Raw genomic sequence first — 45,503 nt, forward strand, 5'->3', positions numbered from 1 at the left:
GTTGGCAAATCCGCTCATCAATCCGAAGACGTGATGCGGACTGAACTAAAGTAAGGAAGAGTGTGAGCCAGCTGCCAAGAAAAGCCGCTATTGTTTGTACTGTACCCGTACCGTAAACCGACACAGGTAGGTGAGGAGAGAATCCTAAGGCCGACGGGAGAAGCATTGTTAAGGAACTCGGCAAAATGACTCCGTAACTTCGGGAGAAGGAGTGCCAGTGAGAGCTGGCCGCAGAGAATTGGCCCAAGCAACTGTTTAGCAAAAACACAGGTCTATGCAAAACCGAAAGGTGAGGTATATGGGCTGACGCCTGCCCGGTGCTGGAAGGTTAAGGGGAGAGGTTAGCGGAAACGCGAAGCTTTGAACTTAAGCCCCAGTAAACGGCGGCCGTAACTATAACGGTCCTAAGGTAGCGAAATTCCTTGTCGGGTAAGTTCCGACCCGCACGAAAGGCGTAATGATTTGGGCACTGTCTCGACAATGCACCCGGTGAAATTGAAGTACCAGTGAAGATGCTGGTTACCCGCGCCAGGACGGAAAGACCCCATGGAGCTTTACTCCAGCTTGATACTGGGATTCGGTATTGTATGTACAGGATAGGTGGGAGGCTAAGAAGTGGTTACGCCAGTAGCCACGGAGCCGCTGTTGGGATACCACCCTTGCAGTACTGGATTTCTAACCAGCAGCCGTGACCCGGCTGGGGGACAATGTCAGGCGGGGAGTTTGACTGGGGCGGTCGCCTCCGAAAGGGTATCGGAGGCGCTCAAAGGTTCCCTCAGAATGGTTGGAAACCATTCGAAGAGTGCAAAGGCAGAAGGGAGCTTGACTGCGACACCGACGGGTGGAGCAGGTACGAAAGTAGGACTTAGTGATCCGGTGGTATAAAGTGGGATTGCCATCGCTCAACGGATAAAAGCTACCCTGGGGATAACAGGCTTATCACTCCCAAGAGTTCACATCGACGGAGTGGTTTGGCACCTCGATGTCGGCTCATCGCATCCTGGGGCTGAAGTCGGTCCCAAGGGTTGGGCTGTTCGCCCATTAAAGCGGTACGCGAGCTGGGTTCAGAACGTCGTGAGACAGTTCGGTCCCTATCCGGCGTGGGCGTAGGATATTTGAGAGGAGCTGGCCTTAGTACGAGAGGACCGGGCTGGACCGACCGCTGGTGTATCTGTTGTCTTGCCAAAGGCATGGCAGAGTAGCCAAGTCGGGAAGGGATAAACGCTGAAGGCATCTAAGCGTGAAGCCCCCCTTAAGATGAGATATCCCTACGAAAGTAGTAAGACCCCTTGAAGACGACGAGGTAGATAGGGCAGAGGTGGAAGTGCAGTAATGCATGGAGCTGACTGTTACTAATCGGTCGAGGGCATAACCAAGATAGGTAGGATAGGAAGAATGGATGGAGAGATAAAACTTTGTATGTGGTTTTGAAGGTATATATACCTTTTAAGTAAGGCCCGATGGCTCAGTTGGTTAGAGCGCCGCCCTGTCACGGCGGAGGTCGTGGGTTCGAGTCCCATTCGGGTCGCTAGTTCTTACTCAAAATGTGAGAGCTGCCTCAGATTATTGATGAGGTATTAATGTTATGGGATCATAGCTCAGCTGGGAGAGCATCTGCCTTACAAGCAGAGGGTCATAGGTTCGAGCCCTATTGGTCCCATAGATATGCCGATGTGGCTCAATTGGCAGAGCAGCTGATTTGTAATCAGCAGGTTATCGGTTCGAGTCCGATCATCGGCTTTTTGGATGGATTCCCGAGTGGCCAAAGGGGGCAGACTGTAAATCTGTTGGCACCGCCTTCGGAGGTTCGAATCCTCCTCCATCCATTGTACATTTTATATGTACATTGAATTAAATAAATTATCGCGGGGTGGAGCAGTCTGGTAGCTCGTCGGGCTCATAACCCGAAGGTCGTAGGTTCAAATCCTGCCCCCGCAATTTCGCCCAGATAGCTCAGTCGGTAGAGCAGAGGACTGAAAATCCTCGTGTCGCTGGTTCGATTCCGGCTCTGGGCACTTGTCTACCAAGACAATTTAAACTGGATGGAGCATTAGCTCAGTCGGTAGAGCACTTGACTTTTAATCAAGTTGTCCGGGGTTCGAATCCCCGATGCTTCATTTTTTAGACCGTATTATTGTTTCTAACAGTAATGCGGTTTTTTCTTTATACAATGATAGTGATAGTAATTTGCAGGAAGGTAGGTAGTGAAGACAATGAAATCATCTGTAGAATTAGATAAGATGTTAATGAGTATTAACCGTAAAGGGTATCCTGCTTATAAAGAATTAAAAGAAAGTTATCAATTTGCGGGATTTGTACTTCATATTGACCATGTACAGGGAGACCCGTTTGCTGCACCTTCTAAGTTAAGCATTCAGGTGAAAAAGGATCAGGCTGGTTTTCCTCTTACTATGTATGATACAGATTATAAAAGGATTGCTCTTCAGGATCATTTGACCAGATTATTTACTAAGTCTGTTTCTTCTTATACGTTTCAGGCAAAGGGATCAGGAAAGAGTGGATTGATTGGTATCAGCAGATGTGGTCAGGAGATACTGGAGAGAACAGCATTTAAAATTGAGAATGGAGATCTATTGGTAAGGTTTGAAGTTGGCTTTCCGGCAAACGGACGGACGATTAATGCTTATGAGCTAAAAAAGATTTTATTTGAGTATCTTCCTGATGCTGTTAAGAAGTCATTATTCTATGAGAATATTAATAAGAATGAAGTTCGTCGGGTAGTTGAACTGGCAGAAGATCAACATACAATACGAGAAGAACTGATTAGGAGACATCTGGTAGCATTTGTGGCAAACGGGTCTGTTCTTCCAAGAGAAAGTGGTATTTCTCAAAGACCGATGAAAAATGCAGTGAAATTTCAATCACCTGCGAGTATGGAAGTTGAAATGAAGCTTCCGTATGCGGGACTTGTTAAGGGAATGGGAATCCCGAAAGGAATTACATTGATTGTCGGAGGGGGATATCATGGAAAATCTACTTTGTTAAAAGCTCTGGAACATGGAATTTATAATCATATAGCAGGCGATGGGAGGGAATATGTGATTACAGATGATACAGCTGTTAAAATCAGAGCAGAAGATGGTCGTGCAGTATCTCATGTTAATATTTCTCCATTTATTAATGATTTGCCAAATAAGAAAAATACCGTTGATTTTTCAACAGAAGATGCAAGTGGTTCAACTTCACAGGCGGCGAATGTTGTAGAAGCGGTTCAATCAGGAGCAAAAACATTATTAATTGATGAAGATACCTGTGCTACGAATTTCATGGTCCGTGATTGCCTTATGCAGACTGTTGTTTCGGGAGATAAAGAGCCGATTACACCATTTACCCTTCAGGCGAGGGAGTTAAATGAAAAGCACGGTATATCGATTGTTCTTGTTGCAGGAAGTTCGGGATCCTATTTTTATATTGCGGATAAGATTTTGCAGATGGATAATTATCAGACATTTGATATTACGGAAAAAGTCAAGAAAGTGATTGCAAAGGTTCCGGAAGATAATATGGAGGCAGAAACAAAAATTCCGATCAGTGTTATTTTTGATAAAGATAAATTTCGCAGGATTGCCAGATCGAAACGCCTTGATAAAAAAAGAGACCAGGTGAAAATCAAGCAGTTTGGAAAAGACAGTTTTTCAATTGGTAAAGATACTGTGGATTTGAAATATGTGGAGCAGATACTGGATTCGGAACAAACGACGACGCTTTCTCATTGTTTGAAATATTTACTGGAACAGATGGAGAGACAAGAACAGAATGTGGATGTGCTTGTGGAAAAATTATGGAATCAGCTTCGGATATGTGGATTAGAGTTTTTGTGTCAGGGAACGTATATCCCGTCCGGGATGGCTCAGATTCGAAAACAGGATATTTACGCATGTGTGAATCGTTATAGGGGATTGTTGTAAGAGTTATAAGGAGTTATTATGAATTATGCAGATTTTTTTCTGAAAAATCAGGCGAAAGAAAAAAAACACAGGAGACGCATTGCCGCATTTTTGGTTACAGTGCTTCTTCTTAGCAGTGCAATTCCTTTATATGGAAATGCGGAAGATACAAAGCCGGTTGATATGACGCAAAGTGAGCCTTCTCAGACTTCGGAAGCCGAAGAGGCAGCCACTCAGAAGGCGTACGAGATGACAGTAGATTCCAATGCATGGAAGGATTGGCCGGAAGGACCTAAGACATATGGTGAGGCCGGGATTGTGATGGATGCAGAGAGTGGAGCTGTCCTGTATGCGAAAAATATTGATGGAAAGGGCTATCCTGCGAGTATTACAAAAATTTTGACAGTATTGATTGCATTGGAAAATGGACAATTAGATGATAAGGTCACGGTGACAGACGATTGTATCAATTGTCTTGGATATGGATATGCTCACATTGGATTAAATCCGGGGGAAGAGATTTCTTTAAAAGACGCGCTGTATGCGGTTTTGCTCGCATCAGCAAACGAAGCCGCATATGCAATTGGTGAGAGTATAGGGGAGGGATATGACTGGTTCATACAGGAGATGAATTCCCGATGTAAAGAGTTGGGAGGTCTGAATTCCAATTTTGTCAATACCAACGGACTGGAGGATCCGAATCACTATACGACAGCAAGGGATATGGCGTTGATCACAAGGGAGCTTTTGAATAATCATCCGGAATTTGAGGAGATCTGTCAGACAATGCAGTATACGATTCCCGCAACGAATCTGACATCAGAAACAAGAACGTTTCAACAAAAGCATCAGATGTTTTATGAGGGAAATGAGTATTATGATGCGAGGGTCATTGCGGGAAAGACAGGCTATACAGATCTGGCATTGAACACTCTGGTTACTTGTGCAGACGATGGAAATCGAAGACTGATTTGTGTTGTTCTACGTACACATGGAAGAAATGTTTATTCAGATTCAGAGGCACTTTTGAATTATGGATTTGACAATTTCCAGAAGGTTAGTATTAAAGAAAGAGAGAAATCGGAAAATATTAAGAGTATCGATGAAAATGCATATGTGTTACTTCCTTCCGGTGTGGAATTTGAAAGTCTTGAGATGAAACTGATCCCTGATTCTAATGATAAAACGGCGGGAATCGTTGAGTATACTTATGACGGCCATCTGGTTGGGACGGCATCTGTCCAATTCAGTGCTGTGTATCTTGAAAAGAATGAACCGGAGATGAAGCCAGAAGAAAAGAAGGAAGAACAAAAAGAAAACAGTGTCTGGAAATGGATCATATGGATCGTTGCGGGGATTGTCATATTGGGAACCATCTTTTTTCTGTTTTTACTGGCTGTTGCTGTTAAAAGGAAGAAGAAAAGAGAGGCACAGAGGCGTCGCAGAATTGCCAGAAAGCGCAAAAGACAGCAGGAAGAAAGATATAGGCAGATGTCGGGGGAAAGAAGGCGAGAAATAAGCCGGAGAGATACCAGAGACAGATATGAACGATAACTATACAAACTGCGGAATTTTACAAGAAAAATCCGTCAAAAAGCTGAAAATCCAAGAAACCCTTGACTCGTCAAGGGTTTCTTTATTATAATAGCTACGTAAAAGAGAAAAACTATGACGAAGACAGTAGAATATATTTCAAAGACAAAGCGAATCGGTGATGGTGAGAGACCGGTGCGAGTAGGATATATTCGAATATCACTTCTGAGTTGCAGTCCCCGAAAGTGGTATATGAGTAAGGGATGCCGGTATTTCCTCCGTTATAGGAAACTCATATGTTGGTATGCAGTAACAGGTGGTTAACGATGCATAAGCTTTCGTCCTATTACAGGAGGAGAGCTTTTTTTATTATAGGATGTCAGCTAACCTATATTTATTTCACTGCGTATCTTATGGTGAAGAAACAGAAAAGGCTGAAGATTATGAAAGGAGTACTGACATGGCCAAGTACAAGAAAGTGTCAACAGATTTGAAGTTTGTTGACAGAGAAAAGGCAATTGAAAAATTCTGGGAAGATAATCATATTTTTGAAAAAAGTATGGAAAACCGGAAAGAAGGAGAGACCTATACCTTCTATGATGGTCCTCCGACTGCGAATGGAAAACCGCATATCGGACACGTGCTGACACGTGTTATCAAGGATATGATTCCGAGATACCGCACTATGAAGGGATATATGGTTCCTCGTAAAGCTGGTTGGGATACTCATGGTCTTCCGGTAGAGCTTGAAGTGGAAAAGCTTCTGGGACTGGACGGAAAGGATCAGATTGAAGAATATGGTCTGGAACCGTTTATCAACAAATGTAAAGAAAGTGTCTGGAAATACAAAGGTATGTGGGAAGATTTCTCAGGTACGGTAGGGTTCTGGGCGGATATGGAACATCCTTATGTAACTTACGATAATGATTTCATTGAATCCGAGTGGTGGGCTTTAAAGCAGATCTGGGATAAGGGACTTCTTTATAAAGGATTTAAGATCGTTCCTTACTGTCCACGCTGCGGAACGCCTCTGTCTGCACAGGAAGTAGCGCAGGGGTACAAGGATGTCAAAGAACGTTCTGCGATTGTTCGATTCAAAGTGAAGGACGAGGATGCTTATATTCTGGCATGGACGACAACACCATGGACACTTCCTTCCAATATCGCACTTTGTGTAAATCCGTATGAAGATTATGCAAAAGTAAAATGTGCGGACGGTAATGTTTATTATATGGCATGTGCACTTCTGGACACGATTCTTGGAAAATTTGCAGAAGAAGGAAAGCCGGCATATGAGATTCTGGAGACATACAAAGGACAGGATCTGGAATACAAAGAATACGAGCCGCTTTATCAGTGCGCATATGATTGTGCTTCAAAGCAGAACAAGAAAGCTTTCTTTGTGACATGCGATACCTATGTTACTCTGACAGATGGTACCGGAGTGGTTCATATTGCTCCTGCATTTGGTGAGGACGATGCAAAGGTAGGCCGGAAATATGATCTTCCTTTTGTACAGCTTGTTGATGAAAAAGGAAATATGGGAGAGACGACTCCGTTTGCCGGATTGTTTGTAAAGAAGGCCGATCCGGAAGTGCTGAAGGATCTGGAAAGCCGCGGACTTCTCTTCGATGCTCCGAAGTTTGAACACAGTTATCCACATTGCTGGAGATGTGATACACCGCTGATCTACTATGCGAGAGAATCCTGGTTCATCAAGATGACGGATGTCAAAGACGATCTGATTGCAAATAACAATACGATCAACTGGATTCCGGAAAGTATCGGTAAAGGGCGTTTTGGAGACTGGCTGGAAAATGTTCAGGACTGGGGAATCAGCCGTAACCGTTACTGGGGTACTCCACTGAATATTTGGGAATGTGAATGCGGACATCAGCATTCCATCGGAAGTATTGCTGAATTAAAAGAAATGTCAGATAATTGTCCGGATGATATTGAACTGCATCGTCCATATATCGATGAAGTAACGATCCGTTGCCCGAAGTGCGGAAAGCCGATGCACCGTGTACCGGAGGTTATTGACTGCTGGTTCGACAGTGGTTCTATGCCGTTTGCGCAGCATCACTATCCATTTGAAAATAAAGAATTGTTTGAACAGCAGTTCCCGGCAGATTTTATTTCAGAGGCGGTGGATCAGACAAGAGGATGGTTCTATTCTCTGCTTGCGATATCAACACTGATCTTCAATAAGGCACCGTACAAGAATGTTATCGTTCTGGGACATGTTCAGGATGAAAACGGACAGAAGATGAGTAAGTCAAAGGGTAATGCGGTCGATCCGTTTGAAGCTCTGGAGACATACGGAGCAGATGCAATCCGCTGGTATTTCTATGTGAACAGTGCTCCTTGGCTTCCGAATCGTTTCCATGGAAAAGCGGTTATGGAAGGCCAGCGCAAATTTATGGGAACTTTGTGGAATACCTATGCATTCTTTGTACTGTATGCAAATATTGATGATTTTGATGCAGCAGAATATACATTGGATTATGATAAATTGTCCGTAATGGATAAATGGCTGCTGTCTAAGCTGAATACTTTAATCAAAGTAGTGGATGACAATCTTGAAAATTACAGAATTCCGGAAGCTGCAAGAGCACTTCAGGATTTTGTAGATGATATGAGTAACTGGTATGTAAGAAGAAGCCGTGAACGTTTCTGGGCAAAAGGAATGGAACAGGATAAGATCAATGCGTATATGACCCTGTATACTGCACTGGTTACTGTTTCCAAGGTAGCAGCACCGATGATTCCGTTTATGACAGAAGAGATATATCAGAATCTGGTGAGAAGTCTTGATGAAACCGCACCGGAAAGTATCCATCTTTGTGATTTCCCGGTTGCCAATGATGCATATATCGATAAAAATCTGGAAGAAAATATGGATGAGGTCCTCAAAATTGTTGTTATGGGACGTGCATGCCGTAATACTGCAAACATCAAAAACCGTCAGCCGATCGGCAAGATGTTTGTAAAAGGAATTGGAGAACTTCCAAAATTTTATCAGGATATCATTACAGACGAGCTGAATGTGAAAAAAATGGAAATTACGGAAGATGTTCGTGCATTTACTTCTTATACATTCAAGCCGCAGCTTAAGACGGTAGGACCGAAATATGGCAAGCTGCTGGGGGGAATCAAGAACGCACTGAATAATCTTGACGGAAATGCAGCAATGGATGAACTGAACGCAAATGGTGTTTTGAAGCTTGATGTGAATGGGCAGGAGGTTGTATTGGCTACGGAAGACCTTCTGATTGATATGAGTCAGGCAGAAGGATATGTATCTGAGAGTGATTATGGAATTACGGTTGTTCTCGATACGAATTTGACAGAAGAACTTCTGGAAGAAGGTTTTGTAAGAGAAATCATCAGTAAGATCCAGACAATGCGCAAGGAAGCAGACTTCGAAGTAACAGATAAGATCAAAGTAACATATGACGGAAGCGAAAAAGCAGAGTCTGTATTTGAAAAATTTGCCGATGAAATCGGACAGGAGACTCTGGCGGTCAGCGTTGAAAAAGCTGTTCCGGCAGGTCATGTAAAGGAATGGAAGATCAACGGTGAAACAGTTAATCTGGGAGTAGAAAAGAACTAAAGCTTACGAAGGGAGAACATAATGTATAGTAAAAGATTTGAGAAAGAAGCATTTAAGAAAGAAGTAAAGCATAATGTGCGTACACTGTATCGTCGTGAAATCGATGAGGCAACACCACAGCAGATTTTTCAGGCTGTATCTTATGCAGTGAAAGAAGCAATTGTGGATGACTGGCTTGCAACACAGAAGACATACGAGAAAGAAGATCCAAAGACTGTTTATTATATGTCAATGGAGTTTCTGATGGGACGCGCACTTGGTAATAACCTGATCAATATGACCGCTTACAAGGAAGTAAAAGAAGCGCTCAATGAGATGGGAATCGATCTAAATGCAATCGAAGATCAGGAACCGGACGCAGCACTTGGAAATGGTGGTCTGGGACGTCTGGCAGCTTGTTTCCTGGACTCTCTTGCAACTTTGGGATATGCAGCATATGGATGCGGAATTCGTTATCGCTATGGTATGTTTAAGCAGAAAATTGAGAATGGTTATCAGGTAGAGACACCGGATAACTGGCTGAAAGACGGTAATCCGTTTGAGCTTCGCCGTGATGAGTATGCAAAAGAAGTTCGTTTCGGCGGAACGATCCGCGTTGAATACGACGAGAAGACAAAGAGAAATTACTATATTCAGGAAAACTATGAATCCGTACTTGCAATCCCGTACGATATGCCGATCGTTGGATACGGAAACCATGTAGTCAATACGCTCCGTATCTGGGATGCAAAAGCGATTACAGAATTTAAACTTGATTCCTTCGACCGTGGTGAATACCATAAAGCGATCGAACAGGAAAACCTGGCTAAGAATATCGTAGAGGTTCTGTATCCGAACGATAATCACTATGCAGGAAAAGAGCTTCGTCTGAAACAGCAGTATTTCTTCGTGTCAGCAAGTTTGCAGGCATTGATTGCAAAATATAAAAAGAAACACAGCGATATCCGCAAACTGTACGAGAAAGTTACGATTCAGATGAATGATACGCATCCGACCGTGGCAGTTGCCGAATTAATGCGTCTTCTTATTGACCAGGAAGGTCTGGAATGGGACGAAGCATGGGATGTCACCACGAAAACGGTTGCTTATACAAACCATACAATCATGTCAGAAGCGCTTGAAAAATGGCCGATCGACCTGTTCTCAAGACTGCTTCCGCGTGTTTACCAGATCGTGCAGGAAATCGACCGCCGTTTTGTAGAGCAGATTCGTCAGATGTATCCGGGTAACGAGAATAAAGTTGCAAAGATGGCAATCCTTCGTGACGGACAGGTGAAGATGGCACACCTTGCAATCGTTGCAGGTTACTCTGTAAATGGTGTTGCAAAGCTTCATACAGAGATTCTGAAGCATCAGGAACTGAGAGATTTCTATGAGATGATGCCGAATAAGTTTAATAACAAGACAAATGGTATTACTCAGAGAAGATTCCTTCTTCATGGAAATCAGCTCCTTGCTGACTGGGTAACCGCACATATCGGAGACGGATGGATCACCGATCTTTCTGAAATGGCTAAGTTAAAACCACTTGCTGATGATCCGAAGGCGAGAGCTGAATTTATGGACATCAAATATAAGAATAAAGAGCGTCTTGCTGCTTATATTCTGGAACACAATGGAGTGGAAGTTGACCCGAGATCTATTTTTGATGTACAGGTGAAACGTCTTCATGAATACAAACGTCAGCTTCTGAACATTTTACATGTTATGTATCTGTATAATCAGATTAAAGAACATCCGGAAATGCCGTTCTATCCGAGAACCTTTATCTTTGGTGCAAAGGCTTCCGCAGGATATATTCGTGCAAAACAGATCATCAAGCTGATCAACTCTGTTGCAGAAGTAGTAAATAATGACCGTTCTATCAATGGAAAACTGAAAATTGTCTTCATTGAAGATTACCGTGTATCTAATGCAGAGTGGATCTTTGCAGCTGCAGATGTCAGCGAACAGATTTCTACCGCTTCAAAAGAGGCATCTGGAACCGGAAACATGAAATTTATGCTGAACGGAGCTCCGACTCTCGGAACTATGGATGGTGCAAACGTTGAGATCGTGGAAGAAGTGGGAATCGAAAATGCATTTATCTTCGGCCTCAGCTCTGATGAAGTTATTAATTACGAAAACCATGGTGGATACAATCCGCAGGAAATTTATTTCAACGATTGGGAACTGAAGCGTGTGGTAGATCAGCTTATGGATGGAACCTATTCTCATGGAGATCATGAAATGTTCCGTGACCTTTACAACTCTCTGCTTAATACACAGGGAAGTCCGAGACCGGATATGTATTTCATTTTGAAGGATTTCCGTCCTTATGCAGAAGCGCAGAAGAGAGTAGAAGAGGCATATCGTGATACGGACCGCTGGGCAAGAATGGCACTCCTCAATACTGCAAGCTGCGGTAAATTCACATCTGACAGAACAATTCAGGAATATGTGGATGATATCTGGAAACTTGATAAAGTTACTGTTGAACCTGAAGAATAAGAATTCATAAATCAGGGAAACCTCTCATACAGTGGTATGGGAGGTTTTACTGTTATATGAAGAAATGGATCAGACAGGCAGGGTATTTTCTTGTTATTATGATACTTTTGCCTTATATTATAACGGTTTTTCTGAATGGAAGTCAAATGACAGCATCAGTCGGAACTGCTTCAATTTATGTGAAAGTAGAAAGAAATGAGAAGACAGTCAAACTGACGCTCGATGAGTATGGGATAGGCGTTTTGGCAAAAGAAATGGATGCGGATGCCGGTATGGAAGCGTTGAAGGCACAGGCAGTGCTGATTCGGACAAGTATCTGTAAAAGCATACAGGAAGAAGGAAGTGAAACGGTTCTAAAAAAGGGGTACTGGACAAGAAGTCAGATGAAGAGCAACTGGGGAGCCAGTGACTATGCAGAAAAATATGACCGTATTCAGGAAGCCTGGAATGACACGGAAGGGAAGATTTTAATTTACAATGGAATGCCGGCTCTTACACCGTATCATAAGCTCAGCAATGGGAAAACACGTTCTGCGGCAGAAGTTCTGGGAACGGAAGAATACCCGTATCTGCAGGTAAAGGAATGTCCCGCGGACGTGGAATCTGAGGATGCCATGACGACACAGATGATCCAGGGAACGGATATGGAGGTCACGGGAACGGACAGTGCTGGATATGTGACGGAAGTGCGTTGTGGGAAAGAAACCGTAAAAGGGGAGGCATTCCGGGATACATATCATCTCGCTTCGGCCTGCTTTACTTTGCAGGAATTTGACGGTCAGATCCGGGTCACTTCGAAAGGAATCGGGCATGGACTCGGAATGAGCCAGTATACGGCTGAACAGATGGCAGCAGACGGCAGTTCTTATCAGGATATTTTAAATTATTTTTTTGAAGGAACGACTCTGGAGGAAGTTGTTGAAATTGTCACAAGCACAGACATTTCATAAAAAAATGAATAAGGCTCTGTTTTTCTGGCAAAAATATTGTCAGAGGTGATAAAATATGAATAAGAAACAGCGACTTTCTCAGAAAGGGAAAAAACAGGCGGCTTATGCTCTGGCAATCTGTTTTTCAGCAGTCATTGCGATTACCGGAGCCTATACATGGAACAGCTACAAGGAGAAAACAAGCAAAGAACTGGAGCTCGCAAAGCAGGAAGAACAGGCAGAGACAGAGAAGGAGATGGCAGAGGCAGCTAACTCTACAGACGGAGTAGAAGCAAAGCAGGAAGATACTTCGGATGAAGCTTTGCCGGAAAATGAGACTGCGGAAGGAACTGAAGAAACCGAAAACACTGATTCGGTGACGGAGACGGCAGGAGAGACGGCACAGGTCTATTTTACAGAGTCGGACCAGCTTCTGTGGCCGGTCAACGGGAATGTGATGATGAGCTACAGCATGGATAAAACCGTGTATTTTCAGACGCTGGATCAGTATAAATACAATCCGGCAGTCATCATTGCGGGTGCAGTCAATGATAATGTTATTGCAGCAGCTCCCGGAATCGTAAAATCGATTGATGTACTTCCTCAGACAGGTACCACGATCACTGTGGATATGGGTAACGGATATGAATGTATTTATGGTCAGCTCAAAGAAGTACCAGTCTATGTCGGTGATTACGTGGAGGCCGGAACTGTACTCGGATATCTGAGTGAGCCGACCAAATATTACAGTGTTGAGGGATGTAACCTTTATTTCGAAATGCGAAAGGACGGTCAACCGGTGGATCCTATGGATTATATGGATCTGGAAGACTAAAGATCAAAAAGGATGAAGAAGGGCGGAACATTGCCGGAAAAATAGAAATCCGGAATGTTTCGTCTCTCTTTTGGAGACAGGCAAAATGAACTATACATATATCGTAAAATGCAGGGACGGAACGCTCTATACCGGCTGGACGAATGATATCGAAAAAAGGGTCCGGGCACATAATGAAGGGCGGGGCGCGAAATACACGAAGTCCAGACGACCGGTAGAACTGGTTTATATGGAGAAATTTCAGACGAAAGAAGAGGCTATGAGCCGCGAATATCATATCAAGAGAATGAGCCGGGAAGAAAAGAAACGGCTCATAGCAGAGTATGAACCGTCTCTTTCTGACAATAATTGTGATTCAATGGAGTAAATATCTACAATAATGAATACATTACAATGAAATGGCAGGCACTTCCGCCCATGACAAACAGGTGGAAAATCTCGTGGCTGCCAAAATTCTTGTGCTTGTTGTTAAAGATCGGGAGCTTTAATGCATAGATGATTCCTCCGATCGTGTAAATAATGCCGCCCGCAAGAAGCCATGCAAATTCGCTTCGGGTCAGATTGTTCAGAATCTGGCTGAAAGCAAGTACACAGGTCCACCCCATTCCGATGTAAAGAATGGATGAAACCCATTTCGGACAGTATACCCAGAAAGCTTTGATCAGAATCCCGATGGCAGCGATTCCCCAGATCAGGGCGAGCAGCATCATGCCGGCTCTGCGTTCCAGGACCAGCATGCAGATCGGGGTATAACTTCCGGCTATCAAGACAAATATCATCATATGATCTATTTTCTTTAATACGGTTGTAAGCTTCTCGGAGCAGATAAATGTGTGGTAGGTGGTGCTTGCGGCATACAGAAGGATCAGGCTCACGGCGTATATGGTGAGTGATATGAGATAGATCCGCTGTGGCTCGTGTGCCGCTTTGATGAGAAGAGGAACAGCTGCAAAAATTGCCATAAGCATTCCAATAAAATGGGTGATTGCACTTCCGGGGTCTTTGATATGTCTGGTCATAATGATTCCTCCCTTATTTAGTATATGACAACATATAAATAAACGTTAAAATGGTTATATTATTACATGTAGTTTTCGAAACTACATTAAGTATATGTGAATATTACACCTTTTATTCGGAAAATGCAAGAGGAAAATGTAAAATAAAAAAAGGGCTGGCAATTTGCCAGCCCTAAGAGTATTTCTAGTAATTTTCAACTTTTCTTTCAAAGTAAGCCTTCGGATGAGCACATACCGGGCATACTTCCGGAGCTTCTTCTCCGATGTAAATATATCCGCAGTTATTACATTTCCATCCAAGAGGAGCTTCTCCTTCAAATGTTTTTCCAGCTTTGTAGCTTTCAAGTAATTTGTTATAACGTCTTTCATGGGATGCTTCTACTTCTGCAACAAGCTCAAATTTGGCGGCCAGTTCTTCAAAGCCTTCTTCTCTTGCTTCCTCAGCCATACGTTTGTACATTTCTGTCCATTCATAATTCTCGCCTGCAGCAGCGTCAGCCAGATTTTCTTCTACATTTCCGATGCCATGGAATTCTTTGAACCACATTTTAGCGTGTTCTTTTTCCTGGTTAGCGGTCTCTTCGAAAATATTTGCCATCTGTACGAATCCTGCTTTTTTGGCAGCAGAAGCATAATAGGTGTATTTGTTGCGTGCTTCAGATTCTCCGGCAAATGCTGCCAGCAAATTCTGTTCTGTTTTTGTTCCTGCATATTTAGACATAATAAATTCTCCTTTTTATTCTTCCATTTATCTTAAAAAAAGGACTGTAGAAAGAAATCTACAGTCCTTAAGAGTTGCTAAATTATTTTAGCCAAAGTATCTCTTTAACAGACCTTCGAATGCTTTTCCGTGACGAGCTTCGTCTCTTGCCATTTCATGAACTGTATCATGGATTGCGTCAAGGTTAGCAGCTTTTGCACGTTTTGCAAGATCAAATTTACCAGCGGTAGCGCCGTTCTCAGCGTCAACTCTCATCTCAAGGTTCTTCTTGGTGCTGTCTGTTACAACTTCGCCTAATAATTCAGCGAATTTTGCAGCATGTTCAGCTTCTTCCCAAGCAGCTTTCTCCCAGTATAATCCGATTTCCGGATATCCTTCTCTGTGAGCAACTCTTGCCATTGCAAGATACATACCAACTTCGGAACATTCACCTTCAAAGTTTGCTCTTAAATCAGCAAGAATGTCTTCGCTAACGCCCTTAGCAACACCTACAACGTGTTCAGCAGCCCATTCTCTTTCGCCGGCCTGCTCTTTGAACTTCTCAGCGCCAACACCACAAACTGGACATTTCTCCGGTGCTGCTTCTCCTTCGTAAACGTAGCCACATACTGTACAAACAAATTTTTTCATGGTTGTAATCTCCTTTTCTTATTTATTTTTAACTTTAAATATCAGTAATAGTTACTGATATTAAGTTACCACAAATTATGAACATTGTCAATAGATATTGGAAAATTTAATCATCTTATCATAAATATTATTATGACTTGTGTGTGCAATCTCCGCAAATTCCATAAAAAATAATATCGTGTGAGTCTATACTGCCGTCAAAATTGCGGGATGCAAGTTCATTCAGATCTTCTATATTAATGCCCATGTCGATGAATTTTCCACATGATTTACAATAAAAATGGTAATGCGGTGAGGTATGGGCGTCAAAACGGACGGCCCCATCGGGGGTCGTGAGTTTGAGCACTTCACCCAAATCAGCCAGAAGATTCAAATTGCGGTATACAGTTCCAAGACTGATATTTGGAAATTCTTGTTTTACATACATATAAACAGAGTCGGCAGTCGGATGACAGTTAGTTGAACAAAGATATTCTTTGATGGCCTCACGTTGCCTGCTGTATTTTAAATTTGCCACATGAACTCTCCTTTCTTTGATAATGATAACAGTTATTAAAATTATAATATCCGAAAAAAGAAGTATTGTCAATAAAATTAAAATACACAAAATAAAAATATATAAAATTGAATAAAGTTCTGAAGAATGTAAATACTGTTAAAAGATATTGTAACAATTTGTAATAATTATATGCTTATTTTTCGAAAAAAGTAGAAATGGAAAATTCTTTGACGAAGAGAAATTTGGCTATTTGGTTGACAAAAGCATATGTGATTGATATAATATCAGCGTAACATATGTAACAATTCTGTAATATTTACAAAAGATAAGAATACATAAAGGAGGGAGATTTATGCATTCAAATCTTAGAAGAGGATTGTTCCTGGTTACATTGCTGGGAGCAGCATTCCCGGTAATGCCGGTGATGGCAGAGGACGTGGAGCAAATATCGTCCGGAAATATGCCGGGAGTTGGAATTGAAGCGGTGCTGAATGATTGCTATTCACAAAATAAAGAAATCAAAGTGGAAGATTATCTGGTGCCGTCAAATAAGGGTGAGTATTTAGATATGGCGTTTGCCGATGTCACTACCTTCTTATATATAAGGAGTCAGCCAACGAAAGAGAGCGAGTATGTCGGAAAGCTTTATCCGGGATATGCAGCGAAGATTATAGGGCCGGTCGGAGAGTGGACTGCGGTAGAATCCGGTGAGGTGACCGGGTATGTAAAGACCGAGTATATTACGATCGGACAGGAATCGGAGGAGCTTGCAGAAGAACTGGTGGAAAAAGCAGAAAGTGAAGGAAGGAAAGATCCATTTATTTATGCGGAATCCAGAGAGCAGGAAGAGGCAAGGCTGCAGGCTGAGGAAGAGGCGAAAGCAGAAGAAGAAGCAAGAGAGCGTGCTGCGGCGGAAGCAGCGGCTAAAGAGAAAGAATCAGACGGACAGGCAGTCGTCGCATATGCCTGTCAGTTCATAGGAAATCCCTATGTGTGGGGAGGCACAAGTCTGACGAACGGGGCGGATTGTTCAGGATTTGTTCAATCTGTATTTGCACATTTTGGAATTACCTTACCGAGAACTTCATACGAACAGCGAAGTGCGGGAGTCGGTGTAAGTTATGAGGAGGCAATACCCGGAGATGTGATTTGTTATGATGGGCACGTGGGAATCTATATAGGAAATGGTCAAATTGTAAATGCAATGAATCCGGCGCAGGGAATTGGAATCTCACCAGCCACTTATACGACCATACTGGCAGTCAGAAGAGTATTATAGACGAAGGTGTTTTAAAACAGTGTGAAAAGTCAGACAGAAAAATCCGGAATAAAAATTTCGGATTTTTTTTGTTTCAAATTTTGTGTCGAAATGTATGGGGAATTTGTATAAAGAAAGAAAATGATGTAAAAGTTATCCCAAATGAGTTATCCAAGTTATCCACGCTCAAAAGGCCAAAAAACGTGGAAAAAACGTAATGAAAGAAGAGTTATCCACGTTATCCACACAAAAACATATGTTTTTGGTGGACAACTTTGAATAAAAAACAGAACGGATGTTTTGGGTATAATTAATAAAAATCACATTTTGTCGAAAGAAATTGAAAAAATGATTGACTTTTAAGTAGTCAAAAAGAAGTGAAAATTGACTGCTCAATTTATCTGAATTGTATATATTTCGTACTCATATGTGCAAAACAGAAATAGGACATTATTATTGATAATTGAAATAATCGGTAGTATAATAAAAAATATCTGAGTGTAAAGACAGATCAAATCGAAGGAGGAATTTCTCATGAAAGAAGTAAATAAGAATATGACAATTGGTGAGCTGTTGAATGTTGCACCGGAGACAGCTCCGATTCTGATGGAAGTTGGAATGCATTGTCTTGGATGCCCGGGAGCTCAGGCTGAGACATTGGAAGAGGCAGCTATGGTTCATGGATTAGACGGAGATCTTCTCGTTGAAAAGATCAATGCTTTTCTGGCAGCAAATGCATAAGATGAGATAATAAAAGGGACACGGCGATTTGCTGTGTCCTTTTATTACTATAATATGGTATCTTATAAATTTCCAAGTGTCTGTACGGCATTCTGTGACGCAATAATCTCGCAGTGTTCTTCGAGAAATGCGAGGGAAGCTCCGGTTCCCGGTTCAGATGAACCATATTCGGAAAGCATATTGCAGATCCGGTTAAAGTCAACAGTATTATGTGCAGCTTGTGTAAGAGCCAAAATGTATAGATCATTTCGCTCATCTTTATATAAAGTGCTGGAACCTTCGTACATCTCGATGAGCAGATTGGATGCCTGAATAACGCCGTCGAGTGTGGCAAATGAGAAAAAGCGGATTGTGGGAACTTTTTCTTCAGGTTCTTTGGCTGCAGTAGTTTCAGTGGTATCTTTTGGTGCAACCGGCACATCTTCGGGAAGATCACTCATAGCATCTGTTACGTGGCGGAGCAGATCGAGAAATTCGTCTGCGCCTTCCAGTTTCTTCAGACGGTCGAGCATGGAATTCTTCTTCTTGTCAGGAGCTTCTCCAAGCGGGAGCGGTGAGAATTTGGAAAAACGGGTGTCCAGTTCTTCAGGATCTTCGACTTTGGTGATAATAAGCACGATAGAATCAGAAGAAGCAGGGATGGCTTCGATCATCAAAGGTATATTCTCAGCTTCAAAACCAAATTCATGTGCGGCTTGCTGCATCATGTCATGAAAAAGTGATTTTGCTTTCTCGGTGCCGTATGCCAGTTCGCTGAGCTTCAGTTCGCGCTCTGCCAGGTCGGCATGGGTCAACGTGCAGCGTATCTGGTTATCATTAATTTTCTCTATCTTCATGTTGTCATCACTTCCTATCACAATTAAAAGTTATAGTAAATCACTATTAGTATAAACAAAAATCGAAAAGATGTAAACAAAATTAAAAAAATACTTGAAATAAAATAAATGTTTTTTTATAATGGGGCTACAAGGAAATGAAAAATCATTATCTTAAAAATCTATTTCAAATTGACGGTACATTTTAATCCGTGATTTAGCGCATTTCGCACACAAGCGTCTAAAACCATGTAAGTCGTATCAGACAATTTATCAATCAAGACCTGAAAACAATATAGAGGAAAGCAATATCCGGCTGAAAGTGTTTCCTTGTCGTCGGAAAAAGCAGAAAAATAGTATATCACAAAAAACTTATGGTCGCTTTTTGCCGTAAAAAGATGCCGGGAAGATAGGGGGATTCATGGAAAACAATGATACAAATTATCAGGAACTGTTTACAGAATTGACAAAATATGAGCGATCCGGGATACGGATGCAGATTGACGGACTTCCGGCGAGCCCGCTGCAGATTGTATCTGCTCATATGGTCAGGGAAGACAGCAACTATATGCGTGATTATATCGTGGATGAAAATGGTATGGTACAGGAGCTTGATTTCTATAAAGTAAAAATAAAATGATGTTTTGGGGATTTTGAGAGCGTAAAACGCGGAAAAACCCGTAAGAATTATAAAATAATTATAAAAAAACACTGCAGAGCAGACCCCTCGGCTAAGTTTTTGAAATAGTTAATGAAATTTATACAAAAGAATAGAAATTATGATATAATTAGCACATACATGTGAGTTATATCATAGCCTTCTCAGGCTATGCCAATAAGCCATTAACAGGAGGTGCAGTGTGGACGAAAGACAGACAAGAAGCACAAGGTCAGGACGGGAGATTCCTTCTGATGCGGATATAAGATATAAGAAGTCAGGTACGACAGGCAGAAGAACTACACCGAAAGGTTCTGCTTCGGGGAATGCGGCGCGAAACCAGAGGAGGACAAACTCTGACAGAAGGCCGGCAGAACAGGCAGTACGAACACAGAGAAAAGTGGATCAAAGTGCAGCACAGGTGAGAAGAACAGCGGAACGTACAGAGGCAGAAAGCCGCAGAAGAAGTCAGGAGATGGCAAGAACCTCGAGTGGGAAGAATGCCAGAAGAAGGAAAAAAAAAAGAAAGAAGAGAATCAGCCCGATCCTTATCATTTTACTTTTATGTATTTTGGCAGCAGGACTTGTGGGCGGTGCCCTGATTTGGAATAAATATGGGCCGACCAAAGAAAAATATGATCTGAATGAGTATTTTGGCATTGAGTCCGAAGAACAAGTCGGAATTACTATTAATAATGAAGTAATCGAAGCCGGAGCAATGAGAGTAGACGGTCATCTTTATCTGTCCTATGAAGTGGTCAGAGATTATCTGAATGATCGCTTTTACTGGGATCCAAACGAAAATATTCTTTTGTATACCCTGCCTCGTGAAATGGTACGGGCAAGTGTAGGAAGTAAAGATTATACAATTTCAAAAGAAACGAAAAGTGAAGACTATGTCATTTTAAAAACGAACGGAAGCACAGCATATATTGCGGCTGATTTTGTGCAGCAATACACAAATATGGATTATCAGGTCTATGAGAATCCGGACAGAGTAATGATTGTCAATGAATTTGGTGAGACAACGACTGCTGTTCTTAAACGGGATACACGTATTCGTCTGAAAGGCGGGGCAAAGAGCCCGATTTTGACAGAGGTCAAAAAAGGTGACAAAGTGACCGTGATCGATCAGGTAGAGGGATGGAAAAAAGTGCGGACAGAAGATGGGATTATTGGTTATCTCAGAGCTTCTATGTTGCGTAAGGAAGCCACCGAGATTACATCCCGTGAGTTTACGGAGGAAGAGTTTACCAGCATTACTTCCGATAAGACGATCAACCTTGCATGGCATCAGGTGGCGAGTACTACAGCGAACAGTACAGTTCTTGAGACGATTGCAAATACGAAAGGACTTACTACATTGTCTCCAACCTGGTTTTCGGTTGCGGACAATAATGGAAATCTGAATTCCATTGCAAGTCAGGAATATGTTAATTATGCACATCAGTCAGGAATTGATGTGTGGGCGTTGGTAGATAATTTCGGTGATAATATTGATCAGATGGAGCTGCTCAGTCATACTTCAGCCAGAGAAAATCTGGAGAATCAGCTGATATCAGAAGCACTGAAAACCGGTATTGACGGAATCAATGTGGATTTTGAAAAGATACCGAAGGAAGTGGGCGAACATTATATTCAGTTTATCAGAGAATTATCTGTAAAATGCCGAATCAATAATCTGGTACTGTCTGTGGACAATTATGTCCCGAAAGGATACAATGAGCATTATCACAGAAAAGAACAGGGAATTGTTGCAGATTATGTGATCATTATGGGATATGATGAGCACTTCAGTGGCTCTTATGAAGCTGGTTCGGTGGCTTCTTATGAATATGTTAAAGAAGGAATCGAAGAAGCACTTAAAGATATTCCGGCTGAAAAGCTTATCAATGCAGTTCCGTTCTATACGAGACTTTGGAAAGAAGTTCCGAAGACGGAAGAAGAACTTGCAGAGCAGGAGGGCACAGAAGCTGCTAATTACCCCATGAAAGTGACCAGTGAGGCGATGGGAATGAAGGCAGCTGCCGCAAAAGTCAGCGAAGCAGGTGTGACTGCAGTATGGGATGATACTGTAAAGCAGAATTATGCAGAGTGGACAGGAGCGGATGGTGCGACCTATAAGATCTGGCTGGAGGATGCACAGTCTCTGGAAGCAAAGCTGGAACTGATGAAGGCAAATAAACTGGCAGGAACAGCTGCATGGAAGATCGGATTCGAGACATCTGATATCTGGGAATTGATCTTAAAGTATGTGAACTAAATCAGCGTGTTACGAAAGCCCCTTTTCGCATATATTGTAGAGATATGTGCGGGAGGGGTTTTTTATGCGTCAAAATAAGTTAACCGGAAAATTACCGACAAAATATCAGATCCTGATAAAAATAAAATGGATTATTGTACTCTTGCTGCTGTCTGCTGTTATTTATGGGAGCTATACCTTAAATCAGTATGTTTCGGGAAATCAAGTAAAAGGAGAAGAGAAAACAGAGGTCATACTGGATGCCGGGCACGGAGGGGATGATCCGGGAAAAGTCGGGGTTAATGAAGTATTGGAAAAGGATGTGAATCTTCAGATTACGATGAAGGTAAAAGAATGTCTGGAGAAGGAAGGTGTGACGGTAAAACTTACGAGGGAAATGGATGAGGGGTTGGAGACAGAAGGAGCAAAAAACAAAAAGGTTGAAGACATGAAGGCGCGGGTTCGGATGATCAATGAAATAAAGCCGGAACTCGTAGTTAGTATCCATCAGAACAGTTACCAGACTGAGGATGTAAAAGGAGCCCAGGTTTTTTATTACATCCATTCGCAAAAAGGGGAGGAAATGGCCAAAATTCTTCAAGAGGCTGTTAGAACAGTGGATCCGGAAAATCATCGTCAGGTTAAGGCGAATGAATCCTATTATTTATTGAAGCGGACGGAGGTTCCGACTGTGATCGTGGAGTGCGGGTTTCTGAGCAACTGGGAAGAGGCCGAGAAGCTGTCCAAAGAGGAATATCAACAGGAGATGGCGGAAGCGATAAGCAGTGGGATACTGGAGTGTCTTGGTAAAAATTAGTATGTCTGCTATGGGCTGTATTTGCATATTTAATTTGCCATGATATTCAGATAATGGTATAATAATTTTCATGGAAACGATAATAAAAAAGATAGATAGAAACAATATAGATCAAGAGAGTATTGAGCAGGCCGGAAGTATTTTGAAACAAGGCGGACTGGTTGCATTTCCGACGGAGACGGTTTACGGACTGGGGGCGAATGCGTTAGATGAAGAGGCGGCGAAAAAGACATACGCTGCAAAAGGACGTCCATCGGATAATCCACTGATTGTTCATATTGCGAGGCTGGAAGATTTAAAAGAAATCGTGACGGAGATTCCGGAGATCGTACAGGATATTGCAGATCATTTCTGGCCGGGCCCGCTGACGATGATTTTTCATAAAAATGACAAGGTTCCGCTTGGAACGACGGGAGGTCTGGATACAGTCGCAGTGCGGATGCCGGACGATGAGATTGCGAGGAAACTGATTCTGGCCGGAGGCGGATATATTTCCGCGCCGAGCGCGAATACGTCAGGAAGGCCGAGTCCTACGACGGCTCAGCATGTGGCGGATGATCTCTCCGGAAAGATTGAGATGATACTGGATGGAGGAAGTGTGGACATCGGGGTGGAATCAACGATTCTGGATCTTACTGTAAATCCGCCGATGATCCTGAGACCGGGAGCAATCACGAAAGAGATGCTAGAGGAAGTGGCAGGAGAGATTTCGGTCGACGAGACGCTGATTTCTGAGAATAGTACCAAAGCACCGAAGGCACCGGGGATGAAATACCGACATTATGCGCCGAAAGCGGATCTGATCATTGTGGAAGGAGAGCCGGATGAGTCGATCAAGGCAATCAAACAGATTGCGTATGAGCAGGTTCGTCTGGGGTATAAAGTCGGAATTATAGCGACGAATGAATCTATTGACCAATATACCACAGGAATGATCAAGAGCATCGGTTCTCGGGAAAATGAAAAGACGGTGGCGCGTAATCTCTACAAAGTGCTAAGAGAGTTTGACGAGGAAGAGGTCTCTTATATTTACAGTGAGGCATTTCCGGAGGCCGGAATCGGAACAGCGGTGATGAACCGTCTGGGAAAGGCGGCAGGGCATCATGTGCTGCAGGCATCGGATATTACACGTTTACAGAAGTACCGGCGGATCGTGTTTGTGAGCAACAGCGATAACTGCCGGGCGCCGATTGCTGCGGCACTTCTTAGGAGGCAGCCGCTTTTGCAGGAATATCAGATCCTTTCGAGAGGGATGATCGTTTTGTTCCCGGAGCCGTTGAATCCGCGGGCGGAAGAGCTGCTCAAAGCGCATGATATTGTGCTGGAAAGATTTGAGACCAGTGCGCTGGACGAAAAGATTCTCGGCGAGGACACGCTGGTTCTTACCATGCAGGAGAGTCAGAAGCAGAAGATCCTGAGTGAATATCCGGATGCGGGAGATGTCTATACTCTGGGGGAATATGTGGGAAATATGCAGGAGATCGCATCTGTTTACGGGCAGACCGAGGAGCAGTATGAAGAGATGTATAAATTGATACAGGAAAATGTTGTAAAACTTGCGGAGCGATTAAATAAGGAGGCAAAGAACAAATGTCAAACGTATACGTAATGGATCACCCGCTGATCCAGCATAAGATCAGCCATATTCGTCAGAAGGAACTCGGGTCGAAGGATTTCCGGGCCATGGTAAGTGAGATTGCCATGCTGATGTGTTATGAGGCGACGAGGGATCTGAAGCTGAAAGAAGTTGAAATTGAGACGCCGATCTGCAAGACGACCGGGAAGTGTCTGGCGGGGAAGAAGCTGGCAGTGGTTCCGATCTTAAGAGCTGGACTTGGCATGGTAGAAGGGATGCTGACGATGATCCCGGCTGCGAAGGTAGGCCATATCGGGCTTTATAGGGATCCGGAGACGCTGGAACCGGTAGAATATTATTGTAAGCTGCCGGCCGATTGCGAAGAACGAGAGACGTTTGTTGTGGATCCGATGCTTGCGACGGGAGGATCCAGCTCTGCGGCGATCCGGATGCTGAAAGAAAAAGGGGTAAAGAATATCCGCTTTATGTGCATCATCGCAGCGCCGGAAGGAATTGAGAGAATGCAGAAAGATCACCCGGATGTGGATCTTTATGTGGGAGCGCTGGATGAGTGCCTGAATGATCACGGATATATTGTACCGGGACTTGGGGATGCAGGAGACCGTATTTTTGGTACGAAGTAGGTGAGAAAAATGAGTGGAAAGAGAAATGATTATATTTCCTGGGATGAGTATTTCATGGGAGTTGCCATGTTATCAGGGAGAAGATCCAAGGATCCGAATACTCAGGTTGGATGTTGTATCGTAAGTGCGGATAATAAGATTCTTTCAATGGGGTATAACGGACTGCCGCGGGGATGCTCGGACGATGAGTTCCCGTGGGAGAGAGACGGGGATCCGCTGGAAACAAAGTATGTATATACGGTACACAGTGAATTGAATGCGATCCTGAATTACAGCGGAGGAAGTCTGGAAGGGGCAAAATTATATGTGTCGCTGTTCCCATGCAATGAATGTGCCAAGGCTATCATACAGAGCGGAATAAAAGAAGTTATTTATGACTGCGATAAGTATGCGGATACTTCTTCTGTGATGGCATCTAAGAGGATGTTTGACAGTGCGGGGGTGCGGTATCATCAATATCACAGGACCGGGCGAAAGATTGAAATTGAATTGTAAATGGATATTTCAGAAAGACATAACACTTTGAAGTATGTGTTGTGTCTTTTTTTTCGTGTTTTTCTGGAAGTTCAGGTAATAAAACAATGGGAGATGGTATATATTCAATTGAGGGACAGATTCTGTTTGAAGTGGAAATGCCCTGGCTCGAGTCGGGAGTGAGGAGATAAAAGAATGGAAAAAAGAAAATCATCAATTTTGATTCGTTTTATTTTAAGGGCGATTTTGGGACTGGTAGTTATTTTTGGAGTCAATCAATTTCTGGACTATAGAAATATTCCGGTTTCTGTAGGGATAAATCTAATTTCGTTTTTGACATCCGGAACCCTTGGAATTCCTGGGGTTTGTCTGCTGTATGGCATTATGTTTTATCAAATTATGTAAGTGTTGTACAAAAGCATTTTAATTTTCCGAAATTACTGGACAAGAAAAGTGGGCGGGGATATAATACACCTCACAAGAGAGTTACAACAATCAAAAAATCATTTTATGCAGTGTCTGTCTTGCAGGCACTCGCATCAAAGGAATGCAGAGGCATTCCTCAACATGCCATTTCGGCGTAAGTTTCAAAGTTATTTTTTAATAAAAGATGCTGGTATCAGTATCGGAAAGGAGCGTAATCAGGAATCAGTAGAGAAATAGTAATCTGTGATTCAGAGGAAGCATATGTGAAAAGGCTTGCCGAAGCACTGCTTTTGAAGCGGGAGGTGACAGCAGGAGTGCGGATCTGCTCATCTCTTGATATGTTGGAAAATCTGCTGGAAATAGGAGAAGTTCAGGCGCTTTTGATCAGCGATGAGATTCCATATGAATTGAGAAAGCGGGTATTTGGCGGCAGAAGAATTGTGCTTACAAGAACAAAGTGTGCGGATCTGGGGGAAGAGGAGCAGGAGCTCAGGAAATACCAGTCTGTGGACAAGCTGACCGCAGAGATCATGCAGGCTTTTCAGAAGATGGACATTCCGGCGGGATATTACGGAAAAGGCCGTGTTCTGGGAGTGTATTCGCCGGTTCACCGGGTCGGTAAGACAACATTTGCACTGAAGCTTGGCAAAGTACTTGCTGAACAGGAGAATGTACTGTATCTGAATCTGGAGGCATATGCAGGGATCGGGGGATATTTTCAGGATGGTGATGTTCAGAACCTTTCTCATCTACTGTATTATGCAAAACAGGAAAAGGATGATATCGGTGTAAGGATTGCATCCATGATTCGACAGATGGGAAATCTGGACTATATACCACCGATGAAGGTGTGGACCGATCTGAGAGAAGTGAGTATCCGGGAGTGGGAGGTTCTTCTTCAAAAACTGACCGGAGAGAGTATTTACGATACGGTGATCCTGGATCTGGGAAACGCCGTAGGAGATATTTTTGAGATTTTAAAACTGTGTGACTGGATTTTGTTTCCGTTTGCAAATGATGTCTATGCCAGGACAAAGATGGAGCAGTACAGCTATATTTTGAAGGCGCTTCGTCTTCAGGAGCTGGAAATGCATACGATTTATGTGGATATGGACAAAACGATGCGGCAGGCCGTGAAAGAGGCGGCCGGTGAATTGGAAATAAAGTCCGGAAAGGGGCACATGTATGTTAAGAGCAGAACAACTTCATGAAAAGGTCCTCTCCAGAATGGATTTTATGAGGGAACCGTCAGATGAAGAACTGCTTGAGATCATCCATAGTGTTTTGGAAGAAAGTTCAAAAAAACAATTCATTCCGCTCAAAGAAAAGGCGGCGCTTGGGAAGGAACTTTTTAATGCGTTCCGTAAGCTGGATATTCTGCAGGAACTGATCGAGGATGAGTCGATTACAGAGATCATGATCAATGGAACAGAGAATATTTTTATTGAGCGGGAAGGACAGATCTTCCTGTCCGATAAGAAATTTCTGTCCAGGGGTAAGCTGGAAGATGTGGTCCAGCAAATGGTGGCGGAATGCAACCGGATTGTCAATGAAGCATCCCCGATTGTGGATGCCAGGCTTAATGACGGCTCGCGAGTCAATGTCGTGTTGCCGCCTGCCGCTATCAATGGGCCGATTGTGACGATCCGAAAGTTCCCAAAACACAGAATTACGATGGAGCAGCTTCTGGAGTATGAATCCATCAGTGAGGAAGCGGCAGAATTTCTGGTTCGTCTGGTGAGAGCAGGATATAACATTTTTATCAGCGGCGGAACCGGTTCCGGGAAAACGACATTTTTGAATGTGTTGTCGGATTATATTCCCGAGACGGAACGAATCATTACGATCGAAACTAAAACGCACTTTTCGTGGTTTCTAGTAAGGTGTAGTTTTCCTTTAGAATAAAGGGATTGTAGGAGTTTTTATTGTTCTGTTTTAAAGTTACTTTTTAGGGTTTATTTTAACTTTAAACTCAAATCAAACACAAAAGAGAGGGGTATTATATGCCACAATTTTATATGATTGATATGTATAATGTTAGTATTATTATTAAGGTCAAGACAGAATCAGAGAAGTATTTTATTGATGTATTCAGAAAAGAAATAGAAATAGGAATGGTAACGGTAGAAAGTATTTGCAAGTGGTGTATATTGCATCATATACAGTATGGTATTAAGTTTAAATATTACAAGTACCCTAGAAATACGATATATAAGAATATAAAATATCTAATAGAATATATCGGAATGAAAAAAAGATATAAAAATTCAAAAAAAGGTATTGACAATTTAAGAAAGAGTGATATAATATAATATATAGAATATTCAAATCAAACAACGCCCGTGTCGTGGCAAAATTTCAAACAGAGAAGAACACAATTTATTATTAAGAAGTAACATCCTTGTTTTTGGTGTCTGTAAAGGATAGTACAGAAAAAGTGATAGCCCGTTGTTTGTATAGTACAAACAGAAAATGTCTACCATACCATGTTCTTAACGCTCTCTTTCTAACCGTTATAAAATGAAAAAGCAAACAAACAGCCAGTGAAGTTAGGTGTATTTAAATACCTTTTTTTCATTGGCTTTTTGTTTGTATAAAAAAGAAGGGTGTAAGGAATATGAATGATTCAGTAATAGGATTGGATGCGGTCACAATGGTATTTAGTGGAAAGTGTCCGGAACGTATAGAACAAAGAGTAGAAAGAAGAAACAAAGAAGGTCGATTGTATTTACAGGTCGACAAAACAAAACAAAGTGATACTTATGTTGTGACAATTATATTGCCCTCTATCATTCGTCCGTCAAATTCAAAGGGATTTTCATTATTGGATTCCGTTAAATTGGAATACGTGATAGATGTAGTGAAACATGATTTACAAGAGATTCTAGGAACGCAAGAACTAGAAAGGCTTGTTGTAAAAAAGATAGAGGTTAATGCAAACAAGGTTATTCCGTCAAAAGTAAATGCGGATGCTATAACAGCTTTTATGGCAAGGGCTCTGTTAAAGCCAGATGCTCAGCAAATAGAACACTGTCATGGTGTAAATTTATATGAAACAAGAACAATAAAATCCAGAACAATTGATGGATTTAAGACGGCACGAGATAGCTCTGGAAGGTATCAATGCAAATTTTACAGGAAAGACAGACAGCTAGGACTTGAAAACAAAATGGAACCTACTTTCCGCATGGAATTTCTATATAACGTAAAAGGGATTTCACAGGCACTTGGAAAAAGGGGAGCTGTGACGTTGACAGACATTCTGAGTAAAAATGCAATGCAGAAGTTGATACAAAAATATGTGATGGATGTTAGAGCAAGTATCATGCCACCTATACGGTTGTATTTAGAAGATGCAACAAATTTAGTGCTGAATGACTTAAAAGCGGGCAATGGAGCTTACAAAACGTTTCTGAGGAGATATGACGTAATCCAGTATGATTACAGAATTTTCAGAGTAGCAATGTCGAAGTTCTATAAAATGGTAGGAAACACAAAGCAGAGTGCAAGTGTACAGTGTAGCAGGATTAAAACAAAAGCATTAGAAGAAAGTATTGTTGTAAATGAAGGAACAATAAAACAATTGGAAGAAATGTTTCGTGAAATACGTTTACAGGAAGTGTAGTTAAATTATCAAAAACTGTTAACAAAAACTGTTAATTTTGTTCTTGTTTGATTTTGGCAAAACATTATTCAGAATCAATTTAAACACTGTTTAAAGGCAATTCAGAGAAGAAAAAGGGAAAACACAGAAACAGAAAAGTAACAATATAATTGTGATAACAGTGCAATATCAGAAGGGAGTGAACAGCGTGTATGGCATGGAAAACAGGACAGAGCGGAAATAAGAAAGGCAGACCTAGGCTAGATGAGGTGGAAAAGCAAAACGTCTCATATTTCAAACAAAGATTGAAAGAATATTCTGTTCCTGCGCTGGAAGAATTGTTTGAACTTATGACAAACTCTATCAATCAAGATATTCGATTCAAATGCGCAACATATATCCTAGACCGTTGTTACGGAAAAGATTTTGTTGCAGAGAAATTAGAAGAACAGAACAAAGATATAACGATAAAGTTGATTACAAGACAGGGAACAGAGGTTGACCAAGCACTGATAGATAAGGAAGAACAGGAAATGTGGAATGAAGCAATAATGGAAGATGATACAGACGATTGGGGAACAGATGATATTTATTTAGGTTAAGAAAGGAAGTTGATTATTATGTCATGGGCTGAAAGAGCATATGAATATAGAACAAATGGAAAAAGAAAACAGGAAGATAAAGAGGACATTGCAAATAGATTGATTCAAAGAAGAAATAGATTGTTTGAAAGAATCGGTAAGATAAGCAATTATAAAGAACTTATTGAGGTAAATAATGAATTAAAAGCCTTAAAAGCAGACGGTTATACAGACAGCAATGATTTAATTATGTTACGAAAACAAATGAAGGAACAAGTGCAGGAGTTAAAACAAACGCTCACAACAAAGCGAGAAGAGATTGCTAAAAAGCAGGATTCGCTTAAAAAGGAAAGGTATTCGGAAAGTATTGATACATTAACACAGGTAAATGCAGAAGCGGATAAGATTCTGTTAGAGTTACTTTTACAGTTATCAAAAGATGATGTAAAGAACAAAGTTATTGTTTCGGATATGATGAAACGGCAGGACAGAGCTACGTCTATTGCAATTATGAAGCTATCACAAATGCCTATGTACGATGGCTTAATTACGCCGAAAATGAAAGAAAATCTGTTAGTGCAGAGTAAGTCAGATGCGGAAATTAAATGGCAGGAAAAGCAGGATAATAAGGTTGTAGAGGTTGGAAAAGAATTAGCAGATGTCACAATGAAAAGTTTTATGCTTGACAAAACAGAAGCGGTTATTTTCCCGAAAGAAAATGTTGTGTTCAAATAAAGAGAGGTGTCAGATATGAAAAAGGCAATGAATAATAAAAATACAAGTAATAAACAGAGGGAAACTATGAAGGTAGTAGAAACAGTTCAAACAAAGAAAGAATTGTGCGAAGAACAGGAGCAGAAAGCACCGTTGATGTTGACGATAGATGAAACAGCGAGTAAAAGCGGATTGTCAGCGTATACAATCAGAACATGGATAAAGACAGGGGTTTTACCATATGTTCTGATTGGTAGAAAATATTTAATCTCATGGGATAACTTTTGTAAATTCCTTAATTCTAATATGGGGGTAGCGTAACATGGATAAAGAAGCAAACAATACAACAGCAGAAGAAACCGAAGCGATTTACAGAGTAGTAACAGATGCATATAAAGAAAGATTTAAGATTAGAACATGGATTTTTAATAAGATTCTTTCTCATATGTTAGAAAAGATGCAGGAAGAACCAACAATATATCTTATTATGGATAACATGAGGAAACATAGAAAACATACTGTTTAAAAAGGTATACCTTTAAGGACGGCAGAAAAGAAGTGTTATATGTATTGTTTTGCGTTTGTAAATGACAAAACAAATAAAAACAAACGTTTATAAAATTAGTTGACATTTATAAACGAAAGTGCTACTATAATAGTATCATATTAAGAAAACAAACAGGGAAGTGATACAATGATTTATGGTTATGCACGAGTAAGCAGTAAAGAACAGAATTTAGACAGACAATTAGCAGAGTTGAGACAGGCAGGAGTTGAAGAAAGAAATATTTTTACTGATAAGGAAAGCGGTAAAACATTCAATAGGAAAGCATATAACTTGTTGGTGGGAACAGAAAAAAGTGCTTCAATGTTACGGAAAAATGATTTGTTGATTGTTTATAGCATTGACAGATTAGGGCGAAACTATTCAGAAATTATGAAACAATGGAAGTACATAACACAAGAGATTCAAGCAGATATAAAAGTGTTAGATATGCCATTGTTGGACACGAGTAAACAGGATAACAGCCTTGATAACAGATTTGTTGCAGAGTTGGTTTTGCAGATTCTTTCATATGTAGCACAAAAAGAACGAGAGAATATAAAGATAAGACAAGCACAGGGAATAAAAATTGCAAAAGAAAAAGGGAAACATTTAGGTAGACCGTTAGCAGAGTTTCCTTTAAATTGGAAAGAGGTCTATTCCGAATGGAAAAATAAGAACATAACAGCAGTAGAAGCAATGAAGAGAATGGAACTTAAAAAGAACACGTTTTATAATCTTGTAAAGCGTTATGAGAACGAAAAAGAGAGATAAAAGAGGTGTAAAATATGGCAACGATAACACCAATTAAAAACAGTAAAAAGGGAGCATACAGAATAACTGTATCAAATGGGTATGATTCAAACAACAAACAAATCAGAATATCTACCACATTCACACCCGATAAAACAAAGTCACAGAGACAACAGGAAAAACAAGTACAGGAATTTGCGATTAACTTTGAACGACAGGTGAAAACAGGAAAGGTGTATAGTGGCGATAAAATCAGTTTTGCGGATTTTACAAAGGAATGGGAAGAGAAAGAAGCAAAACAAAACTTAGAAGAAACAACATTGTATAGTTATAAGGGGCATTTGAAAAATGTTATCCTTCCTGCCATAGGGAAATATAAAATGTCAAAAGTAACACCTGCTATATTGGAACAATTTTATAGAAGCCTTACAAAGGACAATGCAAGGAAAGATGGAAAAGGAAGTTATAAAATTGCCAGTATAAAGAAATTCCATAAAATTATTAGTGGAATTATGAGGACAGCGGTTAGATGGAATGTTATAGAAGAAAATCCTTGTGATAAAGCTGAATTGCCAAGAGAACGAAACAAAAATAATGATGTGAAGCATTTTACACTTGAACAGGCAATGACGTTTTTAGAAGCAATGGACAAGCCTTATAGTGTTCCTTACAATGGACATAAAATAACAGTTCCAAGTGGTAATGTAATAGAATTAGATGCATATATCAAAGAAAGGATGTTACCTATTCAATTTAAAATATTCTATCGTTTATCTTTGTTCGGGGGATTGCGAAAAGGGGAACTGATTGCATTGACATGGCAGGATATTGACTTTGAAAACAATGCTATAAGCATCACAAAGTCAGCAGGTCATATACAGGAAGGACAAGCGATAAAGGCAACAAAAACAGTTAATTCCAACAGAGTTATACCTGTACCAAAGACAGAGATAGATTTGTTGAAAAGATGGAAAACAGAACAGAAAAACTTTATGCTAACGGTTGGTAGTAAATGGGAAGGTTATAGGGGAAAGGAATTTGATAAAAACAGTGTATTCATTCAAACAAATATCAATTATGGGAAAACAATGAATGTTTCAACGCCTTATAGAAAGTTTGTTGATTTTATAAATTACTATAATCAAACAGTGGAAAAGGAAGAAAACAAATTGCCAGTGATTCCGTTACATGGGTTAAGACATACGTGTGCGACATTGAATATAGCACTGGGAACAGATATAAAGACCGTACAAGCCATATTAGGACACGCCAACATACAAACTACATTAAATACATATGCTCATGCATTGGAAGAAAAGAAGCGTGAAGCATCAAATGCACTGGACATGCTATTGAATAAACAGGCATAAAACACAAAATAAACACAAAAGTAATTAGCACCTTTGAAAAATAGGGTGCTTTTCTTATGTAAAAAAAATATCAGTATTCCTTGTAAATACGCTATTCTCTAAACAATTATAACAAGCGTATGTTTTATGGTGAGTTATCACGATCGAGGATAATGCAGAGCTGCAGATCACGGAACTTCCCAATCTTGTGCGGTTGGAAGCACGAAACGCAAATGTGGAAGGAACCGGGGAGATTAGTATCCGTGATCTGATTCGAACGGCGCTCAGAATGAGGCCGGACAGAATTATCGTAGGTGAAGTCCGGGGAAAGGAAGCGGCTGATATGCTCCAGGCCTTTAACACGGGCCATGACGGTTCTCTGAGCACCGGGCATGCGAACAGTCCGAAAGATATGCTTTCCAGGCTGGAAATGATGACCCTTATGGGAATGGATATCCCGCTTTCTGCAGTGCAAAGGCAGATCGCTGCAGGAATTGATATTATGGTGCATCTAGGCAGATTGCGGGACAGAAGCAGAAAAGTATTGGAAATTGTGGAGGTACTTGGATATGAGAAAGACGAGATCCGATTGCAGTCCCTGTTTTCGTTTAGGGAAACGGGAGAGAAGAACGGAAAAATCCAGGGAGAGTGGGTGAAAAATGCCGATTTGCTGCGGCGGGAAAAGCTTTTGGCAGCAGGGTATTAGCAGACAGGAATACCTGCTGGCGGCGGCAAAAAGTGTGTCCGTAGTCGCGGCGACGGCGTATCTTTTTTATTCCGAATGGTGGGCGGTAATTCTCTTGTTTCCGCTTGGAGTTCTTTATTTTAAACGAAATGAGGAACAGCTGGAAAAGAAAAAAATACAGGAATTTGAACGCCAGTTTCAGGATGCTCTGCAGTCCCTGGGTGCACAGATGAATATCGGATATTCTATGGAAAATGCAATCAAGGAAGTGCAGAAGGATCTGCAGGTAATGTATAAGAATGACACTGTGATCGTGCGTGAATTTTCATACATGGTCAGTCAGCTGAACCTGAATGTGAATGTGGAGCTGGTCTGGGAGGAATTCGCAAAGAGAGTGAATATTCCGGAGGCAGACAGCTTTGTGACGATATTTGCACAGGCAAAGCGAAGCGGCGGTGACAGCATTGCCATAATTAAAAATGCAGTCAGGCAAATCGTGGAGAAGGCAGAGGTGAACCGCGAGATCGCAACGGTGATCGCGGAAAAGAAGTTGGAATTTCAGGTAATGTCGGTCATTCCTTTTGGGATCATTGGATATATGAGAATCAGTTTTCCCGAATTCATGGATATTCTTTACGGAAATATCCGGGGAGTCCTCTTTATGAGCGGATGCCTTCTTGCATATCTGGCCGCATGGAGACTGGGAAACAGAATTGTGGAGATAGAGGTGTGATATGTGGGTATGCATAGCAGTGTATTTTATCCTTGGCATGGTATGCATTGTACTGCGCTATAGGAAGCTGCTTATCCATTATGATAAAAAATTGTGGAAAACGATTTTTTATGTGATGTTTTGCGCGGCGACGATTGCTCTGTTAACAGAAATCAGTGGTCAGGGCGTGATGCAGAATTTCGGCAAGGTCAGGATCAATCGGGAAGATTATGGCGGGAATTCGGTAAATCATCAGCTTCAGATGCAAATCGAAGGTGAGAAATCTGAAAATGTAGAGATACAGGTTTCTCCCAGAATGTACAGCGAGGAGGAAGTCCAGTCTTTGTTCCGGCAGGCTATGAATAAGCTGGATCAAGTAATACTGGGTGAAAATGAAACGGCGGATCATGTGGTCAAGCCACTATGTTTCCCGCAGGAGCTGGAGGGATACCCGTTTGCTATTTCCTGGGAACCGGGGCGTTATGACGTGATGGATATGAACGGAAGGATCAATCAGGATGCGGTGCTGGAAGAAGATCCGGAAGGCGAAGGAGTCCTTGTAAAGATTACGGGGATCCTGCGTTACGGAACTGAGGAAGCTGCTTATAATACACAGGTTCTTGTATTTGCAGATGTGGAAGAGACAGAAACGATACGGAACCAGGTGCTTAATGCAGCAAGACAGGCAGAAGAAGTATCGCGGGAAGAGAAATCTTTTGTACTTCCTGAACAGGTAAATGGCAGGACAGTCCGATGGAGATTCAGGAAAGAATCAAAGGTCATGCCGGTATTGATGCTTGGAGCAGTTATCTGCGTATTTCTGGTAGTGCAGGAAAGACAGAAGAAAGAAAAGCTGCGAAAAGACAGAAAAGAACAGATGCTGTTCGACTATCCCGAGATCGTGAGCCAGTTTACGATGCTGATGGGAGCAGGAATGACGGCAAAGAATGTCTGGAAGAAAATAACGGCAGATTACTGTGGACAGAAAGAAAGAGGAGGCCGGGTGCGGGATGCATATGAAGAGATGGTCATCACACTTCAGGAAATGCAGAGCGGCATACCGGAGGCAGAATGTTATGAGCGGTTTGCCGCAAGATGCGGTCTGGTTCCGTATATGAAAATGGGAGCGCTTCTTTCCCAGAATCTGAGAAAGGGCGCAAAAGGGACTTCGGATATGCTGAAAATGGAAGCGATTCAAGCCATGGAAGACAGAAAAAGCAGAGCAAGGCGTCTTGGAGAAGAAGCAGGTGTCAAGCTGTTGCTTCCGATGCTTCTGATGCTGGTAATCGTTCTTGTGATCGTCGTTGTTCCGGCCTTTCTTTCTATCGATCTGTAGGCTGGGAAGGAAAGACGAGGGAGGTGAAAGGATGAAGCGTGTGAAAAATATGATCAGATCAGTCTGGATCCGGGCACAGTGTGTGATGCACGATAACCGGGGAATTTCGGTGATTGAACTGATTTTGGTTTTGGTGGTCATTATTGGACTGGTGTTAATTTTTAAATCACAGTTAACCAGTCTGGTGGAAACAATTTTTGAAAAAATTACGAGTGAAAGTGCAGGAATTTAGTAGTAATTAAACGGTTCTTATTCTGAAAATGGGCGGTATAGAAAATGAAAAAAATGGTGAAAGGGGAGCTGACAGCTTTTCTTAGTCTTGTATTTATCCTTCTGGTCTCACTGGTGGGAGCTGTCCTTGAAAGCGCATCCATTCAGGTGATGAAAAATGAAAGAAGGGCAGATGCCACCAGAGCGATGGAATCTGTATTTGCAGAATATCAAAGAGATCTTCTGGATCGATATGAGATATTTGCACTGGATGAGAGCTATGAATCGGAACAGGTATCAGAGTCTGCTATTTTAAACCGAATGTCCTATTATGGGGCAGAAAATATGGACAAAGAGATCGATGCGATTCGTTATCTGACGGATGAAAACGGGAAGGCATTTTATGACCAGGCGGTTCAGTATGAAAAAGAAAAGACGGGGGCAGCGGCGGTAGAGGAGATGGCCGGGAAATCTTCTGTGTGGAAAGAACAGGAGAGCCAGGCAGAGCAATACGAAAAAGAGGATACAGAGACGAGTTTTGAATTAGAGCGTATGCTTGAAGAGGAAAGCCAGAAGCTGCCGCAGGAAGGAAATCCGCTTCCGGTCGTTTCGAATATAAAGGCAGGTGGAATATTGAATTTTGTCCTGCCGGATGGATTTGAGGTTTCGGATAAGACAGTGGATCTGTCATCGTTTGTATCACATCGTGAACTGCAAAGCGGTTATGGAAGCTTTCGGGAGAAGGTTCAGGGAACCGGTGACACCATTTTTTTCAATCTATACCTTATGGATCATTTTAATCACGCAGTTAAAAAAGAAAAAGAAAGTGTGCTTCAATATGAGTTGGAGTATCTTCTTGCAGGAAAGTCAAGTGACAGGGAGAATCTGGAGGCGGTTGTAAAGAAACTCTGCAGTATCAGGTTCGCCGTCAATTATGCTTATCTTCTGACAGATGTGGAAAAGCAGGCAGAGGTGCAGGCTGCATCCGTGGCAATGTGTGCGCTCCTTGCAGTTCCGGGCATAACTGAGGTTGTAAAGCAGGCACTTCTCCTTGCATGGGCGTATGGAGAAGGAATCGTTGATGTGAAAACTCTTCTAACCGGGAAAAGAGTTCCTTTAGTAAAGTCGTACGAGACGTGGCAACTTTCGTGGGAGAACCTTCTGCATCTGGGGGAAGATCAGTCGGTTCTGGAAGGCAGGGATGCAGAGGGCGGATATTCTTATGAAAAGTATTTGCAGGTGCTGCTTATGCTGGAAAAAAAGGAAAAACTGACAATGTGGGCATTGGATCTGGAAGAACTGAATCTCAGAGAAATTGCAGGAAAAACATGGTTTCGCGCAGACTCATGCGTGGTGGCGTTAAGAGCCAATATGGACTGTGGACTGCGCAGATCGATCCACTACAGATTTGCGGCAGAATATCAGTACAAATAGAGGGAAAATAAAAGGAGGTGGATACAGATGTCTTTTCCGTTCCTCGATTTTTTGGTCTGTATAATTGCAAACATATATGATACACGTCGATACAACAATTCTTTCAGGAAGGAGGAAGGATTTGGTTTCTCGCGAAAAGGCGCAGCTCTCTTGACGGAAAAGGCATCTGTATCTGCCTCGCGAAAAGCGCGGATCATGGAAGGCAGCATCACTGTGGAAGCTGTCGTGTGTATTCCGCTGTTTTTATATGCATCTATTTGTCTGATTTGGCTGTTGGAGCTTCGTTCCATACAGCTTGTCGTCAGGGAAGGGATGCAGGGAGCCGGAAAAGAGCTGGCACAGGAATGCTATGAGCTGCCGCTTCTTATTCCGGCAAGAGTGGAATCAAAGATCGTCAGTCTGATCGGGGAGGAGCGGCTTGACCGAAGCTGTATTGTGGAAGGGAGCGAAGGCCTGGAATGTGAAAAATCTTACATCTGGCCGGGAAGCGCGATCATCGAATTAAAGACAAGCTATCAGGTAAAGCTTCCGTTTCCGCAGTTTTTGATTCCGCCGATCCGGTATCAGGAGTCTATGAGAATCAAAGGATGGACCGGGTATGTGAAACAATCCTTTGGTCAGACGGGACAGCAGGAAATTGTGTATATTACGGAAACAGGAATCGTTTATCACAGGGATTATCACTGCACATATCTGGAACCGTCTGTACGTCTGGTGTCGCTTGAAGAGATCGAGCCACTGAGAAATCAGAGTTCCGGAAAATATTATCCCTGTGAACTGTGCGGAAGGTTCTGTAAGGGGAATGCTTATATCACGGATTATGGGAATCGGTATCACAGTACTTTGGACTGCAGCGGTGTGAAACGAAAAATTTATGCAGTCCCGATCCGTGAAGTTAAGGGAAAGGGAGCGTGTTCAAAATGTGGAAAATAGAAGAAATGGCTGTTCTGGCATTTCTGGGAGCGGGGGCCGTATATGACTTCAGGAATAGAAAAATCCCGGCAGGTTATCTGATGTTTGGAACAGTAGGAATTGTTTTTTATCTGGCATTCGAGGGTCAGATGGAGTGGTATCTGTGGCTTCCGGGACTGGCGACCGGACTGCTCTTCCTTCTTTGTTCCAAGATCACCGAAGAAGGGATTGGATATGGGGATAGCTGGATGATCCTGAATCTGGGACTTTTTCTCGGAATCTGGCGGCTTCTGATATCGCTCGGCATTGCATTTTCGGCGGCAGCAGCGGCGGCGGGAGTCGGTCTGGCGCTGAAAAAATGGAATCGTAAGACGAGAATACCCTTCTATCCCTTTCTGGTAGTCGGTTATGTGGGGGCATTGTTATGGTGAAAAGAGGAACAGAAGGAATAAAAAAGAAGTCCGGGCGGACTGTGCGTGCCTCGACCGTGGTGGAAATGGCGTATCTGATGCCGCTTGTGCTTATGGTGTGGATGCTCGTGATTTTCGGGTTGTTTTACTATCATGATAAAACAATCTTAATGGGAGCGGCATATGAAACGGTAATTGTGGGAAGTGAGATCTTATATGGGATGGAAGAGTTCCCGCAGGAAGAAATGGAGAATTATTTTCGTGAGAGAATACGGGGAAAACTGATGTTTTACGGGCAGGTGTCCGTGAATGTATATGAGGAACAGCAGAGGATCATTGCAAAGGCCAGTGCGAGTGGGAAAGGGATGGAACTTCAGGCATCCGGAAGTGCTGTCATTACGGAGCCTGAGAAGCAGATCCGCAGGCTGAAAGCCGGAAAGAAGAAGTTGGAGGGTGCGCTGCAATGAAGACGGAATATGAACGGAATCTGCATCATGCATGGATGATTCTGGAGTTTGATGAGATCTATGAAGAAGATTACCAGATGAGGATGCTGGCAGAGAACCATCTTAACTGTCTGCTGGATGTAAAGGGACAGGGAATGGACCGGAAAAGCAGGTACCAGTATGAGGTGGGCGGAAAGACATCGATGGCTGCGATGGGAGAACGTCAGAAATGGAATTTTTCGCGGATGAAGGAATTCATGCAGCAATTTGTGGAAGCAGTGCGCGAGGTGAATAATTATCTCCTTGATGTGAATTGTCTGAACCTGGATCCGGAATATATCTATTACCAGAACGGACGATATTTTTTCTGCTATTGTCCCGCATTCAAGGGAAATATATGGGAGGCATTTCATGTACTGACAGAATATTTCGTCAGAGAGACAGATTATGAAGATAAAGAGGCAATCTATCTTGCATGCGAGCTTCATAAAGCTTCTATGGAAGATAACTATAATATAGAACAAATACTGGAGAGGATTCTGGAAAGGAAAGAGCAGAGAATGGAAGACGTGAAGAAAAATCTGAAATACGGTAATGCAGCATATGAACTTAAAGAGGATCAAATCCTGGATGATTGGGCCGGTGAACAGGAGCTGAAGGGAAATGTGATGAAAGACAGAGAAACAGTATGGGGATTTGTGACGAGAAAAATCAGGAAAAGAAATCACAGAAATTGGGAAAATCGGGAGGTGCAGGAAGAAAATGAAGCGGAAAATTATCGGAATTTTTGAGTAAAGTACTTCCGCCGGGAATCATTTCCAGCGGAAGTGAATGTAAAATATTGGTAACAAAACACTTGTAAATCATACTCTCATTCCATATAATAAAAAATAAGGTTATGAAATGGGCAATAATACAGTAAAACGACTGCCCTTCTGAACTTCTGAATCTACAGATATGGTTCCGCCGTGAGCTTCGATGGTACGTTTGGCGATTGCAAGTCCGAGACCGGTTCCGCCGGTTTTATGGGTTACGAAAGCATCAAATATCTCGTCAAGCTGTTCTTCGGGAATACCGCAGCCATCATCTGAGATAATGATTTTCAGAAAATGGTCATCTGTATCGGCCTCCAGCCGGATGGTCCCGTGAGCAGACACCGCATCACCGGCGTTGCGAAGAAGATTGAGAAAGACTTCCTGAAGCTTTACCTTATCTCCCTGGATGACCGGAAGTTCAGGAGAGATTCGGGAAGTAAATTCAATGTCTGTTTCGGCGCAGGAAGCGGCAAAGGACAGACAAAGATGACTGAAAAAATCGAAGGCAGAAAAAGAAGAACGGTTGATACGTTCTCCGTTGTTATAGGCAGAAAGCTCCTGCAGCAGAGAAATCATAAATTCAATATCTTCCCGCATGTCATTCCAGTGACGGAAATCCCGTGTCTCAGGATGCTGGGACTCGATCAACTGTAATGTACTGTAGATGAGTGTGAGAGGATTACGGATCTCGTGGCTGATCTTGCTGATCGTATATTGCTGGTCATCCAGAAGCTTTTGGATCAATGCCCTGTTTTCAGGTTTTGCGTTCATCAGTTGTTGTAATTGCTCATAATCATGATTTGTTAATGACATTATCATACCGCCTTTCCAAACATAGTGTAGCATTGGCGGTATAGATATTCAAATATATTTTAAAGAAAGAGGTAAGAAATATGAGAGATGAGAACTGTATTTTCTGTAAAATTGCAAACGGAGAGATTCCTTCAGCTACGTTGTATGAAGATGATGATTTCAGAGTCATTCTGGACCTTGGACCGGCAACAAAGGGACATGCCCTGATCCTTCCGAAAGAACATTATGCGAATCTGTATGAGATTGACGATGAACTTGCAGCAAAAGCATTCAAACTGGCGAAAAAGATGGTCATCAAGATGACAGAAGTGCTTGGATGTGACGGATATAATGTTGTACAGAATAATGGCGAGGCAGCAGGACAGACAGTTTTCCATTTCCATATGCATCTGATCCCGCGGTATAAGGATGATGATGCACGCTTCGGATGGAAGACAGGACAGCTCACGGATGAAGTCAGAGACGAAATTCTTGCAAAATTAAAATAAGGAAATCGGAACTGAGTAAACATGAGTGAGATACAGAGGGGTGTAAGTGTGGACACTCAAGATAAAGATACACGTAAATTTGAGGAAATTTACATTAAGTACAAAGAAGTTGTGTACAAAACCGCGCTGCGTTACTCTGATTACAATAGAGAGATTTCTCAGGAGATGACACAAGAAGTATTTGTGAAATTGTGTGATTATCCGAATCTGCTCCAAGAAGAATATATTGGTGCATGGTTGGTGACAAGTGTAAAAAATGCGACGATCAATTGCATAAAGAAGGGAAAATACGAGATCCTGAGTGAAGATGGGGGTTTCATTGCAGAAACAGAGAATAGTACGCAGAAAAGTCCGGAGGATGCGTTCTTTGAAGAGTTCACACGGGATCAGAGAAACAAGAAGGCAAAGAGGATTCTTGATGATCTGTACGAGATCAATGAACGCTGGTATGATGCTGTGACAAAATCTTATTGTCTGAACATGCCACAGAAAGAAGTGGCCGAAGAGATGGGAGTCAGTATCGAAGTGCTTCACAGTGTTTTGTACAGAGCCAGAGAATGGGTAAAGAAAAGATATAAGTCCGATGAGGATTAAGAAAACGGAGAATGGCAACAAAAAACAGGTGCCGTTCCGGCACCTGTTTAACATGCATATTTCATATTTATCTGGATGCTGCTTCCTCGATCAGACCGATGATGGTCTCGATCGGACTTTGCTGTGAGGACTGATTCATTGCTTCCACAAAGGTTTCGCGGGAGTCGTAAAGCTTATGAACAGCCGAAAGGAGACGTTCGTCAGTCAGCTCTTCTTCTTCCAGGACCATGCTGAATTTCTGGCGTTCGAAAGAGCGGGCATTGAGAATCTGGTCTCCGCGGCTCGCACTTGCAGAAAGCGGAATCAGCAGATTCGGTTTGCGAAGGGCAAGAAGCTCGCAGATCGCATTGGCTCCTGCGCGGGAGATTACAATATCTGCCAGAGCGAAGAGATCTCTCAGTTCATCCTGAATATATTCGAACTGAGCATAACCTTGCAGACCTTTCAGGGATTCATCCAGTTTACCTTTGCCGCAAAGGTGGATGATCTGGAATTCTTCCAGCAGCTGAGGAAGGATTTTGCGGACAGCCTGATTGACTGCGGCGGCGCCGAGACTTCCTCCGACGATGAGGATGACCGGCTTTTCTTCCTGGAAACCACAGAATTTGCGGGCTTTTTCCTTATCACCGGTCATAAGCTCCTGACGGATCGGAGAACCGGTAAGGACTGCTTTATCTTCAGGCAGAGCCTTCAGAGTTTCAGGAAAATTGCAGCAGACTTTGGTCGCGGATGGAATCGAGATTTTGTTCGCAAGACCCGGAGTCATATCGGATTCATGAATGATGACCGGAACGTGGTTGCGTTTTCCGGCGATCACAACCGGAACACTGACGAATCCGCCTTTTGAGAAAATAACATCCGGTTTTAAATCTTTTATAATTTTATTTGCTTCGCTGAATCCCTTCAGAACACGGAAAGGGTCTGTAAAATTCTGAAGGCTGAAATAACGGCGGAGCTTTCCGGAAGAAATACCGTGGTATGGAACGCCCTGCTTTTCAATCAGGCTTTTCTCTATACCATTATATGAACCAATGTAATGTATATCGTATTGAAGTTCCTTTAAACGCGGTAACAGCGCAATATTTGGTGTAACATGCCCGGCAGTACCACCGCCGGTTAAAATAATACGTTTCATAGATAGTCCTCCCACTTTATCATATTATGCGGGGGTTAAAGTCATGCATTTTCATATTAATATGAATGACATAACTTGTTGACCCTGATACCATATAATTTTAGCAGATAAAGGAAAAAGGTCAAGAAAAAGGGAAAAGAAATCATAAAGAATGATTGCAGCCAAGGAATAAAAACTGGCTGTGACAAAGAATGAGGTTGCTGAAATGAAGAATGAACAAGAAAAATTGGAAGATTTTTTGAAATCAGAACTGATGAAAGAGGGAGATGAAATTCTGGCAGAAATAGAAGCAGATGAATCCCTGAAAGATATTTCACTTCCCGAGGAGATGGATGAGGGATTATGGAAGAAAATCCAAAAGAAGCAGGCTGAAAAGGCTGCTTATGAGGCGTTGTCTGAAAAAGATAAAGAGGCACTGCGTCTGGGGCGGGAAATGATGATGCTGAATGGCGATGATGTTGGTATGGGTGAAGGGGAAGATGAGAAGAATGCGGTTGGAGAACGTTATGCGGAAAGCGCGGTAGAGAATGACGGTGCTAAGGTTGTGAAGTACTCGAGAAAGAGGAAGAAGAGAGTTTATCTCTTGGTTGCGGCTGTGGCGGTGTTGGCGCTGGCGGCTGGGATGACAAGTATTGGTGGAGCACCGTTTGTTACTGGAGTAATGAACAAAATTGTTGGTGAAAGAGAAGTGCTCCAGGTGGATAGCGAAAGAGAAGGGGAAGATGATAGACTTAGTACGGAGAGCGAGGAAGAGAAGGCGTGGCAGGCGGTTAAAGATAGGCTAGAAATTGAACCAGTTAGATTAGGTTACAAACCTGTAAAAATGAATTTTGTTGATTATGAGATAGATGAAGCAGTTGGAGAAGCATGTTTTATATATGATTATGAAGGTGTGGCTATCGAATATCAAATGTGGGCTAATTACAGAAATAAATCAGTGGGATATGATATAGAGGATAAATTGGTAAAGAAAGAAGTGTTAATCGTATCTGATGTAGAGATAGAAATAAGCTGTTACCAAGTTGAGGAAAATCAAGCGCAAGAGTACGTTGCTCGATTTAATAATGCAAATGTAAACTATGTTTTAAATAGTTGTATTAAAGAAGCGGAATTTGTTGACATAATAAAAAATTTAATTTTTTAGAAAAATTGCGTAAGTTTTTCAGAGTTCGATTGTTTATATAGTAAAGAGAAAAAACAGGAGGCAGGAATGAAGAAACTTAAAGCGATTTTATTAATGGTAACAATGATTATTGGTTTAACATGTACGTCAAAGATAGATGTTAAAGCGACAGAAGAAGTAGAGTGTGTAGATGGATCATATTTGACAGATGATGATTATTCTGAAGGAGAAGATGTAAAAATTACTAGAGGGGTGTATTTAAAGAGTGGAACTTCAACAATATCGGAAGTTGGAACAGGAAAAATAGCGGCGGGAGGCAGAACTGTTGGACAAACGACAGTATCTGAGATTGCTGTTTATGTTTCAGTAGAAAAATTGGTAAATGGAAGTTGGCAAACATATACAACTTGGTCTGCGAAGAAAAGCAATGCGGTTTTAGTAAGTACAAGTAAAACATTATCCGTTCCAATAGGTTATTATTATCGAGTTTATTCTACGCACAAAGCAAATTCGGATATAAGTGGTTCTTTCACCAACGGAATCCACATTTAACCGTTACCCATAAAAGCCGTTCCCCTTCCCGCTCACCCATTCAGCGGATTCCTTATAACTACTGCGTAATATTCTCTTACCCAGGGACAACTACAAAATAAAATAAAAAAATATTATGTAAAGTGCCCGCCGACTAAATGAACTCAAATGGGCAATTGGATATAGGCAGTAGTTATAAGAAATCCGCTGAGAGCGGGAAGTTACAAAAACCTTACATTAATACTGGATACAGTCAAAACAAGAAAAATCAGAGAGCTTCTTCTGACTATTACATTTAATATTGCAAGAGACGGTGAAAAAATACCTTACATTATGTGACCGTTTTTTGATTTATATTTTATGTAATAGTCAGATGCAGTTTGCGCCCTCTGGCGGTCGCAAATGCGTTTTTCAACGGCCGCTATGCGGAGCAGAACGGCCGCTCGTATTTAGTTGATTGTTGATAAGTTATCGTATGTTTAT

43 protein-coding genes, 7 tRNA genes, 1 rRNA gene and 2 pseudogenes are annotated in these 45,503 nt (G+C 42.0%); 46 read left to right on the top strand and 7 right to left on the bottom strand.

The genetic code is table 11. The features are described 5' to 3' along the window. The 15 genes from ACTNBF_RS12600 to ACTNBF_RS12670 all read left to right on the top strand — a co-directional run. Positions 1-1,376: ribosomal RNA gene (locus ACTNBF_RS12600) — 23S ribosomal RNA — on the top strand; the annotation flags it as partial. A gap of 78 nt (positions 1,377-1,454) precedes the next feature. Next, positions 1,455-1,528, top strand: a tRNA-Asp gene (locus tag ACTNBF_RS12605). A 59-nt stretch (positions 1,529-1,587) separates the two neighbouring features. Next, a tRNA-Val gene (locus ACTNBF_RS12610) sits at positions 1,588-1,660 on the top strand. A 7-nt stretch (positions 1,661-1,667) separates the two neighbouring features. Continuing rightward, positions 1,668-1,740 (top strand) — tRNA-Thr (locus ACTNBF_RS12615). A gap of 4 nt (positions 1,741-1,744) precedes the next feature. Next, positions 1,745-1,826: transfer RNA gene (locus tag ACTNBF_RS12620), tRNA-Tyr, on the top strand. A gap of 38 nt (positions 1,827-1,864) precedes the next feature. Then, positions 1,865-1,938: transfer RNA gene (locus ACTNBF_RS12625), tRNA-Met, on the top strand. Positions 1,939-1,942: 4 nt separating this feature from the next. Then, positions 1,943-2,015 (top strand) — tRNA-Phe (locus ACTNBF_RS12630). A gap of 29 nt (positions 2,016-2,044) precedes the next feature. Further along, positions 2,045-2,117 (top strand) — tRNA-Lys (locus ACTNBF_RS12635). 96 nt (positions 2,118-2,213) lie between these two features. Then, positions 2,214-3,929: an ABC-ATPase domain-containing protein gene (locus tag ACTNBF_RS12640; RefSeq protein WP_441089409.1), complete on the top strand. Its 1,716-nt coding sequence runs from the start codon at positions 2,214-2,216 to the stop codon at positions 3,927-3,929. Positions 3,930-3,947: 18 nt separating this feature from the next. After that, positions 3,948-5,462, top strand: coding sequence for a D-alanyl-D-alanine carboxypeptidase family protein (locus ACTNBF_RS12645; RefSeq protein ID WP_441089397.1), 1,515 nt, complete (start codon positions 3,948-3,950; stop codon positions 5,460-5,462). Between the two features lie 439 nt (positions 5,463-5,901). Next, positions 5,902-9,057 carry an isoleucine--tRNA ligase gene (ileS, locus tag ACTNBF_RS12650; RefSeq protein ID WP_441089398.1) on the top strand — a complete coding sequence of 1,052 codons (3,156 nt, stop codon included), beginning with the start codon at positions 5,902-5,904 and terminating at the stop codon, positions 9,055-9,057. A 21-nt stretch (positions 9,058-9,078) separates the two neighbouring features. Next, on the top strand, positions 9,079-11,547 hold the full coding sequence (locus ACTNBF_RS12655; protein WP_441089399.1) for a glycogen/starch/alpha-glucan phosphorylase: 2,469 nt from the start codon (positions 9,079-9,081) through the stop codon (positions 11,545-11,547). Between the two features lie 56 nt (positions 11,548-11,603). Next, positions 11,604-12,497 carry a SpoIID/LytB domain-containing protein gene (locus tag ACTNBF_RS12660; RefSeq protein WP_427808371.1) on the top strand — a complete coding sequence of 298 codons (894 nt, stop codon included), beginning with the start codon at positions 11,604-11,606 and terminating at the stop codon, positions 12,495-12,497. Positions 12,498-12,552: 55 nt separating this feature from the next. Then, positions 12,553-13,311 carry a peptidoglycan DD-metalloendopeptidase family protein gene (locus ACTNBF_RS12665; RefSeq protein ID WP_441089400.1) on the top strand — a complete coding sequence of 253 codons (759 nt, stop codon included), beginning with the start codon at positions 12,553-12,555 and terminating at the stop codon, positions 13,309-13,311. A gap of 85 nt (positions 13,312-13,396) precedes the next feature. Continuing rightward, a complete protein-coding gene (locus ACTNBF_RS12670) occupies positions 13,397-13,678 on the top strand; it encodes a GIY-YIG nuclease family protein (protein ID WP_427808375.1) in 282 nt (93 codons plus the stop codon). A gap of 4 nt (positions 13,679-13,682) precedes the next feature. Here ACTNBF_RS12670 and trhA read toward each other — a convergent pair whose 3' ends face one another. From trhA to ACTNBF_RS12690, 4 genes are all read right to left on the bottom strand, one after another. Next, entirely contained in the window at positions 13,683-14,330 is a 648-nt protein-coding gene (gene trhA, locus ACTNBF_RS12675) for a PAQR family membrane homeostasis protein TrhA (protein ID WP_427819434.1), read from the bottom strand. A 184-nt stretch (positions 14,331-14,514) separates the two neighbouring features. Continuing rightward, positions 14,515-15,051, bottom strand: coding sequence for a rubrerythrin (gene rbr / locus ACTNBF_RS12680; protein WP_427808379.1), 537 nt, complete (start codon positions 15,049-15,051; stop codon positions 14,515-14,517). Between the two features lie 87 nt (positions 15,052-15,138). Next, positions 15,139-15,681: an NADH peroxidase gene (locus ACTNBF_RS12685; protein WP_427808381.1), complete on the bottom strand. Its 543-nt coding sequence runs from the start codon at positions 15,679-15,681 to the stop codon at positions 15,139-15,141. 130 nt (positions 15,682-15,811) lie between these two features. Further along, on the bottom strand, positions 15,812-16,198 hold the full coding sequence (locus tag ACTNBF_RS12690; protein WP_427808383.1) for a Fur family transcriptional regulator: 387 nt from the start codon (positions 16,196-16,198) through the stop codon (positions 15,812-15,814). A gap of 334 nt (positions 16,199-16,532) precedes the next feature. Here ACTNBF_RS12690 and ACTNBF_RS12695 point away from each other — a divergent pair, with 334 nt between their 5' ends. After that, positions 16,533-17,459 carry a C40 family peptidase gene (locus tag ACTNBF_RS12695; protein WP_441089401.1) on the top strand — a complete coding sequence of 309 codons (927 nt, stop codon included), beginning with the start codon at positions 16,533-16,535 and terminating at the stop codon, positions 17,457-17,459. 513 nt (positions 17,460-17,972) lie between these two features. Next, complete coding sequence (locus ACTNBF_RS12700; RefSeq protein ID WP_427808387.1) at positions 17,973-18,179, top strand: DUF1858 domain-containing protein; 207 nt, start codon at positions 17,973-17,975, stop codon at positions 18,177-18,179. Between the two features lie 62 nt (positions 18,180-18,241). Here ACTNBF_RS12700 and ACTNBF_RS12705 read toward each other — a convergent pair whose 3' ends face one another. Then, entirely contained in the window at positions 18,242-19,015 is a 774-nt protein-coding gene (locus ACTNBF_RS12705) for an adaptor protein MecA (RefSeq protein ID WP_427808389.1), read from the bottom strand. 400 nt (positions 19,016-19,415) lie between these two features. Here ACTNBF_RS12705 and ACTNBF_RS12710 point away from each other — a divergent pair, with 400 nt between their 5' ends. The 25 genes and pseudogenes from ACTNBF_RS12710 to ACTNBF_RS12830 all read left to right on the top strand — a co-directional run bounded on the left by ACTNBF_RS12710 (position 19,416) and on the right by ACTNBF_RS12830 (position 40,312). After that, positions 19,416-19,634 (top strand): hypothetical protein, encoded by a 219-nt coding sequence (locus ACTNBF_RS12710; protein WP_427808391.1) that lies wholly within the window; start codon positions 19,416-19,418, stop codon positions 19,632-19,634. Between the two features lie 493 nt (positions 19,635-20,127). Next, entirely contained in the window at positions 20,128-21,915 is a 1,788-nt protein-coding gene (locus tag ACTNBF_RS12715) for a glycosyl hydrolase family 18 protein (RefSeq protein WP_427819603.1), read from the top strand. Between the two features lie 64 nt (positions 21,916-21,979). After that, a complete protein-coding gene (locus tag ACTNBF_RS12720) occupies positions 21,980-22,711 on the top strand; it encodes an N-acetylmuramoyl-L-alanine amidase (RefSeq protein WP_427808392.1) in 732 nt (243 codons plus the stop codon). Between the two features lie 70 nt (positions 22,712-22,781). Then, on the top strand, positions 22,782-24,320 hold the full coding sequence (locus ACTNBF_RS12725) for an L-threonylcarbamoyladenylate synthase (RefSeq protein WP_427819441.1): 1,539 nt from the start codon (positions 22,782-22,784) through the stop codon (positions 24,318-24,320). Beyond that, positions 24,302-24,931 (top strand): uracil phosphoribosyltransferase, encoded by a 630-nt coding sequence (gene upp / locus ACTNBF_RS12730; protein WP_427808396.1) that lies wholly within the window; start codon positions 24,302-24,304, stop codon positions 24,929-24,931. The genes ACTNBF_RS12725 and upp overlap by 19 nt, the downstream gene beginning before the upstream one ends. A gap of 9 nt (positions 24,932-24,940) precedes the next feature. Then, positions 24,941-25,426 (top strand): deoxycytidylate deaminase, encoded by a 486-nt coding sequence (locus tag ACTNBF_RS12735; protein WP_427808398.1) that lies wholly within the window; start codon positions 24,941-24,943, stop codon positions 25,424-25,426. Between the two features lie 174 nt (positions 25,427-25,600). Continuing rightward, positions 25,601-25,810 carry a pro-sigmaK processing inhibitor BofA family protein gene (locus ACTNBF_RS12740; RefSeq protein ID WP_427808400.1) on the top strand — a complete coding sequence of 70 codons (210 nt, stop codon included), beginning with the start codon at positions 25,601-25,603 and terminating at the stop codon, positions 25,808-25,810. Between the two features lie 284 nt (positions 25,811-26,094). Beyond that, positions 26,095-27,042 carry a hypothetical protein gene (locus tag ACTNBF_RS12745; protein ID WP_427808402.1) on the top strand — a complete coding sequence of 316 codons (948 nt, stop codon included), beginning with the start codon at positions 26,095-26,097 and terminating at the stop codon, positions 27,040-27,042. Next, a pseudogene (locus ACTNBF_RS12750) lies at positions 27,017-27,682 on the top strand (CpaF family protein); the annotation flags it as partial. The gene ACTNBF_RS12745 and the pseudogene ACTNBF_RS12750, both read left to right, overlap by 26 nt. Before the next feature lie 766 nt (positions 27,683-28,448). After that, positions 28,449-29,456 (top strand): hypothetical protein, encoded by a 1,008-nt coding sequence (locus ACTNBF_RS12755; protein ID WP_441089402.1) that lies wholly within the window; start codon positions 28,449-28,451, stop codon positions 29,454-29,456. A 191-nt stretch (positions 29,457-29,647) separates the two neighbouring features. Further along, on the top strand, positions 29,648-30,037 hold the full coding sequence (locus tag ACTNBF_RS12760) for a hypothetical protein (protein WP_441089403.1): 390 nt from the start codon (positions 29,648-29,650) through the stop codon (positions 30,035-30,037). An 18-nt stretch (positions 30,038-30,055) separates the two neighbouring features. Further along, entirely contained in the window at positions 30,056-30,751 is a 696-nt protein-coding gene (locus ACTNBF_RS12765; protein WP_441089404.1) for a hypothetical protein, read from the top strand. Between the two features lie 15 nt (positions 30,752-30,766). After that, a complete protein-coding gene (locus ACTNBF_RS12770) occupies positions 30,767-31,051 on the top strand; it encodes a helix-turn-helix domain-containing protein (protein WP_441089405.1) in 285 nt (94 codons plus the stop codon). Position 31,052: 1 nt separating this feature from the next. Then, the gene (locus ACTNBF_RS12775; RefSeq protein ID WP_441089406.1) at positions 31,053-31,256 is read left to right on the top strand and encodes a hypothetical protein; all 204 of its coding nucleotides are present in this window, start codon (positions 31,053-31,055) and stop codon (positions 31,254-31,256) included. Positions 31,257-31,424: 168 nt separating this feature from the next. Beyond that, complete coding sequence (locus ACTNBF_RS12780; protein ID WP_441089407.1) at positions 31,425-32,048, top strand: recombinase family protein; 624 nt, start codon at positions 31,425-31,427, stop codon at positions 32,046-32,048. A gap of 14 nt (positions 32,049-32,062) precedes the next feature. Then, the gene (locus ACTNBF_RS12785; RefSeq protein WP_441089408.1) at positions 32,063-33,397 is read left to right on the top strand and encodes a tyrosine-type recombinase/integrase; all 1,335 of its coding nucleotides are present in this window, start codon (positions 32,063-32,065) and stop codon (positions 33,395-33,397) included. 133 nt (positions 33,398-33,530) lie between these two features. Further along, positions 33,531-34,082 (top strand): annotated as a pseudogene (locus ACTNBF_RS12790) (CpaF family protein); the annotation flags it as partial. Further along, positions 34,036-34,794, top strand: a complete 759-nt coding sequence (locus ACTNBF_RS12795) for a type II secretion system F family protein (RefSeq protein ID WP_427808406.1) — start codon at positions 34,036-34,038, stop codon at positions 34,792-34,794. The pseudogene ACTNBF_RS12790 and the gene ACTNBF_RS12795, both read left to right, overlap by 47 nt. A gap of 1 nt (position 34,795) precedes the next feature. Next, a complete protein-coding gene (locus ACTNBF_RS12800; protein WP_427819453.1) occupies positions 34,796-36,109 on the top strand; it encodes a hypothetical protein in 1,314 nt (437 codons plus the stop codon). Positions 36,110-36,158: 49 nt separating this feature from the next. Continuing rightward, positions 36,159-36,341: a Flp1 family type IVb pilin gene (locus ACTNBF_RS12805; RefSeq protein WP_427808434.1), complete on the top strand. Its 183-nt coding sequence runs from the start codon at positions 36,159-36,161 to the stop codon at positions 36,339-36,341. A gap of 44 nt (positions 36,342-36,385) precedes the next feature. After that, entirely contained in the window at positions 36,386-37,753 is a 1,368-nt protein-coding gene (locus tag ACTNBF_RS12810) for a DUF5702 domain-containing protein (RefSeq protein WP_427808410.1), read from the top strand. A gap of 150 nt (positions 37,754-37,903) precedes the next feature. Then, a complete protein-coding gene (locus tag ACTNBF_RS12815; protein ID WP_427819455.1) occupies positions 37,904-38,686 on the top strand; it encodes a pilus assembly protein in 783 nt (260 codons plus the stop codon). Further along, positions 38,674-39,096, top strand: a complete 423-nt coding sequence (locus ACTNBF_RS12820; protein WP_427808414.1) for a prepilin peptidase — start codon at positions 38,674-38,676, stop codon at positions 39,094-39,096. The genes ACTNBF_RS12815 and ACTNBF_RS12820 overlap by 13 nt, the downstream gene beginning before the upstream one ends. Then, the gene (locus ACTNBF_RS12825) at positions 39,090-39,542 is read left to right on the top strand and encodes a TadE family protein (RefSeq protein WP_427808416.1); all 453 of its coding nucleotides are present in this window, start codon (positions 39,090-39,092) and stop codon (positions 39,540-39,542) included. Before ACTNBF_RS12820 ends, ACTNBF_RS12825 begins: the two co-directional genes overlap by 7 nt. Continuing rightward, entirely contained in the window at positions 39,539-40,312 is a 774-nt protein-coding gene (locus ACTNBF_RS12830; RefSeq protein ID WP_427819458.1) for a DUF6382 domain-containing protein, read from the top strand. Before ACTNBF_RS12825 ends, ACTNBF_RS12830 begins: the two co-directional genes overlap by 4 nt. A gap of 105 nt (positions 40,313-40,417) precedes the next feature. Here ACTNBF_RS12830 and ACTNBF_RS12835 read toward each other — a convergent pair whose 3' ends face one another. After that, positions 40,418-41,149, bottom strand: coding sequence for a sensor histidine kinase (locus ACTNBF_RS12835; protein ID WP_427808420.1), 732 nt, complete (start codon positions 41,147-41,149; stop codon positions 40,418-40,420). Between the two features lie 80 nt (positions 41,150-41,229). Here ACTNBF_RS12835 and ACTNBF_RS12840 point away from each other — a divergent pair, with 80 nt between their 5' ends. Both ACTNBF_RS12840 and ACTNBF_RS12845 read left to right on the top strand, forming a co-directional pair. Further along, positions 41,230-41,637 carry an HIT family protein gene (locus ACTNBF_RS12840; protein WP_427808422.1) on the top strand — a complete coding sequence of 136 codons (408 nt, stop codon included), beginning with the start codon at positions 41,230-41,232 and terminating at the stop codon, positions 41,635-41,637. Positions 41,638-41,658: 21 nt separating this feature from the next. Next, positions 41,659-42,231 carry an RNA polymerase sigma factor gene (locus ACTNBF_RS12845; RefSeq protein WP_427808424.1) on the top strand — a complete coding sequence of 191 codons (573 nt, stop codon included), beginning with the start codon at positions 41,659-41,661 and terminating at the stop codon, positions 42,229-42,231. 67 nt (positions 42,232-42,298) lie between these two features. Here the strand turns inward: ACTNBF_RS12845 and ACTNBF_RS12850 are convergent, their stop codons facing one another. Further along, on the bottom strand, positions 42,299-43,366 hold the full coding sequence (locus ACTNBF_RS12850) for an undecaprenyldiphospho-muramoylpentapeptide beta-N-acetylglucosaminyltransferase (protein WP_427808426.1): 1,068 nt from the start codon (positions 43,364-43,366) through the stop codon (positions 42,299-42,301). Positions 43,367-43,571: 205 nt separating this feature from the next. Here ACTNBF_RS12850 and ACTNBF_RS12855 point away from each other — a divergent pair, with 205 nt between their 5' ends. Together ACTNBF_RS12855 and ACTNBF_RS12860 are read left to right on the top strand one after the other, a co-directional pair. Beyond that, positions 43,572-44,510, top strand: a complete 939-nt coding sequence (locus ACTNBF_RS12855; RefSeq protein WP_427819462.1) for a DUF4367 domain-containing protein — start codon at positions 43,572-43,574, stop codon at positions 44,508-44,510. A 66-nt stretch (positions 44,511-44,576) separates the two neighbouring features. Next, positions 44,577-45,041, top strand: a complete 465-nt coding sequence (locus tag ACTNBF_RS12860) for a DUF6147 family protein (protein WP_427819464.1) — start codon at positions 44,577-44,579, stop codon at positions 45,039-45,041. Positions 45,042-45,503: the final 462 nt, after the last annotated feature.

The organism is Bariatricus sp. HCP28S3_A4 (genome assembly GCF_052066395.1).
Lineage (GTDB): Bacteria > Bacillota > Clostridia > Lachnospirales > Lachnospiraceae > Allocoprococcus.

Bases quoted from the DNA above. Each gene is read 5' to 3' on its own strand.
- ACTNBF_RS12760 (WP_441089403.1), top strand. From the start codon at position 29,648: ATGGCATGGAAAACAGGACAGAGCGGAAATAAGAAAGGCAGACCTAGG.
- ACTNBF_RS12640 (WP_441089409.1), top strand. From the start codon at position 2,214: ATGAAATCATCTGTAGAATTAGATAAGATGTTAATGAGTATTAACCGT.
- ACTNBF_RS12810 (WP_427808410.1), top strand. From the start codon at position 36,386: ATGAAAAAAATGGTGAAAGGGGAGCTGACAGCTTTTCTTAGTCTTGTA.
- rbr (WP_427808379.1), bottom strand. From the start codon at position 15,051: ATGTCTAAATATGCAGGAACAAAAACAGAACAGAATTTGCTGGCAGCA.
- ACTNBF_RS12655 (WP_441089399.1), top strand. From the start codon at position 9,079: ATGTATAGTAAAAGATTTGAGAAAGAAGCATTTAAGAAAGAAGTAAAG.
- ileS (WP_441089398.1), top strand. From the start codon at position 5,902: ATGGCCAAGTACAAGAAAGTGTCAACAGATTTGAAGTTTGTTGACAGA.
- ACTNBF_RS12795 (WP_427808406.1), top strand. From the start codon at position 34,036: ATGCCGATTTGCTGCGGCGGGAAAAGCTTTTGGCAGCAGGGTATTAGC.
- ACTNBF_RS12845 (WP_427808424.1), top strand. From the start codon at position 41,659: ATGAGTGAGATACAGAGGGGTGTAAGTGTGGACACTCAAGATAAAGAT.
- ACTNBF_RS12705 (WP_427808389.1), bottom strand. From the start codon at position 19,015: ATGAAGATAGAGAAAATTAATGATAACCAGATACGCTGCACGTTGACC.
- ACTNBF_RS12835 (WP_427808420.1), bottom strand. From the start codon at position 41,149: ATGTCATTAACAAATCATGATTATGAGCAATTACAACAACTGATGAAC.
- ACTNBF_RS12740 (WP_427808400.1), top strand. From the start codon at position 25,601: ATGGAAAAAAGAAAATCATCAATTTTGATTCGTTTTATTTTAAGGGCG.
- ACTNBF_RS12670 (WP_427808375.1), top strand. From the start codon at position 13,397: ATGAACTATACATATATCGTAAAATGCAGGGACGGAACGCTCTATACC.
- ACTNBF_RS12820 (WP_427808414.1), top strand. From the start codon at position 38,674: ATGTGGAAAATAGAAGAAATGGCTGTTCTGGCATTTCTGGGAGCGGGG.
- ACTNBF_RS12780 (WP_441089407.1), top strand. From the start codon at position 31,425: ATGATTTATGGTTATGCACGAGTAAGCAGTAAAGAACAGAATTTAGAC.
- ACTNBF_RS12685 (WP_427808381.1), bottom strand. From the start codon at position 15,681: ATGAAAAAATTTGTTTGTACAGTATGTGGCTACGTTTACGAAGGAGAA.
- ACTNBF_RS12665 (WP_441089400.1), top strand. From the start codon at position 12,553: ATGAATAAGAAACAGCGACTTTCTCAGAAAGGGAAAAAACAGGCGGCT.
- ACTNBF_RS12695 (WP_441089401.1), top strand. From the start codon at position 16,533: ATGCATTCAAATCTTAGAAGAGGATTGTTCCTGGTTACATTGCTGGGA.
- ACTNBF_RS12710 (WP_427808391.1), top strand. From the start codon at position 19,416: ATGGAAAACAATGATACAAATTATCAGGAACTGTTTACAGAATTGACA.
- ACTNBF_RS12735 (WP_427808398.1), top strand. From the start codon at position 24,941: ATGAGTGGAAAGAGAAATGATTATATTTCCTGGGATGAGTATTTCATG.
- ACTNBF_RS12645 (WP_441089397.1), top strand. From the start codon at position 3,948: ATGAATTATGCAGATTTTTTTCTGAAAAATCAGGCGAAAGAAAAAAAA.
- ACTNBF_RS12755 (WP_441089402.1), top strand. From the start codon at position 28,449: ATGAATGATTCAGTAATAGGATTGGATGCGGTCACAATGGTATTTAGT.
- ACTNBF_RS12805 (WP_427808434.1), top strand. From the start codon at position 36,159: ATGATCAGATCAGTCTGGATCCGGGCACAGTGTGTGATGCACGATAAC.
- ACTNBF_RS12855 (WP_427819462.1), top strand. From the start codon at position 43,572: ATGAAGAATGAACAAGAAAAATTGGAAGATTTTTTGAAATCAGAACTG.
- ACTNBF_RS12850 (WP_427808426.1), bottom strand. From the start codon at position 43,366: ATGAAACGTATTATTTTAACCGGCGGTGGTACTGCCGGGCATGTTACA.
- ACTNBF_RS12660 (WP_427808371.1), top strand. From the start codon at position 11,604: ATGAAGAAATGGATCAGACAGGCAGGGTATTTTCTTGTTATTATGATA.
- ACTNBF_RS12720 (WP_427808392.1), top strand. From the start codon at position 21,980: ATGCGTCAAAATAAGTTAACCGGAAAATTACCGACAAAATATCAGATC.
- ACTNBF_RS12825 (WP_427808416.1), top strand. From the start codon at position 39,090: ATGGTGAAAAGAGGAACAGAAGGAATAAAAAAGAAGTCCGGGCGGACT.
- ACTNBF_RS12785 (WP_441089408.1), top strand. From the start codon at position 32,063: ATGGCAACGATAACACCAATTAAAAACAGTAAAAAGGGAGCATACAGA.
- ACTNBF_RS12725 (WP_427819441.1), top strand. From the start codon at position 22,782: ATGGAAACGATAATAAAAAAGATAGATAGAAACAATATAGATCAAGAG.
- upp (WP_427808396.1), top strand. From the start codon at position 24,302: ATGTCAAACGTATACGTAATGGATCACCCGCTGATCCAGCATAAGATC.
- ACTNBF_RS12830 (WP_427819458.1), top strand. From the start codon at position 39,539: ATGAAGACGGAATATGAACGGAATCTGCATCATGCATGGATGATTCTG.
- ACTNBF_RS12800 (WP_427819453.1), top strand. From the start codon at position 34,796: ATGTGGGTATGCATAGCAGTGTATTTTATCCTTGGCATGGTATGCATT.
- trhA (WP_427819434.1), bottom strand. From the start codon at position 14,330: ATGACCAGACATATCAAAGACCCCGGAAGTGCAATCACCCATTTTATT.
- ACTNBF_RS12765 (WP_441089404.1), top strand. From the start codon at position 30,056: ATGTCATGGGCTGAAAGAGCATATGAATATAGAACAAATGGAAAAAGA.
- ACTNBF_RS12715 (WP_427819603.1), top strand. From the start codon at position 20,128: ATGGCAAGAACCTCGAGTGGGAAGAATGCCAGAAGAAGGAAAAAAAAA.
- ACTNBF_RS12775 (WP_441089406.1), top strand. From the start codon at position 31,053: ATGGATAAAGAAGCAAACAATACAACAGCAGAAGAAACCGAAGCGATT.
- ACTNBF_RS12770 (WP_441089405.1), top strand. From the start codon at position 30,767: ATGAAAAAGGCAATGAATAATAAAAATACAAGTAATAAACAGAGGGAA.
- ACTNBF_RS12860 (WP_427819464.1), top strand. From the start codon at position 44,577: ATGAAGAAACTTAAAGCGATTTTATTAATGGTAACAATGATTATTGGT.
- ACTNBF_RS12700 (WP_427808387.1), top strand. From the start codon at position 17,973: ATGAAAGAAGTAAATAAGAATATGACAATTGGTGAGCTGTTGAATGTT.
- ACTNBF_RS12840 (WP_427808422.1), top strand. From the start codon at position 41,230: ATGAGAGATGAGAACTGTATTTTCTGTAAAATTGCAAACGGAGAGATT.